57 protein-coding genes and 2 tRNA genes (2 of these 59 cut by a window edge) are annotated in these 55991 nt (G+C 64.9%); 28 read left to right on the top strand and 31 right to left on the bottom strand.

Annotated elements, in window-relative coordinates; all coding sequences use genetic code 11:
• The 3 genes from mutS to ACV17W_RS19960 form a co-directional block, all read left to right on the top strand.
• Positions 1-2243 carry the 3' portion of a DNA mismatch repair protein MutS gene (gene mutS, locus ACV17W_RS19970; RefSeq protein ID WP_462594103.1) on the top strand. The gene continues 433 nt to the left of window position 1, outside the view, so only the last 2243 of its 2676 coding nucleotides appear in the window; the start codon falls outside the window, past its left edge; its stop codon occupies positions 2241-2243.
• Positions 2240-3436, top strand: coding sequence for a JmjC domain-containing protein (locus ACV17W_RS19965; protein WP_462594102.1), 1197 nt, complete (start codon positions 2240-2242; stop codon positions 3434-3436). The genes mutS and ACV17W_RS19965 overlap by 4 nt, the downstream gene beginning before the upstream one ends.
• A gap of 353 nt (positions 3437-3789) precedes the next feature.
• Positions 3790-4014 (top strand): endopeptidase, encoded by a 225-nt coding sequence (locus ACV17W_RS19960; protein ID WP_462594101.1) that lies wholly within the window; start codon positions 3790-3792, stop codon positions 4012-4014.
• A 264-nt stretch (positions 4015-4278) separates the two neighbouring features.
• On the opposite strand, the gene ACV17W_RS19955 is transcribed toward ACV17W_RS19960, so the two are convergent.
• Positions 4279-4707, bottom strand: coding sequence for a PaaI family thioesterase (locus ACV17W_RS19955; RefSeq protein ID WP_462594100.1), 429 nt, complete (start codon positions 4705-4707; stop codon positions 4279-4281).
• A gap of 42 nt (positions 4708-4749) precedes the next feature.
• A complete protein-coding gene (locus ACV17W_RS19950; protein WP_462594099.1) occupies positions 4750-5538 on the bottom strand; it encodes an IclR family transcriptional regulator in 789 nt (262 codons plus the stop codon).
• 170 nt (positions 5539-5708) lie between these two features.
• On the opposite strand from ACV17W_RS19950, the gene ACV17W_RS19945 reads away from it, so the two are divergent.
• From ACV17W_RS19945 to ACV17W_RS19920, 6 genes are all read left to right on the top strand, one after another.
• Positions 5709-7277, top strand: a complete 1569-nt coding sequence (locus ACV17W_RS19945; protein ID WP_462594098.1) for an acyl-CoA synthetase — start codon at positions 5709-5711, stop codon at positions 7275-7277.
• A gap of 22 nt (positions 7278-7299) precedes the next feature.
• Positions 7300-8445 (top strand): FAS1-like dehydratase domain-containing protein, encoded by a 1146-nt coding sequence (locus tag ACV17W_RS19940; protein WP_462594097.1) that lies wholly within the window; start codon positions 7300-7302, stop codon positions 8443-8445.
• Between the two features lie 59 nt (positions 8446-8504).
• Complete coding sequence (locus tag ACV17W_RS19935) at positions 8505-9707, top strand: CaiB/BaiF CoA transferase family protein (RefSeq protein ID WP_462594095.1); 1203 nt, start codon at positions 8505-8507, stop codon at positions 9705-9707.
• A 58-nt stretch (positions 9708-9765) separates the two neighbouring features.
• A complete protein-coding gene (locus ACV17W_RS19930) occupies positions 9766-10725 on the top strand; it encodes a Bug family tripartite tricarboxylate transporter substrate binding protein (RefSeq protein WP_462594094.1) in 960 nt (319 codons plus the stop codon).
• A 120-nt stretch (positions 10726-10845) separates the two neighbouring features.
• Complete coding sequence (locus ACV17W_RS19925) at positions 10846-11805, top strand: Bug family tripartite tricarboxylate transporter substrate binding protein (RefSeq protein WP_462594093.1); 960 nt, start codon at positions 10846-10848, stop codon at positions 11803-11805.
• The gene (locus ACV17W_RS19920; RefSeq protein WP_462594092.1) at positions 11802-13463 is read left to right on the top strand and encodes a thiamine pyrophosphate-binding protein; all 1662 of its coding nucleotides are present in this window, start codon (positions 11802-11804) and stop codon (positions 13461-13463) included. The genes ACV17W_RS19925 and ACV17W_RS19920 overlap by 4 nt, the downstream gene beginning before the upstream one ends.
• A gap of 96 nt (positions 13464-13559) precedes the next feature.
• Here ACV17W_RS19920 and bamC read toward each other — a convergent pair whose 3' ends face one another.
• The 4 genes from bamC to ACV17W_RS19900 form a co-directional block, all read right to left on the bottom strand.
• Positions 13560-14684: an outer membrane protein assembly factor BamC gene (gene bamC / locus ACV17W_RS19915; RefSeq protein WP_462594090.1), complete on the bottom strand. Its 1125-nt coding sequence runs from the start codon at positions 14682-14684 to the stop codon at positions 13560-13562.
• Positions 14685-14693: 9 nt separating this feature from the next.
• Positions 14694-15593: a 4-hydroxy-tetrahydrodipicolinate synthase gene (gene dapA / locus ACV17W_RS19910; RefSeq protein WP_462594089.1), complete on the bottom strand. Its 900-nt coding sequence runs from the start codon at positions 15591-15593 to the stop codon at positions 14694-14696.
• A gap of 85 nt (positions 15594-15678) precedes the next feature.
• Positions 15679-16326 (bottom strand): site-2 protease family protein, encoded by a 648-nt coding sequence (locus ACV17W_RS19905; protein ID WP_462594088.1) that lies wholly within the window; start codon positions 16324-16326, stop codon positions 15679-15681.
• Positions 16327-16540: 214 nt separating this feature from the next.
• Positions 16541-17164: an L-threonylcarbamoyladenylate synthase gene (locus ACV17W_RS19900; RefSeq protein WP_462594087.1), complete on the bottom strand. Its 624-nt coding sequence runs from the start codon at positions 17162-17164 to the stop codon at positions 16541-16543.
• Between the two features lie 43 nt (positions 17165-17207).
• On the opposite strand from ACV17W_RS19900, the gene ypfJ reads away from it, so the two are divergent.
• From ypfJ to ACV17W_RS19885, 3 genes are all read left to right on the top strand, one after another.
• Complete coding sequence (gene ypfJ / locus ACV17W_RS19895) at positions 17208-18059, top strand: KPN_02809 family neutral zinc metallopeptidase (protein ID WP_462594086.1); 852 nt, start codon at positions 17208-17210, stop codon at positions 18057-18059.
• Between the two features lie 69 nt (positions 18060-18128).
• Positions 18129-18656 carry a hypothetical protein gene (locus ACV17W_RS19890; RefSeq protein WP_462594084.1) on the top strand — a complete coding sequence of 176 codons (528 nt, stop codon included), beginning with the start codon at positions 18129-18131 and terminating at the stop codon, positions 18654-18656.
• Entirely contained in the window at positions 18653-19414 is a 762-nt protein-coding gene (locus ACV17W_RS19885; protein WP_462594083.1) for a DUF1828 domain-containing protein, read from the top strand. The genes ACV17W_RS19890 and ACV17W_RS19885 overlap by 4 nt, the downstream gene beginning before the upstream one ends.
• A 150-nt stretch (positions 19415-19564) precedes the next feature.
• Here ACV17W_RS19885 and ACV17W_RS19880 read toward each other — a convergent pair whose 3' ends face one another.
• From ACV17W_RS19880 to ACV17W_RS19870, 3 genes are all read right to left on the bottom strand, one after another.
• The gene (locus tag ACV17W_RS19880) at positions 19565-19837 is read right to left on the bottom strand and encodes a hypothetical protein (protein ID WP_462596594.1); all 273 of its coding nucleotides are present in this window, start codon (positions 19835-19837) and stop codon (positions 19565-19567) included.
• A 195-nt stretch (positions 19838-20032) separates the two neighbouring features.
• Entirely contained in the window at positions 20033-20308 is a 276-nt protein-coding gene (locus ACV17W_RS19875; RefSeq protein ID WP_462594082.1) for a hypothetical protein, read from the bottom strand.
• Positions 20309-20783: 475 nt separating this feature from the next.
• Complete coding sequence (locus ACV17W_RS19870) at positions 20784-21047, bottom strand: hypothetical protein (RefSeq protein WP_094796931.1); 264 nt, start codon at positions 21045-21047, stop codon at positions 20784-20786.
• Positions 21048-21184: 137 nt separating this feature from the next.
• Between ACV17W_RS19870 and ACV17W_RS19865 the strand changes: the two genes are divergently transcribed.
• Positions 21185-21346, top strand: a complete 162-nt coding sequence (locus tag ACV17W_RS19865; RefSeq protein WP_170941526.1) for a hypothetical protein — start codon at positions 21185-21187, stop codon at positions 21344-21346.
• A 242-nt stretch (positions 21347-21588) separates the two neighbouring features.
• Complete coding sequence (locus ACV17W_RS19860; protein WP_141214381.1) at positions 21589-21858, top strand: hypothetical protein; 270 nt, start codon at positions 21589-21591, stop codon at positions 21856-21858.
• A gap of 51 nt (positions 21859-21909) precedes the next feature.
• Here ACV17W_RS19860 and ACV17W_RS19855 read toward each other — a convergent pair whose 3' ends face one another.
• The 6 genes from ACV17W_RS19855 to ACV17W_RS19830 are packed head-to-tail and all read right to left on the bottom strand — an operon-like array spanning position 21910 to position 24406.
• On the bottom strand, positions 21910-22572 hold the full coding sequence (locus tag ACV17W_RS19855; protein ID WP_462594081.1) for a hypothetical protein: 663 nt from the start codon (positions 22570-22572) through the stop codon (positions 21910-21912).
• On the bottom strand, positions 22569-23060 hold the full coding sequence (locus tag ACV17W_RS19850; protein WP_462594080.1) for an OmpH/Skp family outer membrane protein: 492 nt from the start codon (positions 23058-23060) through the stop codon (positions 22569-22571). The genes ACV17W_RS19855 and ACV17W_RS19850 overlap by 4 nt, the downstream gene beginning before the upstream one ends.
• Complete coding sequence (locus tag ACV17W_RS19845) at positions 23050-23478, bottom strand: hypothetical protein (protein WP_462594079.1); 429 nt, start codon at positions 23476-23478, stop codon at positions 23050-23052. The genes ACV17W_RS19850 and ACV17W_RS19845 overlap by 11 nt, the downstream gene beginning before the upstream one ends.
• The gene (locus tag ACV17W_RS19840) at positions 23471-23863 is read right to left on the bottom strand and encodes a hypothetical protein (protein ID WP_462594077.1); all 393 of its coding nucleotides are present in this window, start codon (positions 23861-23863) and stop codon (positions 23471-23473) included. Before ACV17W_RS19840 ends, ACV17W_RS19845 begins: the two co-directional genes overlap by 8 nt.
• Positions 23856-24035 carry a hypothetical protein gene (locus tag ACV17W_RS19835; RefSeq protein ID WP_462594076.1) on the bottom strand — a complete coding sequence of 60 codons (180 nt, stop codon included), beginning with the start codon at positions 24033-24035 and terminating at the stop codon, positions 23856-23858. Before ACV17W_RS19835 ends, ACV17W_RS19840 begins: the two co-directional genes overlap by 8 nt.
• Positions 24032-24406: a hypothetical protein gene (locus tag ACV17W_RS19830; RefSeq protein ID WP_462594075.1), complete on the bottom strand. Its 375-nt coding sequence runs from the start codon at positions 24404-24406 to the stop codon at positions 24032-24034. The genes ACV17W_RS19835 and ACV17W_RS19830 overlap by 4 nt, the downstream gene beginning before the upstream one ends.
• On the opposite strand from ACV17W_RS19830, the gene ACV17W_RS19825 reads away from it, so the two are divergent.
• A complete protein-coding gene (locus ACV17W_RS19825; protein WP_462594074.1) occupies positions 24405-25325 on the top strand; it encodes a hypothetical protein in 921 nt (306 codons plus the stop codon). The genes ACV17W_RS19830 and ACV17W_RS19825 overlap by 2 nt on opposite strands.
• 288 nt (positions 25326-25613) lie before the next feature.
• Positions 25614-26663: a tyrosine-type recombinase/integrase gene (locus ACV17W_RS19820; protein ID WP_462594073.1), complete on the top strand. Its 1050-nt coding sequence runs from the start codon at positions 25614-25616 to the stop codon at positions 26661-26663.
• A gap of 24 nt (positions 26664-26687) precedes the next feature.
• Here the strand turns inward: ACV17W_RS19820 and ACV17W_RS19815 are convergent.
• Positions 26688-26763, bottom strand: a tRNA-His gene (locus tag ACV17W_RS19815).
• Between the two features lie 145 nt (positions 26764-26908).
• Between ACV17W_RS19815 and ACV17W_RS19810 the strand changes: the two genes are divergently transcribed.
• Positions 26909-28366: a phospholipase D-like domain-containing protein gene (locus ACV17W_RS19810; RefSeq protein WP_462594072.1), complete on the top strand. Its 1458-nt coding sequence runs from the start codon at positions 26909-26911 to the stop codon at positions 28364-28366.
• 41 nt (positions 28367-28407) lie between these two features.
• Here the strand turns inward: ACV17W_RS19810 and ACV17W_RS19805 are convergent.
• The 7 genes from ACV17W_RS19805 to ACV17W_RS19775 all read right to left on the bottom strand — a co-directional run bounded on the left by ACV17W_RS19805 (position 28408) and on the right by ACV17W_RS19775 (position 33516).
• A tRNA-Arg gene (locus ACV17W_RS19805) sits at positions 28408-28481 on the bottom strand.
• Between the two features lie 63 nt (positions 28482-28544).
• Positions 28545-29135: a helix-turn-helix domain-containing protein gene (locus ACV17W_RS19800; RefSeq protein ID WP_462594071.1), complete on the bottom strand. Its 591-nt coding sequence runs from the start codon at positions 29133-29135 to the stop codon at positions 28545-28547.
• Positions 29136-29146: 11 nt separating this feature from the next.
• A complete protein-coding gene (locus ACV17W_RS19795) occupies positions 29147-30436 on the bottom strand; it encodes an NAD(P)/FAD-dependent oxidoreductase (RefSeq protein WP_462594070.1) in 1290 nt (429 codons plus the stop codon).
• 25 nt (positions 30437-30461) lie between these two features.
• Positions 30462-31151 (bottom strand): amino acid ABC transporter permease, encoded by a 690-nt coding sequence (locus ACV17W_RS19790; RefSeq protein ID WP_462596593.1) that lies wholly within the window; start codon positions 31149-31151, stop codon positions 30462-30464.
• A 2-nt stretch (positions 31152-31153) separates the two neighbouring features.
• Entirely contained in the window at positions 31154-31846 is a 693-nt protein-coding gene (locus ACV17W_RS19785) for an amino acid ABC transporter permease (protein ID WP_462594069.1), read from the bottom strand.
• A 15-nt stretch (positions 31847-31861) separates the two neighbouring features.
• Positions 31862-32653 (bottom strand): ABC transporter substrate-binding protein, encoded by a 792-nt coding sequence (locus tag ACV17W_RS19780; protein WP_462594068.1) that lies wholly within the window; start codon positions 32651-32653, stop codon positions 31862-31864.
• Positions 32654-32766: 113 nt separating this feature from the next.
• Positions 32767-33516, bottom strand: coding sequence for an amino acid ABC transporter ATP-binding protein (locus ACV17W_RS19775; protein WP_462594067.1), 750 nt, complete (start codon positions 33514-33516; stop codon positions 32767-32769).
• 133 nt (positions 33517-33649) lie between these two features.
• On the opposite strand from ACV17W_RS19775, the gene amaB reads away from it, so the two are divergent.
• From amaB to ACV17W_RS19740, 7 genes are all read left to right on the top strand, one after another.
• The gene (gene amaB / locus ACV17W_RS19770) at positions 33650-35152 is read left to right on the top strand and encodes an L-piperidine-6-carboxylate dehydrogenase (RefSeq protein ID WP_462594066.1); all 1503 of its coding nucleotides are present in this window, start codon (positions 33650-33652) and stop codon (positions 35150-35152) included.
• A 155-nt stretch (positions 35153-35307) separates the two neighbouring features.
• Positions 35308-36567 (top strand): phospholipase A, encoded by a 1260-nt coding sequence (locus tag ACV17W_RS19765; RefSeq protein ID WP_462596592.1) that lies wholly within the window; start codon positions 35308-35310, stop codon positions 36565-36567.
• 21 nt (positions 36568-36588) lie between these two features.
• The gene (locus ACV17W_RS19760; protein WP_462594065.1) at positions 36589-37230 is read left to right on the top strand and encodes a flavin reductase family protein; all 642 of its coding nucleotides are present in this window, start codon (positions 36589-36591) and stop codon (positions 37228-37230) included.
• 15 nt (positions 37231-37245) lie between these two features.
• Positions 37246-38151 carry a LysR family transcriptional regulator gene (locus ACV17W_RS19755; protein WP_462594064.1) on the top strand — a complete coding sequence of 302 codons (906 nt, stop codon included), beginning with the start codon at positions 37246-37248 and terminating at the stop codon, positions 38149-38151.
• 142 nt (positions 38152-38293) lie between these two features.
• A complete protein-coding gene (locus ACV17W_RS19750) occupies positions 38294-39232 on the top strand; it encodes a hydroxymethylglutaryl-CoA lyase (RefSeq protein ID WP_462594063.1) in 939 nt (312 codons plus the stop codon).
• Positions 39233-39240: 8 nt separating this feature from the next.
• Positions 39241-40419 (top strand): CaiB/BaiF CoA transferase family protein, encoded by a 1179-nt coding sequence (locus ACV17W_RS19745; protein ID WP_462594062.1) that lies wholly within the window; start codon positions 39241-39243, stop codon positions 40417-40419.
• Between the two features lie 43 nt (positions 40420-40462).
• Positions 40463-41428, top strand: coding sequence for a Bug family tripartite tricarboxylate transporter substrate binding protein (locus ACV17W_RS19740; RefSeq protein ID WP_462594061.1), 966 nt, complete (start codon positions 40463-40465; stop codon positions 41426-41428).
• Positions 41429-41448: 20 nt separating this feature from the next.
• On the opposite strand, the gene ACV17W_RS19735 is transcribed toward ACV17W_RS19740, so the two are convergent.
• The gene (locus ACV17W_RS19735) at positions 41449-42456 is read right to left on the bottom strand and encodes an ABC transporter substrate-binding protein (RefSeq protein WP_462594060.1); all 1008 of its coding nucleotides are present in this window, start codon (positions 42454-42456) and stop codon (positions 41449-41451) included.
• Positions 42457-42489: 33 nt separating this feature from the next.
• Positions 42490-43848, bottom strand: a complete 1359-nt coding sequence (locus tag ACV17W_RS19730; protein WP_462594059.1) for an MmgE/PrpD family protein — start codon at positions 43846-43848, stop codon at positions 42490-42492.
• 317 nt (positions 43849-44165) lie between these two features.
• Between ACV17W_RS19730 and ACV17W_RS19725 the strand changes: the two genes are divergently transcribed.
• Positions 44166-45440, top strand: coding sequence for an MFS transporter (locus ACV17W_RS19725; RefSeq protein WP_462594058.1), 1275 nt, complete (start codon positions 44166-44168; stop codon positions 45438-45440).
• 9 nt (positions 45441-45449) lie between these two features.
• Here the strand turns inward: ACV17W_RS19725 and prpR are convergent, their stop codons facing one another.
• On the bottom strand, positions 45450-47369 hold the full coding sequence (gene prpR, locus ACV17W_RS19720; protein ID WP_462594057.1) for a propionate catabolism operon regulatory protein PrpR: 1920 nt from the start codon (positions 47367-47369) through the stop codon (positions 45450-45452).
• Positions 47370-47540: 171 nt separating this feature from the next.
• Here prpR and ACV17W_RS19715 point away from each other — a divergent pair, with 171 nt between their 5' ends.
• Genes ACV17W_RS19715 through ACV17W_RS19705 form a run of 3 tightly spaced genes read left to right on the top strand, consistent with a single transcriptional unit; the run spans position 47541 to position 50735 of the window.
• Positions 47541-48737: a CaiB/BaiF CoA transferase family protein gene (locus ACV17W_RS19715; RefSeq protein WP_462594056.1), complete on the top strand. Its 1197-nt coding sequence runs from the start codon at positions 47541-47543 to the stop codon at positions 48735-48737.
• Between the two features lie 12 nt (positions 48738-48749).
• The gene (locus tag ACV17W_RS19710; RefSeq protein WP_462594055.1) at positions 48750-49682 is read left to right on the top strand and encodes a hydroxymethylglutaryl-CoA lyase; all 933 of its coding nucleotides are present in this window, start codon (positions 48750-48752) and stop codon (positions 49680-49682) included.
• A 39-nt stretch (positions 49683-49721) separates the two neighbouring features.
• Positions 49722-50735, top strand: a complete 1014-nt coding sequence (locus ACV17W_RS19705; RefSeq protein ID WP_462594054.1) for a Bug family tripartite tricarboxylate transporter substrate binding protein — start codon at positions 49722-49724, stop codon at positions 50733-50735.
• A gap of 28 nt (positions 50736-50763) precedes the next feature.
• Here the strand turns inward: ACV17W_RS19705 and ACV17W_RS19700 are convergent, their stop codons facing one another.
• From ACV17W_RS19700 to ACV17W_RS19680, 5 genes are all read right to left on the bottom strand, one after another.
• On the bottom strand, positions 50764-51414 hold the full coding sequence (locus ACV17W_RS19700; protein ID WP_462594052.1) for a VOC family protein: 651 nt from the start codon (positions 51412-51414) through the stop codon (positions 50764-50766).
• 37 nt (positions 51415-51451) lie between these two features.
• Positions 51452-51979, bottom strand: coding sequence for an isochorismatase family protein (locus tag ACV17W_RS19695; RefSeq protein ID WP_462594051.1), 528 nt, complete (start codon positions 51977-51979; stop codon positions 51452-51454).
• Positions 51980-52125: 146 nt separating this feature from the next.
• Positions 52126-53523: a dihydrolipoyl dehydrogenase gene (gene lpdA / locus ACV17W_RS19690; protein ID WP_462594050.1), complete on the bottom strand. Its 1398-nt coding sequence runs from the start codon at positions 53521-53523 to the stop codon at positions 52126-52128.
• Positions 53520-54956: a dihydrolipoamide acetyltransferase family protein gene (locus ACV17W_RS19685; protein WP_462594049.1), complete on the bottom strand. Its 1437-nt coding sequence runs from the start codon at positions 54954-54956 to the stop codon at positions 53520-53522. The genes lpdA and ACV17W_RS19685 overlap by 4 nt, the downstream gene beginning before the upstream one ends.
• Position 54957: 1 nt before the next feature.
• Positions 54958-55991, bottom strand: the 3' portion of a protein-coding gene (locus tag ACV17W_RS19680) for an alpha-ketoacid dehydrogenase subunit beta (protein WP_462594048.1). The gene runs 10 nt beyond the window's last position; 1034 of the gene's 1044 nt are visible here — the last part of the coding sequence; the start codon falls outside the window, past its right edge; the stop codon is at positions 54958-54960.

The following is a 55991-nucleotide window of genomic DNA, read 5'->3' as shown; positions in this document are numbered from 1 at the left end:
CCCTGGCGTCGGTGTTCGTGGCCGGCAAGGCGCGCAACCAACGCGCCGGCATCGCCTGGCTGAACCTTGCCAGCGGAGAATTCCGCGTCACCGAATGCGCGCCGGCCCAGGTCGAATCCGAACTGCATCGCATCGCTCCGGCCGAGCTGGTATGCGCCGAAGGCGCCGAGCTCGTCCTGGCGTTCGAGGGCGCCCGTACCCGCGTGCCCGACTGGCATTTCGAAAGCGACGGTGCACGCGCTCACCTGTTGGCCCACTTCAAGACTGACACGCTTGCGGGTTTCGACGTCGATGACATGCCCGCCGCCATCTGCGCTGCGGGCGCGCTGCTGCGCTATGCCGCTCGAACCCAGTCGCAGGCCCTGGCGCATGTGCAGGGCATTGCGGTCGATCGGCCCGGCCAGTATGTGCTGATGGATCCCGTCACGCGCCGCAACCTGGAGCTCACCCAGACGTTGAGCGGCGAGGATTCGCCCACCCTGTTCTCGTTGCTCGACGGCTGCCGCACACCGATGGGCAGCCGACTGCTGCGGCGATGGCTGCATCATCCGCTTCGCGACAATGCGCCCGCGATGGCGCGCCAGCAAGCCATTTCGGCACTGCTGGCCGGCCGAACGGACATTGCGCAGCCCTTCGGCGCGGCAAGCCTGCTCGAAACACTGCGCACGGCGCTGAATGCGTTTCCGGACGTCGAACGCATTGCATCGCGCCTTGCGCTGCGCTCGGTACGCCCGCGTGAACTGGCCAGCCTGCGAGAAGCCCTGACGGCCCTGCCCGCCCTGCGCGCGCTCGTGACACCGCTGGAAGCATCGCCGCGGCTGGGAGAGCTCGCCGCGCACCTGGCGCCCGACCCGGCGGCCGCGCAGTTGCTGCAAAGCGCCATCGCGGCGGAGCCGGCCGTCGCCATTCGCGACGGCGGGGTCATCGCCGCAGGCTTTGATGCCGAACTCGACGAATTGCGCGGGCTGGCCGCCGACGGCGGCGACTTCCTGCTGCAGCTCGAAGCCCGAGAGCGCGAACGCACCGGTATCGCCAATCTGCGCGTCGAATTCAACCGCGTACATGGCTTTTACATCGAGGTCACCAGAGGGCAGGCCGACAAGGTGCCCGAGGACTACCGCAGGCGCCAGACGCTCAAGAACGCCGAGCGCTACATCACGCCCGAACTCAAATCCTGGGAAGATAAAGTCCTGTCCGCCCAGGACCGCGCGCTGGCGCGCGAAAAATGGCTGTACGAGCAAGTGCTGGACGCGTTGGCCCAGCACGTGCGCCCCCTGTCGGACTGCGCGGCGGCGCTGGCTGAACTGGATACGCTGGCTGCCTTGGCCGAACACGCCCTGCGCCACGGGTGGGTGGCGCCCGAGCTCACCGAACACGCCGAAATCGACATTGATGGCGGACGCCATCCCGTGGTGGAGCGCGCCATCGAGCGCTTCACGCCCAACGGCTGCCGGCTCGATGCCCTGCGCCGCATGTTGCTGATCACGGGCCCCAACATGGGCGGCAAATCCACCTACATGCGTCAGGTCGCGCTGATCGCCCTGCTGGCCCGCACCGGCAGTTTCGTGCCGGCGCAGCGCGCCACGATAGGCAAGCTCGACCGCATCTTCACCCGCATCGGCGCCGCCGACGACCTGGCGGGCGGACGCTCGACGTTCATGATGGAAATGACCGAGGCCGCGGCCATCCTGGCGGCAAGCACACCGCACAGCCTGGTGCTGATGGACGAGATCGGGCGGGGCACGTCCACCTATGATGGTCTGGCCCTGGCATGGGCGATCGCGCTGCGCCTGGTGACCCATAACCGTGCACTGACACTGTTCGCCACCCATTACTTCGAACTGACCCGCCTGCCCGCCGAACAGCCCACCGCGGCCAATGTGCACCTTGCCGCGGCGGAATCAGCGGGCGGCATTGTCTTTCTGCACGAGGTGCGCGATGGGCCGGCCAGCCGCAGCTACGGGATCCAGGTGGCGCAACGCGCCGGCGTCCCGGCGGCCGTCATACGGCATGCCACGCGCGAACTCGAGCGGCTCGAAGCCCAGGGCGCGCCGACGCCCCAGTTGGGACTGTTTGCCGCCGCCATAGAAGCCGACGCGCTGGCCGGCGCCGCCCACGACCAATCCGACGAGTCCACCGCCCTGCAAGTCCTGCGTGACGAACTCGCTCAAATCGACCCCGACAGCCTGACGCCGCGTGAAGCGCTGGATGCGCTGTACCGCCTGAAGGCCTGCCTGCCATGAAGACCCGTTTGCCCCTGCCCTTGCTGGGCGGCCTGAGCCCCGCCGATTTCATGCGCCGATACTGGCAGCGCAAGCCGCTGCTGATCCGTCAGGCGATTCCGGGCTTCAAGCCGCCGGTGAGCATCGCCGCCCTGAAGAAAATGGCGCGGCGCGACGACGTGGAGTCGCGCCTGATCTGGCGCGAATCCGGCGCCTGGCAGATGGAGCCCGGCCCCTTTGCTCGCCTGCCCAAGCATGGCGAGCCCGACTGGACACTGCTGGTTCAAAGCGTCGACCTTCACAACGACGCCGCGTCGGCGCTGCTGCAGCAGTTCCGCTTCATTCCGGACGCCAGGCTCGACGACATCATGATCAGCGTGGCCTCGGATGGCGGCGGCGTCGGGCCTCATTTCGACAGCTACGACGTGTTCCTGCTGCAGGCCGCCGGCCGGCGTCGCTGGCGCTACGGCCCGCAGAAGGACCTGACGCTGCAGCCCGACCTGCCCCTGAAGATCCTCGAGCACTTCACGCCCACGCACGATGTCGTGCTGGAACCGGGCGACATGCTCTACCTGCCCCCGCACATGGCGCACGACGGGATTGCGCAAGGCGATGACTGCATGACGATCTCTATCGGCTTCCGCGCGCCCACCCAGGCCGCGCTGGCGCGTGGGCTGCTCGAGGCGGCCGCCGATCAGGCCATGGCACGGGTGGGCATGCTGGGCGGCCCCTATGGCGAGCCGCCCCTGCCGGGCCCGCGCCTCGACGCGCTGTATCGCGACCCCGGCCAGCAAGCCGTGGACAATCCGGCAGCGCTGCCGGATGCCCTGGTCGAGGCCACGCTGGCCACGCTGGCGAAAGTACGTTTTGACGACGCGCTGGCGGCGCGTTTCCTGGGCTGCTGGCTCACCGAGCCCAGTAACCTGGCCGTATTCGAACCCGACGCTGCAGCCGTCGTCGATCTCGCCACGGAATGGCCGCGCGACGGCACCCTGCATCTCGATCGCCGCACCCGCATGCTCTACCGCGGGAAACAGCTGTTCATCAATGGTGAAACGGCCATGGTGCCGCCGGATGCCGGCCTGCGCGCGCTGGCCGACGACAAACGCCTGCACTGCGGCGACCCGCGCTGCAGGCGATTGAGCGTCGCCGCCCGCGAGTGCCTGGCCGACTGGCTCGACGCCGGATGGCTGCATTACCGTCCTGGCGCTTGAGCCCTACGTCCGCGTGCGCACCGTTCGCGGTCACCTGACATCCCGGTACTTCGGTGTCGCCTTGCCGCGACACTGAACCCGGCGCTGCCGTCCCGACAGGGTGGCTCGGTACCATCCCGTCACGAGGCCGTTACCATGCCGTACAAGACGCTATCGAGTACGCGCCGAATGAAACATCAGGACAGGTTGCACACTTATAAGTAAAGATTGTTACCTTCCGGATGCCACCGCTTTAATTTCCACACGCCAGCGCGTTGGCGATTCCTGTAGCCTGACTACTGGTTTCCCCTAATGGGACACTGGTTTCCCCCCAATCATCGGGGCCGCAAGATAGTCATCTATAGGAGTCCAACATGCTCAGCAAAACTCTCATTCTTGCTTCGGTGGTTGCCGTAGCGCTGACCGCGTGCGACAAGAAGGAAGACACCGCGAGTCCCGCCGGCACCGAGCCGTCCACCACCATGCCCGCGCCGTCCAGCCCTGCGCCGGCCACCCCGGCGCCGACCACGCCTCCCCCCGGCGGCACGGGTACTCCCGCTCCCGGCGGCACTGGTGGCGCAGCTGCCCCGGCGTCCTGATCAGTGGCCTGAACCCTGCCCCGCATGACGCGACACCGCCGGAGGTCCGGGTCGAGGCACGCCTCGACTTCCGGTCCGGCAGCAAGATCAGATGTCGGCCGGCGGGTTGACCATGCGGCAGATGGCCAAGGCGTCTGCCGCGTGCATTATTGCCGCACAGCCGGGGTCGAATGCCCGCAGATCCCGGCCGTAGAGCGCACCTCGCGAGGCCAGCTCGCGCGTCGCGATGGCCAGTCCCCCTCCGGGCAAATCGCGCGTAGCGGTTCAGCCCGGTGAGCCAACCCGCTTGAGCATTGCCTGAGCGCTGGCGATCAATTCTCCATCGGCCTGCAGGTCGCCTTGCATGAACAGCAGGCTGGCCGTCTTGCGCAGTACACGTCCGCGTACCGCGAGGAACTGGCCTGGCCTGGCGGGCGACAGGTAATGCGTATCGAGCTGCACCGTCACGCAAGGCTGCCGCGCCGCCGCTTCCCATGCGATGGTGCTCAAGGCGTGGTCGAGCAAAGTGGCGATCAGGCCACCATGCACCAGGCGGGCAGGGTTGCCATGCGCGTCGGTGGTCAGCAGGCCATAGGCCCAGGCATCTCCCTCGCGGCGCGTCCACAAGGGGCCCACCAGTTGCGTGAAGCCTTTGCCAGTGCGCGCCGCCCAGCCTTCAGACAGCAGTTGTTCTTCCGTTACCGCCACACCCATCGTACCCCCCTCGTGAATGCCGGCCGCATTAGCCGTGGCCCGTCAACTTCCCATCGTCTGCGATAACGATTGCGCCTCAGCCTGCATGCGCTTGGCCAGTTCCAAGGCGCGCGCGGCGCTCATCTGGTTGGCCAGCGCCGCCCCCACCAATGAATGGCTGAGCCGGCGGCGGCTATCGAAAACGGGCACGGCGACGAGCGCCACGCCATTGATGTAGTTGCCGCGATCGATACTGAAGCCCTTGCGGCGCACGGCGTCGACCTCTTTGCGCCAGCCGTCCATATCGGGTGGCTGGTCCCAGCGCAAGGCTTTGAACCGGCGCTCGAGCTCGGCATCGTCGATATCCGCATAGGCCGCCACCAGGCGCCCGGTTGCACTGAGCAGCGCGGGAAAACGGCTGCCGACGTCGACATGCAGGCGGAACGGTGCGCGCGAACGAGACAGCGCCAGCACCACCATGTGATCCAGGCCCGAAATCTCCACGCCGATGGCCGTGATGTTGTCTTCGTGGGCCAGTTTGTCGAGAACGGGCTGCACCAGCGTGGGAAACGGATTGGTTTCGAGGACATTGCGCGCCAGCGCGAGCATGCCCACGCCGAGGCTGTAGCGCTTGCTGCTGGCATCCACCTTGACCAGCCCCTCGCTTACCAGCACGCGAAGAATGTGCAGACACGTACTGGTAACCATATCCAGCTCGTCGGCAATGGCCTTCAGGGTCATGGCCCCCTGCCCACGGCCGAGCAGGCGCAGGATGGCGATCGCGCGCGATACGGCGGGCACCTCGCGGATGCGGGGGCCAGGTGCGGCTTTCGCCGATGGGATTTCGCTCATGCAAGTGGTCTCCGTGCAAAACATTGGCAAGGATACGCCAGCACTCGTGTCGAGGTATCCATGCAGCCTGCATTGCACCTGAATTGTATATATACAATCAAGGAACGCTATTGACAATTTTAACGGCGGAGCGCAAAGTTGAGCCCACAAGAATCAGGAGACAAGGCGTCATGGCGAAGTTGACGGATTACCTTACGTACGCGGATGCACAGGTCCAATGCACGCCCGCCCGCTTGTGGGAACTGTTCGACGGGGACCGCCAGCGCCTGAACATCGCGCACGAATGCATAGACCGCCATGCGGGCAGCGGCCGGCCCGCGGTGATCCTGGTGCGGGCTACCGGACAGGACGAAGTGCTGGGCTTTGACGAGCTGGCGCGCGAGTCCTCGCGCTTCGCGCACGCCCTCGTGGCGCGCGGCATACAGCCTGGCGACCGCGTGGCCGTCATGCTGGAGCCATCGCGGGAGTTCTATGTGGCGCTGTTCGGCGCCATCAAGATGGGCGCCATAGCCGTCCCGCTGTTCACGCTGTTCGGCCCGGACGGCATACGCCTGCGCATCGAAGATTGCCGGCCACGCCTTCTGATCACCAATGCGGAAAAGGCGGGGCAAGTGCCCGCCCTGCCGGGGCTGGATGTAGTGGTGGCGGACGGGAACCTGATTCCCGCGCCCGGGCAATATCCGGACCAGTTCCAGGTGCAGAGCCGTGCCGATGACCTGGCGATCTTTCAGTACACATCCGGCACGACGCGCGAACTGCCCGATGCCGTCCGGCACAGCCACCGCGCCATCGTCACCCTGATGCTGGCGGCGCTGTACGGTACCGGAATACGACCGGGCGACCGCTATATGTGCCCGTCGTCCCCGGCCTGGGGGCACGGGCTGTGGCACGGCACGCTGGCCCCGCTGGCCCTGGGCGTGACCATCGGAGCGTATGCGGGCAAATACCAAGCCGAACGCCTGTTGCAGGCCCTGCAGGACCATCGGTTCAACAACCTTTCGGCGGCGGCCACCCACTACCGCATGATGCGCAATTCAGGTGCGGCCGGCCAATACCGGTATTGCCTGCAGAAGCTGTCCTTCACGGGCGAGCCCATCGACAGCGAAACGGCAGATTTCGTGCAGGCCACATTTGGCCGGCCCGCGTGCAGCATGTACGGCACTACCGAGATCGGCGTATGCCTGGTCAGCTATCCAGGCGCGCCAGACTTCATGGTCAAGCCGGGCTCGCTCGGCAAGCCGGTGCCCGGCCTGAGGGTCGAAGTACAGGATGGGGGCGGCGCGCCGTGCCCGCCTGGCGTCACGGGCGAGTTGAAGGTGTGGCGTCGCGGCGAATGGGTGCCGACCAAAGATCTGGGCCGTATCGATGAAGACGGCTACTTCTGGCACGGCGGCCGCGCCGATGACGTGATCATTTCGGCCGGCTGGACAATGAGCGCCGTCGAAATCGAAGACGCAATTCTCAAGCATCCCGACGTCGTCGAAGCCGCCGCCATCGGCGTGCCCGACGCCGTGCGCGGCCAGGTAGTGAAGGCCTTCGTGGTGGCGCGCCGGTCCGGTGACGATGCCTTTATCCACGAAATCCAGGACGGCGTGCGCACGCAACTGAGCCAGCACGAATATCCCCGCCAGGTGGTGTTCGTGCACGAACTGCCGAAGACGCCAGCCGGCAAGATCCACCGCAAGAAACTGCGCGACCAGGAGGCCGAAGGCCGCGCTGCAGCCATTGCCGAACATTGATTCCACACAGGACGGAGACATCATGCTGACCAAGACTCAGACCGCACGCAGTTTCCCAAAGATCACCGAACGCGGCCTGGACGAGCTTCGCGCCCGCATCGGCGTAAAGATCGGCGCCACGGCGGAACCCTGGTGCTACGAAGCCACTCGCGACAACATCCGCCACTATGCGCACGGCATAGGCGACGACAATGCACTGTGGTGCGACCCGGAATACGCGAAGTCCACCCGATACGGCGGCATCATTGCCCTGCCCAGCTTCCTCTTCGCCACCAGCCGCATCGTATCCGGGTACGTGGGGGGCCTGCCCGGCGTGCACGCGATGTGGTCGGGAGCCGACTGGAGCTGGCACAAGCCGGTGCGCCGCAACGATGAAATCCGCACTGAAGCCTACCTGAAAGACCTGATCGAGCACGAAACGCGTTTTGCCGGCCGGGCGGTGCAACAGATCTACCACGTGGACTTCTTCAACCAGGAAGGCGACAAGGTGGCCGAAGCCGACAGCTGGTGCTTCCGCACAGAACGCGACCACGCCCGCGAGCAGGGCAGCAAGTACAAGGAAGTGCGCGAGCGCCAGCCTCGCCGCTATAGCGACGAAGAAATCCGCGCCGCCTACCAGCTGTATGCCCAGGAAGAGGTCCGAGGCGCCAACACCCGCTACTGGGACGATGTGCAGGAAGGCGAGGAACTGCCGGTACTCTTCAAGGGGCCGATGACAGTGACCGGTTTCATTGCCTATGCGCAGGGCTGGGGCGGGCTGTATATCCGCGCCAACAAACTGGCCTGGCAATTGATCGACGCCCATCCCGGCGTGGGCATCACCAACCGATTCGGCATTCCCGACGTGCCCGAGCGTGTGCACTGGGAAGAGGACTTCGCGCTTGAAGTGGGCGCCCCGGGGGCCTACGACTACGGGCCTGAGCGCAATTCATGGCTGACGCACCAGCTGACGAACTGGATGGGCGACGACGGCTTCCTGCGCAAGTCGTATTGCAAGATCCGGCGCCACAACCCCGAAGGCGACATGCTGTTCTTCAAGGCACGCGTCAAGCGCAAGTATGTCGAAGACGGCAGGCACCTGGTGGAAATCGAACAAGAGGCCCGCAACCAGGACGACGAGCTGTCCGTGCTGGGTACGGGGGTCGTAGAGTTGCCGGCCCGCGGCTGACATCGGCCATTCGACCCCGGCCGGTCCGGCCGGGGATTCACGTTTGTGAGGGTGCGATCATGCTTGACGCTTCCGAACACCAAGGCGGCGCGCTGGCGGGGCTGAAGGTCATCGACCTTTCGCGCGTGCTGGCGGGGCCGCTGTGCACGCAAATGCTGGCGGACAATGGCGCGGAGGTCATCAAGGTAGAGCCCCCTTCCGGCGATGAGACCCGCACCCTGGGCCCTCCGTTCGCCGAAGACGGCAACGCCGCCTACTTTGGCGCAGTGAACCGCGGCAAACGCGCCATTACGCTGGACCTCACCCGCCCCCAGGCGCACGACGTGCTTATGGCGTTGCTGCAGGATGCCGACGTGCTGGTCGAGAACTTCCTGCCCGGCACCATGCGACGCTGGGGTCTGGACTACGACACCGTGCTGGCGCCCCGCTTTCCCCGGCTGGTGTATTGCACCATCAGCGGCTTTGGCGAGCACGGACCATTGGGCGGGCTACCCGGTTACGACGCCGTGCTTCAGGCGATGTGCGGACTGATGAGCATCAACGGCGAGCCCGAAAGCGGCCCGACGCGCATTGGCATACCCATCGTGGATCACTTGACCGGCTATACGGCGATGACGGCGATCCTGATGGCGATCGTCGAGCGGTCCCGCAGCGGACGGGGGCAGCGCGTGGAAGCGACGCTGTTCAATACGGCGCTGAGTCTGCTGGTGCCGCATGCAGCCAACTGGCTGGGGTCGGGCCGCGCCCCGCAACTGATGGGCAGCGCGCATCCCAATATTGCGCCCTATGACAAGTTCCAGTGCCGCGATGGCCAGATCTTCCTGGGCATCCTGAACGACCGGCAGTTCCAGAGATTCTGCGAATACCTGCGGCTGGACGACGTGCGCGCCGACCCGCGCTTTGCGCACAATGCCGACCGTCTGGCGCACCGGGACGCGCTGCGGGCCGCGATTGAAGCGGCCTTGGCAGGCCGCGACCGCCAGGCGCTGTGCCGGGAACTGATGAAACTCGGCGTGCCCGCCGGGCCCGTCAACAGCGTGCCCGAAGCCTTCGAGCAGGCGCACGCGGCCGGCATGCTCGTTCAACGCAAAGGCTATCAGGGCGTGGGTTTGCCCAATCGGCTGTATCGCACCCCGGGCAAACCGGGCGGCAACCCGCCCGGCTTTGCCCAGCACACCGAAGAAGTCCTGCAGCAAGCGGGCCTGTCCACCGCAACCATCGCGAAATTGCGCGAAAGCGGTGCGCTGCCCGGTAGTTCGTAGCCATCTGAACGCGCCGTATCCCCCCGCATCACGCCAATAATTCCACCAGGAGACATCCATGAGACAAAAATTGCGTGCATTGCTGATCTTAGCGGTTTGCTTCTGCTCACCGGCGCTGGCCGCTTCCTATCCCACCAAGCCGGTGCGCGTGATCGTGCCATACCAGGCGGGCCAGGGCACGGACGTCGCCACGCGCTTCCTGGCCGAGCGGCTGGCCAGGGAACTGGGCCAGCCCTTTGTGGTCGAGAACCGCCCCGGTGCGGGCGGCAATATCGGCACGGCTGAAGTCGCGCGCGCCGAACCCGACGGCTATACCCTGGTCATGGGCACCAATGGCACGCACGTGCTCAACCAGTATCTGTTCAGTACGCTGAACTTCGACCCCGCCAAGGATTTCGACCCGGTCATGCTGGTCAGCACGTTTCCGATGGTGATCGTGACGCGTCCGGAGTCCGCGTACAAGTCGCTGGGCGATGTGCTGAAGGCGGCCGAGGCCAAACCAGACGGCGTGGACGTGGGCCTGCCCAGCACCACGGCGCGCCTGGTGCTCGAACTGCTGGAAAAACAGACCGCCACCAACATTGCGGGCATCCCCTATAAGGGCTCCGCCACCGCCATGACCGATCTGATCGGCGGGCGCGTGAGCCTGGGGGTGGACACGATCAGTGCAGTGTCGTCGCAGATAGAGGCCGGCAAGATCAAGCCGCTGGCTGTCACGTCGCTCAAGACTTCTCCCCTGCTGCCCGGCATACCGTCGGTGGCCGAAGAAGGCGTCCAGGGATTCGAAGTGATCGCCTGGAACGGCATGTATGCGCCCCATGGAACGCCTCCTGAAGCCATTCAGGTGCTGAACCGAGCATTGGCGAACATATTGAAAGATCCCGACGTGCAGAAACGCCTGCTCGCGCTCGGCCATGTGCCGGCCGGCGGCCCACCCAGCCAACTTGGGGATTTCGCACAGCGCGAACGCCAGAAATGGGCGCCGGTGATCGGCGACGCGGGCTTGAAAGCGAACTGACCCTTTTTGGCCGAATCATTGCAGGACCCGCGCACCGGCCTCAGAGTGGTCTGGTGCGTTCAGCAGTGCACAACAAGGCGGCAAAGGTCGCCAAACCATGACAAAACCAAAGGAGACAACATGAAATTCAGCGGATGGATCCGGTTGGGACTGGCCACAGCCCTATTGGGGGTGGCGGCCACATCGGGCGCGGCGCAGGGCTGGCCACAACGCCCCATCACCATCATCGTGCCGCTGCCTGCGGGCGGGCCGGTGGACGCAGTGGGGCGCCGCCTGGCGGACCAGCTTTCCAAGGACCTCAAACAGCCCGTCATCGTGGAGAACGTGGTGGGCGCCTACGGATCGATCGGCCTGAATCGTCTGGCCAAGGCCGCCCCCGACGGCTACACACTGGGCCTGGGCGCCACCGGAACCCATGTCATGGCCCCGATGCTCAACAAGGAGATCACCTACGACCCGCTGAAGGACTTCACGCCATTGGCCGTGGTTGCACAGTATGAAAATGTGCTGGTCACCCACCCCGCCCTTCCCGTCAAAAGCCTGGACGATCTCATCCGCTATGCAAAGCAGCATCCGCAGAAGGTGAGTTATGCCTCATCAGGGTATGGATCGAGCAATCATCTGTCTGGCGAACTGCTCATGCGCACGACGGGCATCCAGATGCTGCATGTGCCATACAAGGGCACGGCGCCCGGCCTCAACGATGTCATCGCGGGCAATGTGAACCTGATGTTCGATGTGGTGTCGTCGTCGCTGCCGTTCATACAGGGGGGCAAGCTCCAGGCCCTGGCCACCACGGGAGCCAAGCGCAACCCCTCGCTTCCCGACGTTCCGGCCATAAAAGAGACGATCGCCGACTTCGAGGTCACGGGTTGGTTCGGCCTCTTTGCGCCGGCGAACCTGCCGGCCGAGGTATCCGTCCCGTTGAACCGTGCGCTTGCCACGGTGCTGGACTCGAACCCGATGCGCGATTTCCTGAGCAAGGCGGGTTACGAGCCGGTGCCGTTCGACTCCGAGGCCCTGGGCCGCCAGATACGCAGTGACATCCAGTACTGGAAACCGGTCGTGGAGGGCCTATGAGCTCGCAGTCGTCCACCATGCCCTTGTACGAGGCCATCGCCCGGGATCTGAAGCACATGGGCGTCGAAGCGGTGTTCGCGCTGATGGCCGAAGACACGGCGCTCCTGGCCGTGACGCTGGACGCGATGGGCATACGGCTGTATGGAGCGCGTCACGAGAACAATGCCGTGGCCATGGCGGAAGGCTATGCGGCCGCCTCCGGCCGGCTGGGCGTGGCGCTGATCGGCCGGGGACCGGCGACGGCAAACGGCCTGCATGCCACGGTGTACGCCAGCCGCACCGGGTCGCGTGTACTGCTGATCTGCGGCGCTGCCAAGGTCGACCCCGCGGCGAATGGGCTGGGCCCCGACACCAAGGCGCTGCAGAGCGCCCAGGTGCTGGCGTCCGCGGGCCTGACGGTGGTCGCGCCCCGCACCGCGGGCACCGCCAGGCCCGCCCTCGCCGAAGCCTGCCAGTCCGTGGCCAAGGGAGGACTCGCTGCCTTGCTGCTGCCGGTGGACCTGCAGCAGCAACAGGTGGACTATGCCGATCCGGCGCCAGCCGCCCCGGCTGCACCCCCGGGGGCCGATGCAGGGCGGCCCGCGGCGATTGCAGCGGCCGCTGCACTGCTGGCCCAGGCCCGCGCCCCCCTGATCATCGCCGGCAAGGGGGCCTGGAAATCCGGCGCCCGCGATGTCTTGCTGCAGCTGGCCGACAAACTCGGCGCATGTGTGGCCACTACGCTCAAGGCCAAGGATTTGTTCCGCGGCTATCCGTTCAACGCAGGCATCGTGGGGTCGTTTTCGCTGTCTGCCGGCCGGCGGCTGACCGACCAGGCCGACTGCGTGCTGGTGTTCGGCGCCAGCGTGAACCAGCGCACGACCAGCGCCGGCACCTCGCTGCCTGCTGGGGTGCCGCTGATCCAGGTGGATGCCACCCGACGCAACATCGGCCAGAACTGGCACGCGGACCTTGCCATCGTCGGTGACGCCGCCACAGTCGCCAGGCAGCTGCTCGAGGCGGTGCCGGCCAAGCCGCCCGAAGACAAGCCCCTGCACAGCGACGCGCACCGCCGCCTGCTGGGCGACTTCGATCCATCGGGCGACTTCCAGCCTGCGCACACCGCGCACACGATGGACCCCCGGGCCTTGGCCATTGAACTCGACCGACTGCTGCCTCCGGACCGGGAAATCGTTTTCGACGCCGGCAATTTCCTGGGCACTTTGCCGTACTTGAACGTAAGCGGCCCGCAGGCCTTGAAGAACACGAGCGAATTCGGGTCCATCGGCCTCGGGATCGGTGCCGCGCTCGGCTGGCGCAGCGGCTCTCATGGCAAGTGCGTGGTGCTGGTCGTGGGCGACGGTGGGCTGCTGATGTCGCTCGGCGAACTGGAGACCATGGCGCGCGAGGACCTTCCCTTGGTGGTGGTGGTGATGAACGACGCCGCCTATGGCGCAGAAACCCATTTCCTGAAGCACCGCAGTATGCCGGTGGCCAAGTCGCTGTTCGCTGACGTGGACTTTGCCGGGCTCGCGGACACGCTGGGCATCCAGGGCGTCACCATCCGTTCGCTGGACGACCTGCGCGCGATACGCGCGCAGCTGGCCGAACCTGATGGACCGATCCTGCTGGATTGCAAGATCAACGGCACGGTCGCAGCGCCGTTCACGGCGGAATAGCGTCGCGCCCGGCCAAGCATCGGCCGGACAGGGCCTCGCCCATGCAAAAAGGCCGCGAGTGTGTCGCGGCCTTTTTGCGTGGGCGATGCCCGGACTTCAGGTCATTTTGTCTTTCAGCACACTGAGCAGGCGTTGCGCGGTGGAACTGTTGTCGCGTTGACCCGAACTGTCGAGCACGGTGACATTGGTCTGCGTGCCGTCTTGCGTCAGGTGGATGCGGTATTGGGCGGCCTGGGCTTTCTTGTCGCCCGAGAACAGGCGGCTGAAGAAGCCCGGCTGATCCTGCTGGGCGCCCGAGTCGGTATCGACATAGCGCACGAAGTATTCGCCGGCAGAACGATCGCGATCGTCGACCGCAAAGCCGCCCGAATCTAGGGCCACGCCGACGCGACGCCAGGCGCGGTCGAACGACTCGTCCACGATCAGCATGGCACCATTGGCCCGCACATCCTGCACTTTGGGGGCCTGGGGCGAGGCTTCGGCCTGCGCGACCAGCTTGCGGGCGTTGTCGACGTCGGTACCCAGATACACCATCAGGCGTGCCAGCATGGCCGCATTCAGGCCCGGATCTTCGCGGCCGTGCTCCCAGGCCACCTGGGCGTCATCGGGACCGATGCGCTTCTCGAACATCTGCTGGTGCGAGATGTAGACCTCGGTATGGCCATTGACGCGTTCGACACGGGTGCGGAATTTCTCGCGTTCGCCGCTATCCCAGGCGGTATCCAGGATCGAGCCCAGCGCCTGCCGCAACCAGCTCTCGGGGATCTTGGCGCGGTTCTCGGCCCAGTTGGTCTCGACCAGGCCCGATCGGGGGTCGTTGTTGGCCAAGGTAAACCCGGTGTCGGTCCAGAAGTCGACGACCCTGGGGAACACCTCTTCGGGCGGACGTTCGACCACCAGCCAACGCAGATCGCCGTCACGTTCGACCCGCATGTCGGGGCGCTGCGGCAGCACGTTGCTGGTCGGCGTCGCGGAAGCCACTTGCTGGCCCTGCTGCTGGTATTCGGAGTACGTGGTACTTCCGGATGCGGGCGCGCGGTAGCGTGGATCGGCAGAAGCCTGGGTCAGATCGGGCGGAATGCTCAGGGGTTCGCCGCGCCGCGTACTTTTGTAGTCGATCGATTCATCGTTGCCCAGCAATTCATTGACTTCGCTGCAACCTGCCAACAATGCCAGGGCCATCAATGCCGACGCAGCGGCATGACGTTGGTTCATACGCATCCTCACTTTTTAGAGCAGGCCCGTTTCCTGGAGCGCGCTGCGGACCGTGTCGTGGTGCTGTGCGCCCAGTCCTACCATCGGCAGCCGGTAGCCCAACGCGGTACGGCCCATCTGGGCCAGCGCCCATTTGACAGGAATGGGATTGGCCTCGATGAACAAGGCCTTGTTAAGACGCGCCAGGCGTGCATTTAGTTCACGCGCCTTGGGTACGTCGCCCGCCAACGCGGCGGCACAGAGCTCATGCATGAGCCTGGGCGCCACATTGGCCGTAACGGAGATGTTTCCGCGCGCGCCCAGAAGGATGAGCGCCGTGGCGGTGGGGTCATCGCCGCTGAAGACCTGGAAGCCCTGCGGGGCCTCACGCATCAGCAGGGCCCCGCGGGCGATATCGCCCGTGGCGTCCTTGATGCCGATGATGCCGGGAATCTGCGCCAGCCGAAGCACGGTTTCGTTGGACATGTCGGCCACGGTACGGCCCGGCACGTTGTAGAGCAGCGTGGGCAGGTCGACCGCCTCGGCCACCGCGCGGAAATGCTGATACAGGCCTTCCTGGGAAGGCTTGTTGTAATACGGCACCACCGACAGGCCCGCCTGGGCGCCGACTGCCTTGGCATGCCGCGACAGATGGATGGCCTCGTCCGTGGAGTTGGCGCCCACGCCCGCAATGACAGGGATGCGGCCGGCCGCGTGCTCGACCGCCACGCGGATGAGCTCGGCGTGCTCGTCCATGGATACCGTGGGCGATTCGCCCGTGGTGCCCACCACGACCAGGCCGTCGGTGCCTTCGGCGATGTGCCAGTCGATCAGGGAGCGGTAAGCAGCGTAATCAAGGCTGCCATCGGGCTGCATGGGGGTGACCAGCGCCACCATGCTGCCCTGGAAGTTGGTAGTTTCGGCGGGGGATGCCATGAAAAATGGGCTCCGGACCCGGAACGACAGTTTCCGGGTATTGAACTGGGTCAGTCGAATCGCGGAGTTTAACGGATATTGGGCCTTACAAGAACCACGTCACGATGGCTGTACCCAATTGGAGCACCGGCTGCATCAACAGCCACAGGACGTCGGTTACCAGCAGTAGCAACACGATCACCAGACCATAGGGTTCGATGCGCGAATATTGCCAGGCCATGCGGTTGGGAAGCAGGCTGAACGCGATGCGCCCGCCGTCCAGAGGTGGAATCGGCAATAGGTTCAACGCCATCAGCACCAGGTTGACATTCACGCCGGCCAGAGCCATCTGGTACCAATAGCCTTCCTGGATGCCGCCAGCCAGGTACAGCCGCATCGAAATGACCCACAATATTGCCATGAGCAGGTTGGCCGCCGGGCCGGCGAGCGCCACCCACAGCATGTCTTTCTTGGGCCTGCGCAGCCGTCCGAAGTCGACCGGCACCGGCTTGGCCCAGCCGAACAGCAGCGCGGGCCCGCCCATCAGCTTGGACATCAGCAGGATCCCCGCCGGCACCAGCAGCGTGCCCACAGGGTCGATATGGCGCAGCGGATTCAAGGTGATCCGGCCCGCCTGCGCGGCCGTGGGGTCGCCCAGCATGCGCGCCACGTAGCCGTGCGCCGCTTCGTGCAGCGTGATGGCAAAAATGACGGGAATGGCGTAAACCGCAATGGTCTGGATAAGTTCGGACATGGCCAGCGGAATTGTACCCGCGCGATGCGGTGCAAAAAAAACTATCTATACAGAAGTGGCCGGCGCCCTCGAGCCGTCGCGGCGCGGCGCCGGTCTGGCCGGGACGCACCAGGGGCCTGTCATCGAGCTGGCGCCCAGTCGCCCCATGCCCGGCGCCGTCCGCCGTGGCCCCCCGCCGGGGGCATTGCGCGCGGCATTGCGCGTGGTGCGGCGCTCAGAGGCCCAGAGAGGCGGGATCACCGCTGCCCTGCCGCAAAATCGCGGGTTCGGCGCCAGTGAGATCGATGACTGTAGTCGGCGATTGGGGGCACGCGCCGGCATCCACGACCGCTGCCAGCTCGTGCGCATAACGCTGGCTGATGTCTTCGGCATCGTTCAGCGCCACGTCTTCATCCTTGGGAATGAGCGTGGTCGACAGCAGCGGCGCGCCCACTTGCTCGAGCAGCGCCAGTGTGACGGCGTGCTGCGGCACACGGATGCCGATGGTCTTGCGCGAAGGGTGCGAGACGCGGCGCGGCACCTCGCGGGTCGCCTCGAGAATGAAGGTCCAGGGGCCAGGCGTCGCGGCCTTCAGCAGGCGGTACTGGCGGTTGTCCACCCGTGCGAAATGGCCTATTTCGGCCAGGTCGCGACACAGCAGCGTCAGGTGGTGCCGTTCGTCCAGCCCCCGCAGCCGCCGCAATGCGTCGGCTGCGGCTTTGTCGTCGAGCCTGGCTACGACTGCGTAGCTGGAGTCGGTGGGCACCGCCACCAGGCCGCCGTCGCTCAGCCACTGCGCGGCCTGCTTCAGCAAGCGGGGCTGGGGATTGTCTGGGTGAATAGAGAAAAGGATCGCCATGGGTTTATCCTAGCACTGTTGGCGCCTGCTCAGGAGAAACAACATGCGCATGGGTAATTCCCGGGAAAGCCGGAACATCGAAGACCGCCGATCACGGGGTCCGAGACTGGGCGGTCGAGGCACGATCGGACTGGGCACCATCGTGCTGGCCCTGGTGGCCATGTATTTCGGCGTGGACCCCTCCGTTGTGCTGCAGATGGCCGAACAAGGCCCGGCCCCCACCGAGCAGACGGCCACCCAGCCGCCCGCCAACGACCCGCAGGCGCGCTTCGTGGCCCAGGTGCTGGGCGAAACCGAAGACACCTGGAGCGCCATATTCCAGCAGAACCTGAATCGCCAGTATCAACCGCCGCGACTGGTCTTGTTCCGGGGCGCCACCCCCACAGCCTGCGGCACGGGCCAGGCGGCCATGGGCCCCTTCTATTGCCCGGCCGACAGCCGCGTGTATATCGACCTCAGCTTCTTTGACGAGATGGAGCGCCGCCTCAACGCGCCCGGCGATTTCGCGCAGGCCTACGTCATCGCGCATGAGGTGGGCCATCATGTACAGCACCTGCTGGGCGTGGCCGAACAGGTAGACCGCCTGCGCCAGCGCAATCCGGGCCGGGCCAATGCGTTGTCGGTCCGCATGGAGCTGCAGGCGGACTGCTTTGCCGGCCTCTGGGCCCGTCGCGCCGACCAGGCGCGCAGCATCCTGGAACCCGGCGACATCGAAGAAGGCCTGAATGCGGCCTCTGCCATCGGCGACGACACACTGCAGAAACAAAGCCAGGGTTACGTCGTTCCCGATGCGTTCACGCATGGTTCGTCGGCGCAACGGGTGCGGTGGTTCAAGCGGGGCTTCGACACGGGCGATTTGCGGCAATGCGATACGTTCGGCAGCGACACGCTCTGAAACGAGGCGGGCGGCGGCATAGCGCCGGGTTCTTGTAAGATTACGGCCCTTTGCGATGCCCGCGTCCTTATGCAAGCCCCTCTCATCAGCCCGGCCGAAGTCCGCGACATTCTCGTGGAGCCCAAAGAAACCGTGAAGCCGGTCGCGTGGACCGCGCGCGCGAACTCGGGCAGGACCCAATGGATGGAGTTCGCATCGTCCTGCCGGCTGCGCGGCGAAACCCGCGACGACATCATCTTCAGGGCGGTCTGTCGGCCAGCGGGTACGTCGGTGCATGGCCTGGCCGTGATTGCCCTGCCGGAAAGCTGTTCGGCCAGCCTTTTCGTGGGGCCGCACCGGGTCCTGGGGCTGGATTGCGGCGACACTTTCCATACCAGCCTGGTCGGCAAGGGCTTGCCTCACCACGGGCGAACGCTGCGGGGCCGACTGCACCAGCATCGATGGCACGAAGACGGCGAGGGCTACGCCGAGCCCTTGGACGCGCCGCTGCACGATCTGCCCGCGGTGATTTCCTATTTCCTGCAACACGCCAACCTGGTCCTGGCGGGCGGATTTGCCCACCCCCTCAAGGGCCGCCAGATTGAACTGCTGGTATGACCGACTTTCTGCAAGCCGCCGGCTGGACCGTACTGCCGGCGGGGGACCGCGCCGTCCGCGCCATCAGCCCCGTGCCCATGGGCCTCGATGGCGAGCACGCGGCGTTCTACATCGCCCGGCCCGATGAACAGACTTTCTATCTGACAGACGCCGGCGAGAGCGCCATGCACGCTGCCGCATACGGCATCGACCTGAGCGCGAAGCGTCTGGCACAACTGAACCTGGCACCGGGCCTGAGCCTCGCACGCTTCGACAAAGCGGGCGCCATCGTCGCCAGCGGGCCCGCTTCGCGGCTGCAGGACGCCTTGTGGGAAGCTGTCAAGCTGGTCGCGGTGCTGACGTTCCAGTGCTCGCTCTGGATGCCCAAATTCAACCGCCTGCGTTTTCGTGCCGAAGTGGGCCGCACACTGGCCGAAGCCGTGGGCGACAGACTGCAGCGCGGCGCGCGAGCGCGCGCCAGCAGCGGCCACATGGCCGATTTCGCCTACGCGGTGCGCAGCGCGTCAGGCGGCACGCTGACCTACATCGAGCCCATCGCCCTGAAAGCGGGCAAGAAAATGGACTGGACTCAGGTCTACCAGACGCACGGCAAAATGGCCGACGTGCGCATGGCCGATGCCACCAGCAGCCGCCTGGTCATCCTCGAAGACGGCGCATCCGCCGATGAAGTCAACAAGGCCGTGTCCATCCTCGAGCAATCCGCCACGGTGAGGCCGCTGGGCAAGGCACGCAGCTGGGCCGACATCTTCGCGGGCTGAAACGCCGGCCCGCCTTTCCTTTTCCTGTTGCCGCGCTGCACCAGCGCCTTGCCGCAGCCCACCTGGGACGCAAGACGCATGGGACGCAAAACTGCCGGCGGGCGTCGGGCCGCAGTTGCCGGACGCCTGTAACGCTGGCAGGTTACCTGTCTAGTTGACGACGCCGGTCAACGCGTCGACGATGGCGCAGCCATGGCTGATGGCCTCGTGTACCGCCTCGCGGGGGCTATAGACGAAGCTGCCCTCGGCGAAACCCGGCACGACGTATTCGTCGCCGTCTTCCTGGATGGCGTCGGCCTGCACAATGAATACCGACGCGGTAAAGACAGGAGAGCTGCTGGCGCCTGCTGCTTCGCCGGAGGCGCCCCGGCTGACTTTGGCAGTCAGGCGGTACCCCTTGTATACGAAATTATTCTGATGCACTGAATGGCCCTCTCTGAGGGGCAGCATACCGCGCATTCGACCGGGAGCTTGATAAGTTTTGTAACGAACCTCAAGGTTTGAGAACCCCCACCTGCCGCCGCACGCAAGGATATGCCGCGGGGCGGAACTCCGGGCCCGCGGCGGCGCGGCCACGTGGCGTATCGCAGCACGGGCGTTTCGGGGGGTTCCAGGCGATCAGCGCAGGCGTTTGATCACGCGGGCCACCTTCGCGACTCCACCTGTGCCGCTGGCAGCGCGGCCGATCAGCGCCGTGCCCACCGCCGTCAGCACGGCACGCCGCAGGACGCCACCACCGCGCATGCCGGCCAGCATCAGCAAGGCCCCGACGCCGAACACGATCATGTGTTCGCCCGGAAAGTCGGGCCGCGTGGCATCGATGTCTTTCAATTGCTTCAGCAGCGGCCTGGACTCGTCTGTCGGGGAAACCACAGGGTAGGATTCGGTCTGCATGACGCACCTCGGATGGATAGGAGGCCAACGGGCAGCAAGCCGTGTGCCGGAGGGCGGCGCGCCGCGCCCGCGCCGACGGCGGAGCCCGTGGTCCAGGGCAATGGCATGCTCAGTGCGTCGGCCGGCAGCGTAAACGGACAGCCCCGGCCAGGGCGACGGCAGCCGGCGCGCATCGGGCGGCATTTGCGGCCGCCCACAAAAAAAACGCCGCTTGAAGAAGCGGCGTTTTTCGGACTTGAAGAATTCGGTGGGGTGGCTGATGGGGCTCGAACCCACGACAACCGGAATCACAATCCCACGGCCACGAAATAGAAGAAAGGGAAAGCGCAGTTGAATCAATGACTTGCAGCGATAGCCTACCCTCAATCGGCTGCGCTTTCACCCCTTTTTTCAGCGTTTTTCAAGCATTGTGGTCACGTTCTGGTCAAGCTGGCCAACGCCAAAATGTACGGGCACGGATCGATGCCGGGCATATCTACTTGAATAACTGAGCTATCCGAGCTTTGACCACCGATTCATCAAAAGTCCGCTGGACTAACTCCCGGTTAAGCACCTTCTGTCGCGCGTCGTCCGGAAGCTCGTCCCACAAGCTGAGAACGGACGCACCCAAGAACGCAAGAATGCGCCGATCCGCCTCCTCCAGCTTCTCCATCGCGAGAGACCTCTCAAGCTCAGCGAGTTGCGATCCACCTTCCTCATCCCACCGTTCATTGTCGGATTGTTGTGTCGAGTTGATCATGATGTTCTCCGGAGATCTGCCCTCAGTGTATAGCCCATCCCATTTTTAACTGTTTCAATTCATCGCTAGGGGATTCTGCAGCAATGGCGCACCGTGAAGAAGTGGCATCCAGCCACAACAACATAAGAGGTACCATCATGACATTCCCTACCCGCTTCGCTGCTTCTGCCACTCCGAATGAGCCCGGCCAAAAGCAACCCCCAAGCAAATCTGAAGAAAACCAAACGCAGCAGCAAAAAGAGGATGCTGCGCGCAAGCAAGCACAAGACGATCCGAATAAACAACGTACCCCCCAGTAATTCCGCGACCGAACGCGGCGATTCACTGCGAGGCTGCATACAACAATCTCAGGCCATAACGGCGTTGAGATCTAAGAATTCGGTTCGGACGTGACATGCACGACAACGCAGTGGCTGGCTCATCGAACAAACTCGGTGGCCAGCAACCGAGCGTGCACCCAACACTTGACATGCCCAGTCTGAAGCCATTAGGCGGCCTGCAGATCCAACACAGACATTCACGCTCTTTCAAGGAGCGCTCAATGAATAACGCAAACGACATAGGTTCCAGGCTAAAGCCGGGGATCGACGAAGCTCACTCCACCGATAAACCGGCCGTCCTTTCGCCAGACAACGGGACGCTAATCAACGGCGGCGATGGTTGGCTTTCCTCAGTACGCGACGCGACCAAACATAATCTGGAATCTGCCGCGGAATCATCCACAGATTTCGCCCGCAACAACCCCTGGAAAATGATGGGCATCTGCCTTGCCGCGGGCGTGACACTTGGCATCCTGATCGGCCTACGGTAACGCACCCTTCAGCGGTTGCATGGGTATCCGCACCGAACGAAGTACAAAACCCTAGCAAGGCAGCGTTGGCCAGCTATGACAGCTGCACCAGATGCGCTGCCTGCTGGACGACGAACCCGCGGTGGTGGACTGGCAGGCTAAGGCGCGACGCGGATCGCCCTGATATACCCCTGCCACCTCGACCAGCCAGCAGGCCAGGTCGGGTGGGGTGTGTTCTCGCTCGGCCTTCGTGATATGCGGTCGGTAATCATGACGTTTGCGAGATTGCACAACATAGGCGGCGTCACCTAGGGTGATAGGGACTGCCGGCATATCGATAGGCTCCACGCCGACGATGTAGAACCATGTGGCCTTTTCTGCCTTATGGCCCCACCATTTCTGCGGTGCCGCGAATGTCCAGCCGCCCCACTGATCGCGGCCTGCTCCGGGCATAGGGAGCATCTGAGCCTTCCAAAGCATGCTTCCTGCTGGATGCTCAAGTACGCCGCCGAACTCACGGACGAGCGCGACTGCGAGCCGGCCAAGGTTCATTTCGTCTGGGCGTGGGTTGGCGAATGCTCGCAATCTGCCCCAAGCCCGGCACGGCGGATGTGCCACAACCGGCATGCCGCCCTGGAACGTGCGCGCATCGCGGTCGATGTCGTACACGTCGCAGCCAGGGAGCGTTTTGTAGAAACTATCCTGGCGCGCGAACAGGACGGCCACGGGCGTCATGCTGTCTCTCCTTGGGGCGGGGCGGGCGGTAGGGTTTGCCAGTGCGTTGCACGGCCATGTTTGGATATATTGCTCACGCGGTCAGTCCGCCAACCCCAAGATGCCGCTCCTACTTCGGTTTTCCACGCGCCATCCCACTCATACCAGCCGAGCAATACCTCTTGGTCGTGCGGAGCCGTCTCAATCGGCATCCACTGCCGCGCCTGTAGCTCTGCGCGTAGAGCGCCAATCTCGCGTTCGAGGTTCCGTATCGTCTCGTCGCGGCAGGCTATGCCGTCCCATTCAGGGGCCTCTGAATTAATTTCAAGTCGTTCGCGTAGGGCGTCGATCTCGTCGAGAAGGGCGATCACAACGGTATGTGAGACTTGCTGATCAAATTCGTGCGACAGCGCCTGCCATGTGCCGAACTCGGTTTCGAATAGACCTTCGTCGCATGCCTGCTTAAACGCCTCGGCGGCTTCCCGAAGCTCTTGCGTGTTAACTGTCATGGCTGCACTCCTGATCGACATACAGAGCCTTGAACCTGGCTAAGGCCTTCGCGCGCGCCGCTTCAGCATCGCGGGCGGCAGCATCCTTGCGCGCCTCAGCCGCCCGTATGTAGGCCTCGATCTCGTCGCTGAACTTCTCGAAATCAGCATTGATGGCCTGCACCCAAGGGCCACGGTGAATCCAGCCCGGGCCTCGCCCGTTGAACTCATAGCGGCTGCTGAACCATTCCGTCTCGTCGTAGACGTGCAATTTGTCGCCGGCATCATCCACCACCCAGATGCGCAGATTCTGGCCAGTGTCGTGTCGATGAAACTGGAAACGGTGCCGCCCTTCTTGGAACTCCAGGGTGTAGTGACCGTCGTGTTTGCGTAGACGGTACGTATCCAAATTCTTGATGATTTCGAACCAGTTACTCATGGCTGGCCTCCTGGCGGGCGATTCCAGCGGCGGCGCGGACGATGGCGCGGCGGGTGGCGACACCCCGGTCACGTTCTTCGAATTCGTCTTCAACACAGGAAACCGGGGCGTAGCACCCTTCACAACCATTTCTGTCTGCCGCTACCCATCGTTGCTGGTCTGCCGTGTGGTTATGATCTACCGATAACCTCAGCTTCACAGCCAGCCGCAGCGCCTCCGCGTCATATTTAAGCGGGTTCCATTCGACCTCGTAGGGCATCGTGCCCATCTTCCCGCCCGCCTTGACAACAAACATGGGTCGATTTTGGATAGTTCCGTCAACGCTCCAGTAAGCCGGGACCTCAGCAGCCTTAGCCGCCAGCTCCAGCAGTTCCTTGTCATCCATTGGTGTTCCCCTGGCGGGCCGACTCGGCCATACCTTCAGCCAGCTCCGTCAGCTTGTTGATCATTTCCGTACTCAGCCCCACAAACGGCGCGTCTTCCTCGTAGCGGCTGTGAAACTCTTGCATCTTGTGCAGGTCGGCCAGAACCTGGCGGGCTAGGTCTTGGGGGGTCATGCTGCATGCTCCAGTTCGGCTTTGATCTGCGTCTGGCGCAGCAGGTCAACTTGTTCGTCAGGGTTGCCGGTAGCCATCAAGCGTCGCAGTTGGGGCAGCGCCGCGCGCAGCTTGCGGATGGTGCTGGCCTGGACCGGGACGCAGAAGCGGAAGGCGATCACAAGCTCGTTCAGGCCGTCCAGCGGCAGCGTCAGCCGGTGGCGCGTGGCCATCATGTCGAAGTGCCACATCACGCCCTCGATGGCGCCGGCCGCGTCGTACCATTCGCCGTCGCCGGCCTGGAACACGGGATTGCCTTTGCCGTCCACGTCCACCGTGCCGTCAATTTCCAGGCCTGTCGCGAGCGCGGAACCATGTTTCTGTGATCGCATGTATCCAGATAGCAACCCAGACGCGACTTGCGGGGACTGCCCGCGAGATTACTGGCCCGCCGCGAGTGCGGAAGCCGACCGCCAGCAGCGCGGCGGGGATGTGGATGAGCGGGCGGCGTTCATTGCGTGGCTGACGAGTTCCTACCCAAACACCTACAGCGAGCCGGAAGCCGTGCGCCTTTGGCATCAAAAGCACGTTTCCGCACTCGCATGGCAAGCCCGAGCTGCCCTGGCCGCGCAGCCTGACGTGAGCGATCAGGACCGCCAGGACATGGAAACGGGTCGCAGGTGGCGCGCTGACAGCAGCCTGGAGGCGTGGTTCCCACTGACCGCCGAGGAACTGGAATCGACCAAGCGCATGTTCCATGCCGCCATTTCGGACTTGGCCGCGATCTCGGAGCGCCTGGGCGTTGATCCAGACGACGGCGGCGCCGAGCCCATCCTGTCGGCCATCGACGAGCTGGCCGCGCGGCCTGCCGCGAGCGCGGAGCCGAGCGACGAGGAAATCTACGCAGTTGTGAACGAAGCCCTGGGCACGGATAAATCCGAAGCATCCGCAGTCATTAAAGCCGCGCGCGCCCTTCTATCCCGCTACGGCAGGCCCGCAGGGGATGCGCAGCACTATGAAGCTGCCCTGCGCCAGATCGGCGATTACGCCCACGACCACAGCACAGGGCCGGCTGCTCCCGATGCGCTGTGGGCCGTCCGAAGCCTGGCGTATGACGCACTTAGCGACGCACCAGTGGCCGCGCAGAAGGCGGACGATGCGCGGGATGCGGAGCGGTACCGCCTCATTCGAGACCTGGGCGCGTCTTTTCGGGACTATGAAGACCGGGAGTACAGCGTCTGTGAGGGCGCTATGGACTCGGCCCTGGACAGCATCCGCGCCGCCATCGCCCAGCAGCGCAAGGGGGAATGATGCCCCGCTACTCCCTAACCCTTAGCCGCAAGTGGCTGAAACTGTTTTGCCGCCCGCCTAGCGTGGGCACTGATTTGGAGGGGAAATGGACGAGAAAGCCCTAACCCTGCAGGAAACGGCCGAACGTCTGGGTTTGGCCTACAGCACCGTATTTGCCAAGCGGGAACAGATCGGTTTCCGCCTGCCCGGCTCCCGGGTCTGGCGGGTCTGGCCGTCCCGGCTTGCCGAGCTGACCGAAACACGCTCAAATGTGACCCGGCTATCGCTGCGGGTCGGTGGAGTTGAAGAATGCCAATCCGCAAAGATGAAAAAACCGGCGTCTGGCACGTTGACTTCCGCGCGCCAAGCGGCCAGAGAGTTAGATGCTCTGCTCGCACGACCGACAGAAAGGCCGCGCAGGAATACCACGACCGCCTAAAGGCCGATCTGTGGCGCCAGTCGATGCTGGGAGAGGAACCTGAACGCACTTTCGAGGAAGGGGCGGTCCGGTTCCTGCAGGAAAGCTATGGCCAGCGCGACTATGAAACCAAAGTTCGGCATGTCGCATGGTGGCGCGAGCAGTTTGCCGGCCGGGCATTACGCTCTTTAACCGCAGATGAGATCGTCGCGGCGCTGCCCACGCACCGCCGGCACAAGTACGGCAAGCCGACGCTCCTGGCCCCAGCGACGAAGAATCGCTACTTGGCGACCATCCGCACGCTGCTGAATAGCTGCCTGGACAAGCCCCCGAAGCTTACGCAGTACGCAGAGCCGAGGGTGCGCATACGATGGGAGCCGCCCCAAGTAATTGCCGCCGTCATCCAGGGCATCACTCTGCCATGGCTGCGCGACGCGGCAGTGGTAGCCGTAGCCACCGGCATGCGGGAATCAGAACTGTTTGGACTGACGCCATCCAGCGTGAACCTTGCGGGCCGCAGTGCCTGGGTGTCTCATGATGAGGCCAAGTCTGCCAGGGCCCGTGCCGTCCCGCTCAACGATGACGCCATGGCCGTGATCCAGCGGCGCTTGGCGACAGCCTCCCGGTATGTGTTCACCCGGGACGATGGGGACGGCAGGCGGGTGGGCAAACACGACCGACGGGCGTTCCAGCGTGCATGCGCGGGGGCCGGGGTAGCCCACTTCAAGTGGCACGACCTGCGGCACACTTGGGCCAGCTGGCATGTTCAGCGCGGCACGCCCCTGCTTGTACTGAAGGAACTGGGCGGCTGGGAGCGGATCGAGATGGTGCAGAAGTATGCCCACCTGGCGCCCAGCCATCTGGCGGCCCACGCCGAGACGGTCAATTTTTGGTCAATCTCGAACGGGCAAGAAAAAACGCCGCTGATCAGAGCGGCGTAAGTTCTTGATTTCTAAGCAGTTTAGTGGGGTGGCTGATGGGGCTCGAACCCACGACAACCGGAATCACAATCCGGGACTCTACCAACTGAGCTACAGCCACCACTGATACTGCAAAGAGGCCGCATATTAGCATATATTTGCGGGTTGCATGGTGCGCCTGGTTGCGGCCCCCGCTGCGCCTGCTATCCTGGCGCATTCGCGAGGCGGACATCCAGGCGCAATGCGCGACTTCAATTCGGGGTTTTATGGATCGCTTCGACGAACTGTTACGCGAGTATTGGCCGCACCTAGTGTTCGGCGTCAGTGTGGTGGCCGGCACGGGGGCCGCGGTGCATGCCGCCATGACCAAGCAGGACGTCCGCGCCGCCATCGGCTGGGTAGCCGTGACCCTGTTCTCTCCCCTGTTCGGCGCCCTGTTCTATTTCGTGGCGGGCGTGAACCGCATTCACCAGTCGCGCGTGTCGCAGCAACGCGATGAAGCCATGCTGGCCTATGCAGGCCATGCGCAATCGCCCATGCGCGACGTCGTGCCCTTCTCCGCCCCGCAATTCGCCTCTCTCAAGATCCTGGGTGACAAAATCAGCCAGTTTCCCCTGCTGGGAGGCAATACGGTGCGCCCGCTGGGCGGCGGCGATGAAGCGTACCCGGCCATGATGCAGGCCATACGCAACGCGCAGCACTGCATTGCCATGCAGAGCTATATCTTCGACAGTGACGCCATCGGCATTGAAATGGCGCAGGCGCTGATTGAAGCGCACGAACGCGGCGTTCAAGTCCGCGTGCTGATAGACGCCATCGGCAGCCGGTATTCGCGCCCCCCTATCGTCCGCCGACTCAGCCGGGCTGGCGTGCGCACGGCGCGTTTCATGACCAACCCTCTTGGCGTACTGCGCATGCCCTACGCCAATCTGCGCAGCCACCGCAAGATCCTCGTGGTCGATGGCAGCATCGGGTTCACCGGCGGCATGAACGTGCGCGCTGCGTTCGTGCGGGCGCTGGCCGGCGACGACACCAACGAGGACGTGCATTTCCAGCTGGACGGCCCCATCGTGGCGCAATTGATGTCGGTGTTCGCCCACGACTGGAATTTCACGACGCACGAGTCCCTGGACAGCGCGCCGTGGTTCCCGCCGCCTGCCGCCCCGCTTCCTGGCACGGTGCCGATGCGATGTGTGCCGTCGGGCCCCGACCGCGCGGTGGTCAGCACTCGCAACATGCTGCTGGGGGCCCTGGCGGTGGCGCAGAAGCACATACGCATCCAGTCGCCCTATTTCCTGCCGGACCAGCCATTGATCGGCGCGCTGGCCACTGCGGCGCGGCGCGGAATCATCGTTGATATCGTCATCCCGGGGCGCAACAACCTGCGCCTCGTGAACTACGCCATGATGGCGCAGCTGGACCAGATCGTGCGCACGGGCTGCAGGGTATGGCGCTCATCCGGCCCGTTCGATCATTCCAAGCTCCTGACGGTGGACGGCGCATGGTCGTATATCGGCTCGTCGAACCTCGACCCGCGCAGCCTGCGCCTGAACTTCGAACTCGACACCGAGATCTACGACCGCGAGCTGGCCAACTGGATCGCAAAGCGCATCGACAGTCGCATTGCGAATGCACGGCAGGTGACGCTGGACAGCCTTTATGGCGACCCGTTCGCCAAGCGACTTCGCAACAAGGTGATCTGGCTGGCTTCGCCGTATCTGTAGGGCGGCGGCCGCGCGGAACCTGGCTGGGAGTGACGCGGATGCGTCGCGGACAGGAATCGAACCCGTAACCTGCGGCTTAGAAGGCCGCTGCTCTATCCAATTGAGCTACCGCGACATTGGGAAAAACGGCGTGTGCTGGGACAACGCGCGGGCAATTGTACCGTGTCGCGGGCGGCTGTCAGAGACCTTCGTCTTCGAGCTCCGCCGCGGTCGACACCCACAACACCATGGCGTCTTCCGGGCTCAGGCTGACCACGCGGTGCCCCATGCGGCTGTCTATGTAGAAACTCTCGCCCGCGCCCAGCCGGGCGGGCCGGTAGAACTCGGTATGCAGCTCGATTTCACCGCTGAGCACGTAGACGAACTCCTCGCCCTGATGCCGGCTCCAGTCCTGGAATTCGTCGAAGGAACGCGCCTTGACGCGTGTATGGAAGGGCATCATGCGCTTGTGGGAAAGCGCCGTGCACAATAAGCGGTGGTCGTAGTATGGCGTTTCGTATGAACGGCCCTCGCCCAGCCTGCCTATCGAACGGCGCCCCGTGCCCATGTGGTCCTGGGGCGGCGTGAAGAGCTCGGCGACATCGAGCCGAAGGCCGGCGGCGATCTTCAACAGATTGTCATACGTGGGCGACAGCAGCCCGTTCTCGATCTTGGACAGGGTAGAGGCGGAAACGCCCGTGGCAAGGGCCGCCTGTTTCAGGGTCCATTCGCGCGCGCGGCGAAGGTCGCGCAGCCGTTGCGCCAGGGCGCTTTGCTTGGTGCTTCGCATCGTGGCACCCCTCAGGCACGCGAGCGGCGCTCGCGCCAGCGGTCGCGCGCTTGGTACGACCAGTAGGTCAGCTGCACGGCCGCCGTCCCGAACGGGCCGCCGTTCCAGTCCAGGCCGAACGGCGCAAAAAGCCTGTAGCGATCACTGTCGCCGCAGATTCCTTCGGCCACCACCCGGCCGCCGATCGCGGTGGTATTCATGCCATGCCCGCCGAACGCAGTGCAATACCAGACCCCGGGTCGCAGGCGGCCGATCTGCGGCATCAGGTGCCGCGCGTAAGCCATACGCCCCGACCATGCGGTTTCGACCCGCACGCCTGCCAGCTGTGGGTAGACGGACACGAGCTCGGCGCGCAGCGATTCGGCCAGATCGGGTGGATCGCCCACGCGTGTGGTGATGTGGCTGCCCCAGCTGATGCGCCCATCATCGACGACGCGATAATAATTGCCCGCCCGCCGCGTATCGCCGATGGCCGCGTCGGTGCGTATGGCGTCGCGCACCCGTTCACCCAGCGGCTCGGTCAGCATGATGTACGTCGCGATGGGCAGCATCGCGCGCCGCAGCGCGGGCACCAGTCCATCGGTATACCCACCCGTGGTGAACAGCACTGTCCGGGCATCGACGCTGCCGTCGGGACTGCGCAGCAGCTTGACGCCGTCGGCCAGCCGCGCCGACTGCACCGGCGTATCCTCATGAATGCGTACGCCCTGGCGCACGCATTCCCGCGCCAGCGCCCGTGCGTAGTTCAGAGGGTGGAAATGAAAGGAGTCGGGGTCGTACACACCCTGGTGGTAGGCATCGGAACGCAGCAGTTCGCGCACCTCGTCGCGCTCGAGCATCCGCACCTGGCGCCCGAACCGCGCTTGTTCTTCGCAATAGGCCTGCATCGCAGCCGCATCGTCATAGCGCAGGACACGCAGTCGGCCATCGACCTTGCGAGCGTCGTTCATGCCCAGGGCGCTTATGTTGTCGCGAATGATGTCCACCCCTTCGATGGACAGCCGGTAAAGCCCTTCGTAACCCGCCTGCCCCACGCGGCGGCGAATCAAGTCAGCGCCGGCCGAGTAGGCCGGAGACACCGAACCGCCATTGCGGCCTGAGGCGCCCCACCCCACCCGGCGCGCTTCGAGCAGCGTGACCTGGCGTCCGCGACGCGCCAGTTCGAGGGCCGCGGTCAGCCCGGCAAGCCCTCCACCAACGATACAGACATCGGTGCTGTCGCGCCCCCGCAAAGCGTCGTAGCGAGTGTGCGCGTCGCCGAGCGTACGCTTGTAGAACGTGTCGATGTAATCGGAAGCCATGATGGCGAAAGTGGATACGGAACGGCTAAGCCAGGGAGGTGGGCGCCAACGAACCGACCGCGCGCTTCTCCACCCAGTTGGCCAGGCGCAGCAAGGGGTAGCAGTAAATGAAGTAGATCAACGCGATCAGCGCATAGATGAACAGCGACTTGCTCGGATACGTGATCATGAATACTTCACCCTGGCGTGTGAGTTCGGTAATACCCACGACCGACAGGATGGCCGTGCTCTTGATCAACATCACATACACGCCGCTCATGGGTTGCACGATCAGGCGCATGGCCTGCGGCAGCACGACCAGCCGAAGGATCTGCAGGGGGCGCAAGCCCAGAGTCATGGCGCCCTCGGTCTGGCCGCGAGGCACTGCCTGGATGGCGCCCATCACGATCTCGGCCACGTAGCTGGACGTGTAGATGGTCAGCGACATGAACGCGGCGGTGCCGGAATCCCAGACGAGCCACGAGACACCGGTACTGGGCAGCACGAAATAACAGACATACAGCTGCACCAGGAAGGGCGTGCCGCGCAGCACATGGATGTACAGGCCCAGCAACTGATGCAGCCCAGTCACGCGATAACTGCGCACAACGCCGATGAGAGAGCCCAGCAGCGAACCCGCGATGATGGACACGAAGGAAATTTTCAGCGTTTCCAGAAAGCCCTTCAAAAGGAAGGGCATGACCGTCACCGCCGTGGACCAGTATTCGTGCAGCATGGCTACCTCGCGTTCCAGGCCGGCCCGGCCAGCCATACGCTGACCAGCCGCGACAATGCCAGCATGCAGGCGTAGATCAACAGATAACCCGCGGCAATGGTCAGGAAGCTCTCGTTGGGCACCACGCGCTCGCTGTTCATCAACACGCCCGCGGCCACGAGCTCGAACACCGCGATGAGCGACAACAGCGACGTGTCCTTGATCAGTACGGCCGTCTGGCCGAGCATGGGAGGCAGAATATTGGCGAACGCCTGCGGCAGCACGACGTAACGCAGGCGCTGGCGAAAATCCATGCCCACTGCCTTGGCGCCTTCGATCTGGCCTCGCGGCACCGACTCGATACCCACCCGCACAATCTCGCTCATATAAGCAGCGTGGTGCGCCGTCAGCGCCACGACGCCCAGGATCATTTCGCTCCAGCCCTTGGCCGCAGGGATGAATACCGGCAGGGCGTAGTACACCAGATAGATCTGCACGAGCAGCGGAGTCGCGCGGATGAACTGGATATAGCCCGCCGCCGGGCGCCATATCGGTGCACGCCGCGCCATGCGCGCCAGAGCAAGCAGCACGCCCAGCATTACTGAAAATACCAGGCTCACTCCGGCGGCAATCAGCGTGTTGGCCAGCCCGTCTGCGAATTGGTCCAGGTACTGGCCGACGATACGCCAGTTGTAGTAGTCGATCAGCCAGTTCATGGACTCAGGCCGCCATTAATGCTGTTTCTTCCATTCGGTCGAATACCAGTACTTGACCAATTCGGGCAACGAATTGTCGGCGGTGCGCAGTTCACGCCAGTTGTCCAGCCAGAACTTCAGCCGGAAATCATTGGGCGCAACCGCGAAAGCCAGCGGTTCGCGCACCATGACGCCGTCGAGCACGCGCAGGTTGCCGAAGTCGACCAGGAACTGGTTGGCGGTGCTCAGCGACATGATGCCCGCGTCGAGCCGGCCGCTGGAAAGCGCCTGCCCTACCGGCGCACTGCCTCCCGAGAATTCCTTAAGGGTTGCCTGCCCCAGCATCTTGCGCGCCACTTCGGCGTAGGTGCTGGCGCCCAGCGCGCCGATCGTGACGCCTGCCTTGTTCAGGTCGGTATAGCTCTGATGGGGTGAATCCTTGGGCACGACGGCAACGGTTTCCGCATAGAACATCGGGGCAGAGAACAAGATCTGCGCAGCGCGCTGCGGCGTGGGCGTCATGTCCGCCGCAACCATATCGGCCTTGCCGGCTAGCAGGGCCGGAATCAGACCCTTCCATTCGTAGTCCTGCAGCACCAGTTTTACGCCCAGGTCATCGGCCATGCGCTGCGCGATTTCAACCGCCAGCCCGGTGCGCTTGCCCGTCTTGTCCATGAAGCTCATCAGCGGGCCCGAAGTCTGCACGGCCACACGGAACTCGCCGCGTTTGAGAATATCCGCCAGCGCATCCGCGCGGGCGGCCGAGGTGACGCAGGCAGCCGTCAGGGCCAGCGTGGCGACACCCAGCCATTGTTTGAGTTTCTGCATGATGAGTACCCTCTTAACGAAATAAAGCCATCCGGGCCGGACGACGCCGGACGGTACTGCCGAAATCAACTCCCGCGACACGCGGTGCCACACCGGCTCGGCGTGGCGGGGCATTACAGAATCTTGTCCAGGAACGCCTGTGTACGGGCGTGGCTGGGGTGACGGAACAATTCTTCAGGAGGGCCTTCTTCGATGATCCGGCCCGCGTCCATGAACAGGGCGCGGTCGGCGACGTCCCGGGCAAAGCCCATTTCGTGAGTGACCACCGCCATGGTCATGCCGTCTTGGGCGAGCTGGCGCATCAGGTCGAGAATGCCGCCCACTGTTTCGGGATCGAGGGCCGACGTCGCCTCGTCGAACAACATCAGCTTGGGGTCCATGGCCAGCGCGCGGGCAATGGCGATGCGCTGCTGCTGGCCGCCGGACAACTGGCTGGGATAGCGATCGCCGAAATCTTCCATGCCCACCCTGCCCAGCAATTCGCGCGCATAGCGCACGGCCTCGGCCCTGCTGCGTTTTCGCACCACGCACTGCGGCAGCACCACGTTATCGAGCGCGGTACGATGCTGGAACAGATTGAAGTGCTGAAAGACCATGCCGACGTCGGTGCGCCAGCGATTCAGGTTGGTGCCGGCGCCCCGGATGGAAACGCCATCGATGCGGATGTCACCGGCGTCGATGGTCTCGAGCGCATTCAGAGTACGCAACAAGGTGCTCTTGCCCGAACCTGAAGGGCCCACCACCACGAGCACTTCACCCCGAGCAATACGGCAGTGGACGTCGATCAGGGCGGCATGGGGCGCGGCCCCCGCGCGATGGAAGGTCTTGTGGACGGCTTCGACGACAACCAACGGCTCGGGCATCACTGCAATCTCAGAAGATTTCGCGTTCCGCGTTGAAGTTTCGTATAGTAAATTTTTCTGCGGATATTCCACCTAGGGCTTTTCCCTAAGGCATCCGCTCCACGCTCGCTGTCCGTTTCTCAGGAGAGTATCGATGACGACCCCCCAAGACATACTGCGCGCACTCGGCCTGGATGACGCCGCCCTGCAAAGCGGCACGCTCGCCGCGCACAGCCCCATCGACGGCGCGCAACTGGCCCGGGTCACCGAACACACCGTGGCGCAGGCGCACGCGGCCATCACGCGGGCGCGCCAGGCCAGCCACCAATGGCGAATGGTCCCGGCGCCACGCCGCGGCGAGCTGGTGCGGCTGTTCGGTGAAACGCTGCGCCGCCACAAGCAGGCGCTGGGGCGGCTGGTCTCGCTTGAAGCCGGCAAGATACTGGCCGAGGGCGAAGGCGAGGTCCAGGAAATGATCGACATCTGCGACTTTGCCGTTGGCCTGTCGCGTCAGCTGTACGGCCTCACCATTGCATCTGAAAGGCCGGGACACCGAATGATGGAAACCTGGCATCCCCTGGGTGTGGTGGGCGTGATCAGCGCCTTCAATTTCCCGGTGGCGGTCTGGTCGTGGAATGCGGCGCTGGCATTGGTATGCGGCAACGCCGTGGTGTGGAAGCCTTCAGAGAAGACGCCCCTGACGGCGCTGGCCTGCCAGGCGCTGTACGCGCAGGCCGCGCAAGCGTTCGGCGATGCCCCCAAGGGGTTGGTCGAAGTCCTGATCGGCGGCCGAGATCTCGGCGAAGCGCTGGTCGATTCGCATGATGTCGCGCTGGTGTCGGCAACCGGCTCGACGCGCATGGGGCGCCAGGTTGGGCCCCGCGTGGCGCAGCGCTTCGGACGCGTCCTGCTCGAACTGGGCGGAAACAACGCCATCATCGTCGCGCCCAGCGCCGACCTCGATATGGCCGCCCGCGGCATTGTCTTCGGCGCCATCGGCACGGCGGGCCAACGCTGCACCACCACGCGCCGCCTGATCGTGCACGAGAGCGTCGCCGACGAACTGCTGGCGCGCCTGCACAGCGCGTATGCAAGCGCCCGCGTGGGCAACCCGCTGGACGCCGGCACACTGGTGGGGCCGCTGATCGATCACGCCGCGTTCGATGCCATGCAGCAGGCACTGCAGGCCGCGCGCGAACAAGGCGGCAAGGTGACCGGCGGCGAACGCCTGCTTCAGGACACTTACCCCGATGCCTGGTACGTGCGTCCCGCCATCGCCGAGATGCCCGATCAAACCGATGTGGTGCGTCACGAAACCTTCGCCCCCATTCTCTACGTGATGCGCTATACCGATTTCGAGCAGGCCCTGGCCATGCAGAACGCCGTGCCGCAAGGGCTGTCATCGGCCATATTCACCAACGACCTGCGTGAAGCCGAAACCTTTCTATCGGCGGCGGGTTCCGATTGCGGCATCGCCAACGTCAATATCGGCACTTCGGGGGCCGAGATCGGCGGCGCGTTCGGCGGCGAAAAGGAAACGGGGGGCGGCCGCGAGTCGGGTTCCGATGCCTGGAAGAACTACATGCGCCGCGCCACCAACACCATCAATTACTCCAGCGCGCTGCCGCTGGCCCAAGGCATCAAGTTCGGAGACTGAGCACGCGGGCCTGCGCCGCGCGGGGCGCGAGCCACAGTCTTGTTTTCATGATTTACATGCCGTTTCAGCGGGCACGGATGGCGGTGCTACAGTGCGTCGGTCGTCATTTTTGCCGCCATACTATGCTTCTGGACCCCCCTCACCTGCTCGCGTCCATGCGCGCCGCACTTGGTGCCGCGCTGCTGGCCGCCACGGCCCCGGCCGCGGCCGGCATCACTTACCAGCTGGAACGTCCCGCCGCGGCGCCCGGCGACACGGTGCAGATACAGGCCGTCTTCTTCAACGAGGGCGACGCCGTCACCCGCTGGGATCCCCCCGCCCAACTGATCGTGCAATGGCGCGGCGCCGACGGCACCATCATCCGCAGCGTGGCATCGCTGGCCACGAACGGCGCTGCGCTGAGCGTGCCGGTCAACAACTTCGCCCGCATCGCCTGGAGCACGGTGGTGCCGCAACAGGCCCGCGGGCTGCAGGCGCTGGCCATCGAAGGCGAGCCCACCATGATGGCCCTGGACGTATCCGGACGCGAATCCGGCACCCTGGCCAGCCGGCCCGCCGAGGTCCCCGTCGTCGACGCGCGCACCGGCGAGCCCTTGCCCGTTGCGGCGGTAACCGCGGCGGGTGCGCAGCCCGATGCCGGACCGGCGCCGGCGGACGCGGCACAGGCCGAGCACCGGGCCCTGCCCACTGCGTTCGACCACTTCCGCAGCGCCATTTCCGAATACCAACCCATGTATTTCGCCATTGGCACGCGGGAACGCACCACGGCGCGCTTTCAGATCAGCGCGAAGTACCGCCTGTTCACCCCGCCCGGGAGCCGGCCGGCAACTTTCGGCGAAAACTTCTACCTGGGCTATACGCAGACCTCGCTATGGGACCTGCAGGGCGACTCGATGCCGTTCGTCGACACCACCTTCAATCCCAGCGTGTTCTGGTATTCAGACAATCTATGGACCTCGGCCAGCCAGAATTGGCGGCTGGGCCTCAACACCGGCGTCGAACATCTTTCCAACGGAAAGAGCGGGGACGAGTCGCGATCTCTGAATGACGGCTATATCGCGCCCGCCGTCCACTACCGCTTCGACAGCGGCAGCACCCTGACCTTCTCGCCGAAAATCAAGGCTTACTTCGGCGTCGAGGACGAGAACCCGGACTATGCCAACTACGCCGGGTACGTCGACTGGAATCTGCGCTGGGCCCAGGACAACGGCGCGGTGGTCTCGGCCATGTACCGCCAGGGCGCCAGCCGCCACCGCACCACGCAGCTGGACTTCGCCTGGCCGCTGCGGCGCACCTGGCTGAACATGAACGGATTCCTGCATTTGCAGTACTTCAATGGCTATGGGGAGACCTTATTGGGTTACAACCAACGCAACGAATCGCAGTTCCGCATCGGCTTGTCGCTGGTGCCCTGATCACTATCTACCTCTGACACCATGTACTTCGACTTCGCCGCGCTCGACAGCCGCAATACCTACAAACTGATGATGTCGACCATCGTGCCACGCCCGATCGCATGGGTGGTGAGCCAGGACGAGCAGGGCCGCACCAATGCCGCGCCCTTCTCATTTTTCGGCGCGATGTCGGGCGAACCGCCCGTGGTCTGCCTGGGTGTCGGGCCCAGGCCCGACGGTCCCAAAGACACCGGCGCCAACCTGCGCGAGGGGGCCGGCTTCGTGATCAACATGGTGTCTGCCAGCCTGATGCAGCACATGAACGTGACGGCCATCGACTTCGCGCCCGGCGTCGACGAACTGCAGGCCGCCGGCCTGACCGTCGCTCCGTCGCTCAAGGTGGGGCCGCCCCGTATCGCTGAAAGCCCGGTTTCGATGGAATGCCGGGTCCGGCAGGTGCTGGACGTGGCCGCGAACCGCCACATCATCGTGGCGGATGTACTGGCCATTCATGTCACCGACGACGCCGTGCTGGACGCCGAGCGATGCTATATCGATACCCCGCGCCTGGGCCTGGTCGGCCGCATGCACGGCGGGGGCTGGTACAGCATCCAGGACAACCTGGTCGAGATGCCGCGCCTGACCGAGGCCACCTGGCGCGACGGCGCCGCCAGCGCCACCTGAGTCGGCGTCCTGCTCATGCGTGTCCGCCTGGACCTCTACAGCCTGCAGGTGTTCCTGGCCGTACTGGAAGAAGGCAGCATTGCCGCGGCCGCCCAGCGCGAGCACATCGCCGCGTCCGCGCTCAGCAAACGATTGTCGGAACTCGAACGCACGCTGAACGTCACCCTCTTCCAGCGCCACGCGCGGGGAGTCGAGCCCACGCTGGCGGCAACAGCACTGGCACGGCGCGCCCGGGCCCTGCTGCACCAGACGCAGGACCTGACCGACGAGATCCGCGATTTTTCGGCGGGCCTGCGCGGTCATGTGCGCATCGCGGCTAACCTGTCATCCATTACGCAGTTCCTGCCCGCGCAATTACGCAGCTTCCTGAAACTGCACCCCAACGTGCAGATCGACCTCGAAGAAAAGGTCAGCGAAGCGGTCACGCGCGCAGTGATCGACAACGCCGCCGATATTGGCGTGTATACGCAGTCGGACAATGAACACGGCCTGGCGATCCACCCCTACCACCGCGACGTGCTGGCCGTGCTGGTCGGCGCCGCGCACCCGCTGGCAGACCGTGACCGCGTGGAGTTCGCCGAGACGCTGGATTTCGACCATGTCGGGATGCACCGGGGAAGCGCGGCCAACTATCTGCACCTGCGCGAGGCGGCGGCGCTGAACCGCACTTTGCGGCTGCGCTTCCAGGTGACTTCCTACGACGCCCTGGTGGCAATGGTGCGCGCCGACATGGGTCTGGGCATCGTTCCGGCCCTGGCGTTGTCCAGCTACACCATGCAGGGCCTGCGCCTGATTCCCCTGGCCGACGCATGGGCACACCGGCAGCTCAAGGTGTGCACGCGGGCCGATGCGGCCCAGTCGGGCGCCTCGCGGCTGCTGCTTGAACACCTACTGGCCCAGGTTCCGCCGCAACCTCGCTGACGCCGGGCACGCATGCGACCGCGAGCCATCGCGGATCGCGATGGCCACTCGAATAATTGCGATTTGCCCAGGGACGACTCGTCTTGCAAGATACGCGCAAAAGCTGATCTCGGGCCTGCCGGCACGAGGCAAGGAGACTATCTTGAGCTATCCCGACCGTGTCGACGTCGTCGAAGTGGGTCTGCGCGACGGACTGCAGATCGAAACCGAATTCGTGCCCACCCCGGTCAAGGTGCGGTTGTTGAACCGCCTGATCGATGCCGGGGTCAGGCACTTCGAGGCAACGTCATTCGTATCGCCTCGCGCCGTGCCGCAATTGCGCGACGCCGCCGAGGTGCTGGCGCAGGTGAACCGGCGGCCGGGCGTTAAGCTGGGCGCCCTGGCCCCGAACCGCAAGGGCGTCGAACGGGCCCTGGAATCGAAGGCCGACGAAGTGATCGTGTTCCTGTCGGCCACCGAGACCCATAACCAGAAGAATCTCAACCGCCCCATCGAACAGTCGCTGCGCGATATGGAAGAGATCGCCACCTTGCTGCAGGGCAGCTCCATGGGCCGCAAAGGCGCCATCGCGGTGGCGTTCGGCTGCCCCTTCGAGGGCAATGTGGATATCGGCGCACTGAAGGACATCGTGGCGCAATTCGCCCGGCTTCGATTCGACAGCGTCACGTTGGGCGACACCACGGGCATGGCCACGCCGCCTCTGGTGCGCAAGACTGTCGATGCATTGCGCTCGGCATTTCCAGACATGCCGCTGGCGCTGCACTTCCACAACACGCGGGGCATCGGCCTGGTGAATGTCATGGAAGGCCTGCACGCGGGCATCACGACCTACGAATCGTCGCTGGGCGGCCTGGGCGGATGCCCCTTCGCCCCGGGCGCCACTGGCAATATCTGTACAGAAGACCTGGTGTACCTGCTCGACGAGCTGGGCATTGACTCGGGCATCGCGCTACCGTCGCTGATCGAGGCTGCGCATGACATCCAGGAAGTGGTGGGCCGCCCCTTGCCAGGCCAGGTCATGAAGTCGGGGCCCCGCCTGGCCCTGCATGACCATCGAGCCGCCGCGGTGGCCCAGGGATGACGGCCGCCATGCCACTGTCAGGCTATCGCGTCCTGGACCTGACCCGCATCATCTCGGGACCATATTGCACGGCGATCCTGGGCGACCTGGGCGCCGAGATCATCAAGGTCGAGACACCCGGCGAGGGCGACCCGGTACGGCACCAGGGCGTGATCCGCGACGGGTTGAGCTGGTATTTCGCCAACTACAACCGCAATAAAAAATCGGTCACGCTGAACCTGTACAGCCAGGAGGGCAAGGACATCCTGGCAGACCTGATCGCCGCCAGCGATGTCCTGGTCGAGAACTACCGGCCCGGCATCCTGGACAAGATGGGCTTCGGCCCGGAGCGCCTGAAAGCACTGCGGCCCGACCTGGTCCACTGCGGCATCAACGGCTTCGGCGCCAGCGGCCCATACCGGGACCGCCCGGCGTTCGACTTCATTGCGCAGGCCATGAGCGGCTTCATGAGCCTGAACGGCGCCGAATCCGATCCACCCATGCGCGTCGGTCCGCCCATCAGCGACCTGGTGGCAGGAATGAACGGGGCGCTGGGCGTGGTGGCGGCGCTGTTGCGCCGCGAACGCACCGGTTTGGGCGAAACGCTGGATGTGAGCCTGCTGGGCAGCATGATAGGGCTGCTGAGCTTTCACGCGTCGAACTATTTCGCCAATGGCCAGTTGCCCGCACGCACGGGCAACGACCATGGCCTGGTGGCGCCCTACGGGCTGTTCGAGACCGCCGACGGGCAGGTGGCCATTGCGCCCAGCAATGACGCGATGTACGAAAAGTTCATCGACGCACTGATGATGCCCGAACTGCGCGCCCATCCCCACTTCCAGACGAACGCATTGCGCATGCAGCACCGCCAGGAACTGAAAGCCCTGGTGGAAGCACGCACGCGGGAGCACGACAGCGCATACTGGATCGCCAGGCTCAACCAGCATGGCGTGCCGTGCGGCCCCGTGCTTGGGCTGCGCGAGGTATTCGAAGACCCCCAGGTCATACAGCAGGAAATGGCGATAGACGTCGAGCACGGCCCGCATGGCGCGGTCCGCATGCTAGGCTTGCCCATCCGCTTTCAGCAGGCAGGCCGCCCCAGCCCCGCGCCGGCGCCCGCACTGGGAGCAGATACCGAAGCAATATTGCAACAACTGGGCAGGAGCCTGCCCGAGATACAGGCGCTGCGCGACCAGCGGGTGATCTGACCCCTGCCCGACCGCGCATCCATACAACCAGGAGACCCCCTACATGCGATATCGTTCCCTATTTGCCGCCTGCGCGCTGGCAGCGGCCCTGCCCGTTTGCGCGCAGAGCAGCTACCCCAGCCAGCCCATCCGGCTGATCGTTCCCTTCACGCCGGGCGGCGGCACCGATTTTCTCTCGCGCACCGTAGCCACCAAGCTCGGCGAGTCCGAGAAATGGACGGTCGTGGCCGAGAACCGGCCGGGGGCCGGCGGCACCATCGGACTGACGGCCGCGTCGCGTGCCAACCCCGACGGCTATGAAATCGTCATGGGCCAGATCGACAACCTGGCCATCGCGCCTTCGATGTACAGCAAGCTGTCTTACGACCCGGTCAAGGACTTCGCGCCTATCGGCATCGTGGGCGAGGCGCCGCTCGTGGTGGTGGCGCGCAAGGACGGCCCCTACCCCACCCTGAAGTCGCTGATCGACGCCGCCCGCGCCAACCCGGGCGCAGTGAACTATGGGTCGCCCGGAGCGGGCACCATCACTCACCTGGCAGCCGAGCTGCTGCAGCAACGCGCCGGCATCCAGATGGTACACGTGCCGTACAAAGGCTCGGGCCCGGCCATGGCCGACCTGCTGGGCGGCCAGGTGCCGGTGATCTTCACCTCGATCCCGTCGGCCGCGCCTCAGATCAAGGCGGGCAGCGCCATTCCGCTGGCCGTCACCTCGCCCAAGCGCAGTCCGGCGATGCCTGACGTGCCCACCGTGGCCGAACTGGGTTACCCGGATTTCGACGTGCGCGTGTGGTATGGCCTGCTGGCCCCTGCCCAGACTCCGCAGTCGGTGATCACCACGCTGAACACCGGGTTGAACAAGATCCTGGCCACGACCGACATGCGCGAGGCGCTGGCGGCGCAGGGGGCACAGGCCATGCCCACCACGCCGGAGGCCTTTGCCGAGACGATCAAGAAAGACTTCCAGAAATGGAAGCCGGTCATCGACCAGGCAAACCTGCAACTGAACTGAAGCCTGTCCTGAGCCGCGGGCTAGTTGCCCGCGGCAATTGCGCCGTAGTCGAAGAACAGATCGCCGATGGCCTGCGGACGGTTTTTCAGCGAGCCGATCTCGTGCATGAAAATGGCGTACTTCATCACATGCTCGGGCGTGGTGGTGTACTTGGTGGCCGGGTCATCCAGAATGCGCACCATGTCTTCCACGCTGAAGGTCTTTCCGCCCCCCATTGACTCGATCAACACCTCGGCCGCGGCCCGCTTGTCCTGCTTGATCATGTCCTGAGCCTGTTTCAAGGCAGCCACGAAGGCGGCGGTGACCTTGGGGTTCTCCCTGGCGAATTTCGAGGTGGTGGACACCATGGTGAAGGTGGTCGACCCGCCCATCACATCGTCCGAATTCATGATGGTGCGCACCCCTTCGGTTCGCAGCTCGAGCTGGGCCAGCGGCGCCGAGGCGTAGTGCGCCGTAATGTTGCTGCTGCCGGAAAGCAAGGCGGCCGCGGCATCGGCGTGCCCCATCGTGACGGTGTACGGATCGAAACGGAACGCCTGGTCCTTGCCGTATTTCTCGACGGCGTACATCTGCATGATGATGGACGGTATCGACGACTTCACGGAAGTCACGGCAATCTTGTCGCCCTGCTTCAGGTCGTCGATGGACTTCAGGTGCGCGGCGCGCGTATTCAGGTACATGGGCATGGAACTCATCGCCGCCACCCCCTTGACGTCGCTGCTGCCCTTGGTGCGATCCCACAGGATAAGAAATGAAGGCGGCCCGGCCGACACAAAATCCGCCGAGCCTGACAGCAGGGCATCGATCATGGCCGAAGGTCCGCCCAGTTTCGCCCAGTCGACCGTGACCTTGAGGCCCGCCTTCTCAGCCTGTTGTTCGATGAGCTTGTGCTTCTGCATCATGTGCAGCGGCAGAAAGCCAAACCCCCCTGCTCCCAACGGGATACGCAGTTCGCTGACCTCGGCGCGCGCAATGGATGGGCAGGCCGCCGCCACGGCCAGCATGAGTACGGCTGTGAGAGTCTTCATGGTTTCCTCCTTGGGGTGCTGCGTGCAGGCGCGCTATGACGCCTCGGGAACTGCCAAAGCCACCAGCTTGCGCACGTCGTCCAGGCGTTCCAGCTGCCAGCACTCGGCGATCAGCCTGTCCACCTGCCGCGCCGGCAAGACCGTTGCCTGGTCGCGGAATTTTTCTTCGAGCTGCGCGTCGCTGAGCGGCCGCTGCACATTGCCCAGCGCGTGTTCGAGCAAAAGGCCATGCGTCCTGCCACTGCGCATCAGGACTTCCACATGCACGCTGTCTTCCGGAATTGAGGCATCGGCATGCGGCACGACGCACTGGCGCACCTGCCTGATCAGCGGATCGTTGACCGTCTCATCGGTGAATTCGGCCAGCCCGGCCTTGCCTCGGACCAGCCCGATGGCTGCAGCGTGATACACCGAGAACTTTCCCTGCAGGCCCGTGCTGATGTCGCGCTGGTCGCACAGGTCTCTCACCAGCGGTGCGACGCGCAGGTTCACTGCCTGGATCTCGCGCGCGTCGATCTGGTGCGAGCGGCGCAGCTGGATGCAAGCATCGATGGTGGGATGTATCACGATTCCGCAAGGGAACGGCTTGTAGGTATTCTGGTGCAGATGGTATTGCCGCCCCAGCTCGGCGTTGACGATCGACAGATCGTATTTCTCGGCTTCGACCGCGGCGAATCCCCGGGGCCCTTCGAGCGCATGTACGCCAGCCGTGAAGCCGCGCTGCGCCAGCAGGGCCGCCGTGTAGCCGCCCTGCGCGGCCCGCCCTGGGTGGAACGACTTGGCCATCGAGCCGAACATCTCGCGCAGGCCCGCCGACTGCGTGGCCGCCAGGCCGATGGCCCAGACCATCTGGCGCGCATCCAGGCCCAGTAGTTTGCCGATTGCGACGGCAGCCCCGAAAACTCCGACCGAGCCCGTGCTGTGCCAGCCGGCGTCGTAATGCGCGGGATACGTGGCATCGCCGATGCGCGTCACGACCTCATAACCCAACACATAGGCCAGCTCCAGGTCGGCGCCCCGTACCGGATGCATGCTGGCAAAGGCAAACAACGCCGAGGCTACCGGCGATGTCGGATGGATATAGTTGCTGGGCGTGGTGTCGTCGTAGTCGTGAACGTGGGAGCTGATGCCGTTGAGCAGCGCGGCCAGCAGCGGATCCGCCAGTTCAGGCCGGCCCAGGACGTGCGCGGTAGGCGGGCCGGCGTAAGGCCCCAGCGCCGCCAGCGTGATATCCATGGCCGAATGCCGGCTGCCGCCCAGGGCGCACCCAAGGTAGTTCACCAGCGCACGCCTCGCCTCATGACGGGCTTCGGACGGAATGTCGTCCAACTTCGCAGCGACCACATAATCGGCCACTTGCCGCGTCAGGTCGCGGGTGTCGGTGTCGCCCATGGCACTTTGTCTCCGTTTCCGGCCAGTCTGGACGCCAGCCGTTCCACCCGGGCTGCTTCGGCCCGTCAGCCGGATCATACGAATCGATAAGTCGATGTGTCAATCATATTGTATGACCGGACGGCGCATTGGGCGCGTGCGTATAGCGATCCGCAATGCGCCTGGGCATGTCCGCCGCGTGCGTTGGCCGATTCCGATCGCGCGCGAAAGGCCGCGTCGCGGCACGATTGTTCGCTTAGCGGACAGCAGCGAGCGCATGATGCGGAAATGTTCGACAATCTCGCCTGCACACGCCCTGGGATAAGGCGCTGACACTCATGGAGACGAAGTTGGCCGCGGCAAGAACAAGCTGGTACTTTGGATGGAATATCGTGGCGGCCGCCACGGTGCTGACCCTGCTTACGGTGGGTATGCGCATGGGGGTGGGACCCTTGTTCCTGCCCATGGCGCAAGACCTGGGATTCAGCCGCAGCCTGCTGTCCACGATCGTCGCGATCGGCATGCTATGTTATGGCCTGGCCATGCCGGTGGCCGGCATGCTGGTCGCGCGCCACGGCACCCGTTTCGTGCTGCTCCTGGGCACCATCATCGTGGCCATATCGACACTTTGGACGGTCAATGCGCACGGCCCCGTCAGCTTCCTGCTTTCCTTTGGCGTGCTGATGTCCGTGGGGCTGGGTTTCACCAGCCCGGTTGCGGTCACACCGATATTGAGCCGCTGGTTCACCCGCCGCCGTGGCATGGCGCTGTTCTTCCTGTCTACCGGCTCCATGGCCGGCATTGCGGTCATGACGCCCGCGCTGGCGTTTGCGGTCGAAAGCACCAGTTGGCAGACCACGCTGGTGGGTTTCGCAGTGGTTTTCACCGTGCTCGTGGTGCCCATGGCCCTGTTCGTCATGCGCGACCAGGCCCCGCCGCACACCGACCTGACGCCTGAGCAGATCGCCGCCAAGTCGGCCCAGAGCCGCGGAGCCCCTCTTCCCGAAAGCCTGAGTTTCCGCGCCGCCTTGCGCACCGCCCCGTTCTGGAAGATCACGCTGGGGCTGTTCGCCTGCGGTTTCAGTATGAACCTGCTGGGTACCCACGGCATGCCCATGCTGATGGACCATGGCTTCGACGCCACCACCAGTTCGCTTGGCATAGGAATGATCGGTCTGGTGGCGATCTTCAGCACCCTGGTGCTGGGACGCGTGGCCGACGTCCTGCCCCGGCGGAAAATCCTGGCCACTATCTACCTGATTCGCGCCCTGGGGTTCTTCGCCTTGCTGATGGTCGGCACCCATTGGGAACTGTACGTCGCGGCGGCGATCGGCGGTGTGGTGTGGTCTGGCAGCATCGCCATGTCATCGGCCATTCTGGCGGACATATACGGCGTGCGCCTGGTCGGAGTGCTGTATGGCTGCGCCTATCTGGGTCACCAGGTGGGCGGAATGATCAGTTCATGGCTGGGCGGCTGGGGCTACGAAACCTTCGGCACGCACTGGGTGGCGTTCAGCTGCGCCGGCCTGGTCTTGCTGGCGGCTGCCATCATCTCGCTGCGCCTGCCCAAGCAGGGTTTCACCCTCACCGCCCCGCCGCGCATGGCGCACTGATGGCCCGGCTCAGTCGCCCGGGTCGTTGGCCCAGCGCCACAGCGTGGCGCGGCTGATGCCCAGCTGCCGCGCCGCGGCCTGGCGATTGCCGCCGCAGGACTGCAACGCCTGAAGCGCACGGGCCCGACGCGACGCGGGCTGCGTATCCGGCGCAATGCCGACGGTGTACAGCTCCGGGCAATCGTGCCGCAACGCCTCGTGGTCCACCTCAGCGCCAGGACGATACGTCATCAGGAAAACCGCCATCCGCTCGCACATATTCTCGAGCTCACGCACGTTGCCCGGCCAGCTGTAGCCCCGCAGCCGTGCCTGCCAGGGCGCTATCAGCGCGGCGGCCTCGCCCGGCACACCGAGTCGATCCAGACACCGGTTCACGAGCACCTCCGCCAGCGACGGGATGTCGTCCGGCCGGTCTCGCAGCGCGGGGATCTCGATTCTCAACGTATTGATGCGGTAGTACAGGTCCTGGCGAAACCGCCGCTGGGCCACCATCTCGTGCAAGGGCTGATGCGTGGCTGCGATGATCCGCACGTCGACGGGAATGGCCGCCGTCGCGCCCAGCCGGGTCACTTCGCGTTCCTGCAGAACCCGCAGCAGGCGGCTCTGCAGGGGGAGCGGCATGTCGCCGATTTCATCCAGGAACAACGTGCCTGTATGGGCGGCTTCGAACAGGCCCCGCTTTCCCCCCCGGCGTGAACCTGTGAAGGCGCCTTCTTCGTGCCCGAACAACTCGCTTTCGAGAAGCGTCTCGGGAAACGAAGCGCAATTGACCGCCACGAATGGCCGGTCGGCGCGCAGGCTGTCGTTATGAATGGCCTGGGCAAACAGTTCCTTGCCCACCCCGCTTTCACCGCTGATAAGCACCGTAAGATCGGTTTTCGCATAACGGCGTGCTGACTCGATGGCACGCACGAAACGCGGGCTCTGCCCGATCAGTTCGGCAAACCGGTACCGAGCGGTATTCTGGCGGCGCCTCTGCTGCACCCGCAGACTGGTGTCGGCCTCTTGAATGCGCCCGGCGTCGTATAGCGTCAGGGCCGCGCCGACAATCGCGCCACGTTCGCGTATGGGTGTGCGGTTGGCCACCCAATCGCGCGCGTCCAGGCGCAATAGCCCGGCGCTTTCGGACTGCCCACTCTCCAGCGTGGCGCGCAGTGACAGGCCCCGCTGCAGCCGCTCGAGCGGTTGCCCGAGCGCGCCCGTGCTGTCCAGGCCCAGCAGCCGTTGCATGGACGGGTTCATCGCAATGACCCGGTGTTCGCGGTCGACCGCCAGCACGGCGTCCTGCAGACTGTGCAACACCCCGTTCAATTGCTCGTAGCGGCCGGCCTCGAGGCGCGCCACCCTGGCCAGCTCTATCGCGTCTTCGAAGCCCTTGCGGACGCTGGCCAGCGAATAGGCCAGCAAACCATGCAGACCGGCCTGCTCGGCAAGTTCGACCACCAGGCTGGAACCCACGATGACCTGGAAATCGTCCCGCCGCAGCTGTTCAAAGCGTTGCCGCGCATCATCCGGCGTCTGGTAGGCGTGCTGGACGATTTCGATATTGAGCAGGGCCTTGACGGCGTCGAGCTCAGGAATCGTGCGGCCATACATGACGACGCCCACCCGGTCTGCGAGACGGCGCGCCTTGATCAGGGCCTGAAGCAAATCGAAGCCGCTGAGCTGGATGGTGGCCACAGGCGCCTGAAGGCCGGCGCGCAGGATGCTTGCGTTCGAGCCGGCGCTGACGAACGCATCGACCAACCCGCGTTCGAGCCTGTCGTGGGCGATGGCCAGCGCCCCCCCAAACGTGCCGTCGACAACTTCGATCTGGGCGCGTCCGGCGTATTCCGCAATCACCGGCATGGCGAACTCGCGTATCTGCCGATAGCTCAAAAAGCACAGGCGCGGGAGATCGGTGCGCGCCTTGGGGTCGGTGTAGCTCATGTTGAACGTTTCACTGATGAGGATCGATGTTTCATTAATGTCTCATGAAACACGCAATCAGGGCGGGTACTTTTTAAGTGTTTATATTTCAATGACTTAAATGCGAGCCAAACCTGGCATGAACCTTGCATAACCGATGTTGATATCCGCCACGCAACACAGGAGACCACTTTGGCGCTTGAACACGTTACCGTCCTGGATCTGACCCACATGCTGTCGGGGCCCTACGGCACCATGCTGCTCGCCGACCTGGGGGCACGCACCATCAAGGTCGAACCCCCCGTCAGCGGGGAAGGAACCCGCCGGCTGCTCGAGCACGATCCGGATTATTCGCGCGACGGCATGGGTGCCTACTACCTGACCCTGAACCGCAACAAGCACAGCGTGTGCATCGACTTGAAAAGCGAGGCCGGGCTCAGTGTCTTCAAAGACCTGGTACGCAGCGCAGACGTCGTGTTCGACAACTTCAGCGTCGGCGTGACGCAGCGCCTGGGCATTGACTACGACTCGCTATCCCGCATCAACCCGCGCATCATCACCTGCTCGGTCACGGGGTTTGGCAGCACAGGGCCGGACACCCAGCGTCCTGCCTTCGACCAAGTGGTGCAGGCCATGGGCGGCGGCATGTCCATCACGGGCAGGCCCGAACAGGGGCCCACCCGCAGCGGCATTCCCATTGGAGACCTGGGCGGCGGCATCTTCGGTGCTATCGGCGTGCTGGCAGCGCTGGCCGAACGCGAACGAACCGGCCTCGGCCAGCATGTGGACGTTTCCATGCTGGACGCCCAGATATCTCTGCTGAACTACATGGCCACCATGCACTTGATGTCGGGCATCGTGCCGGAAGGCATCGGCAACGGCCATTTCGTGCATGTGCCCTACAACAGCTATCCCACCGCCGACGGCCACGTCATAGTGGCCTGCATTGGCGATGCCTTCTGGCGGCGTTTCCTGGACTGCATCGACTTGCCGGCCTTGCGCAAGCCCGAATATGACCTTCAGCCTGGACGCTACGCCGCCAAGACGGACATCGACGCCATCGTCAGTGCGGAACTGCGCACGCAGCCCACCGAACACTGGCTGCGCAAGCTGTCGGCGGCCCGCATACCCTGCGGCCCGGTCAACAATTTCCGCCAGGCCCTGTCGGATCCGCAGGTCCGTGCGCGCGACATGGTCGTCGACGTGCCCTTGAAATCGGGCACCACCATCCAGATGCCCGGCAATCCGGTGAAATTGTCCGCCGCCGGCGCGCGGGATTTCGCCGCCCCGCCCGAGCTGGGTGAGCATACCGACGCCGTGCTGGGGGCCCTTCCCGGCTATGGCCGCGACCGGCTCGGCGCGCTGCGCGCGGCCGGCGCCATTGCCTGACGAGATGCCCTCATGGACAGCGATACCCTTATCATCACTGACGTATCCCCACGCGACGGCCTGCAGAATCAACGTGTGCCGGTACCCACGGCCGCCAAGCTCGAGCTCATCCGGCTGCTGCACGCGGCTGGGGTTGGCAGCGTCGAGGCCACCAGCTTTGTTTCGCCCAAGGCGGTTCCCCAGATGGCCGATGCGGCCGAGCTGATGCCTCAGGTGCAACGGCTATTGCCGGACCTGCGCGCCTCGGCCCTGGTGCCCAACCTGAAAGGGCTGGAGCGAGCGCATGCCGCCGGGGCGCGCGAAGTGGCGGTGGTGCTGTCGGCCACTGAAACCATGAACCAGAAGAACATCAACATGGGGCTGGAGCAAGCCACTCAGATGTCGATTCAAACCCTGCAGGCCGCAGCGCGCCTGGGACTGCGCACCCGGGCCTATGTGGCGGTGGCGTTCGACTGCCCCTTCGAGGGGCCGACCTCGCTGGATACGGTGTTGCGCCTGGCCGCCGCCATGCACGAAGCCGGTGCCGACGAGATCGTGATCGCGGACACAATAGGCTCGGCCGCGCCCGGCCGGGTCAAGGCGCATTTCGAAGCCTTGGCGCAAGCCGTGCCGGTGCAACGCTTGGCCGCACACTTCCACGACACACGTGGACTGGCCGCCGCCAACGCGTGGACAGCCATCGAGGCCGGCGTTCGGCGTTTCGACGCCAGTGTGGGCGGCATCGGCGGCTGCCCGTTTGCCCCGGGCGCCGCCGGCAATGCGGCCACTGAAGACCTGGTGCTGATGGCTCAGGGCAGCGGCCTGGTCACGCACATTTCATTGCCCGGCCTGATGCGGGCCGTAGCCTATGCCGAGTCGGTGCTGGGCATGGAATTGGGCGGGCGCAGCAGCAAGTGGCTGCGCCGCCAGTACCCCGGCGCCAAGCCGGTTGCCGCAATGGCATAAGCGATCGCATCGCACTAACGACAACAACAGGAGACTTCCATGCATTCGTTCCACTCCGCCCGGCGACGGGCCACTCTGCTGGCCACCCTGGCGTCCTTCTGCACGCTGCTGCCGGCAACCCTGACCACCGCTCACGCCGCCGAGTCCGCACAGCAGTACCCTACGCGTGCGATACGGCTGATCGTGCCTTTTGCGCCTGGCGGCGTCACCGATACCGGCGCTCGCCTGGTGGCCGACAAGCTGGGCCAGCGCCTGGGGCAGCAGGTCATTGTCGATAACAAGCCCGGCGCATCCGGCAATATCGGCACGCAGATGGCCGCGCAGGCCACCCCCGACGGCTATACCCTGGTGGTGGGTTTCGACGGCACGCTCGTCATCCATCCTCACGTGCACGCCCATATCCCCTTCGACACCCTGCAGGACCTGGCGCCGGTGAGCAAAATCGGCGATGCCGCGCTGATCATAGTTGCCAATCCGTCGCTGCCCGCCAACACCTTGCAGGAACTGGTGGCCTATTCGAAAACCCAACCGAACGGCGTATCGTACGGCAGCGCCGGCGTCGGCAGTACCCCGCACCTTGCCGGCGCGCTGCTGCAACAGCGCACCGGCGCCAAGCTCGAGCACATTCCGTACAAGGGTGGCGGCCAGGCCATGGCGGATGTGGTGGGCGGCTCGTTGCCGCTCTTGTACACCGCGGTGGCGGGCGCCTATCCCTACGTGCAACGCCAGCAGATCAAGGCCATTGCCGTCAGCTCCGACAAGCGCCTGGCTTCGCTGCCGGACGTGCCCACGGTTTCCGAATCCGGCGTGCCGGACTTCGTGGCCAACTCGTGGATCGGCATACTTGCGCCCGCCGGCACGCCGGACGAGATCGTGGCCAAGCTGCAGCGCGAGATCCACGCCGTCGTGCATACCCCGGACATCCAGGAACGGCTGGCAGGGTTGGGTATTACCGCATCTGGCAATACGCCGCAGGAATTCCGCGCGCAGATCGCCAGTGACCTGGCTATGTACGAGGACATCGTCAAGAAAGCGAAGATCCGCGCGGACTGACTGCGGCGGGCCTCCAGAGGATCGAGTCTCAGCGCCCGCCGGCCAGCGGCAAGGTGCGCAGCCCGGCGGGCGTGGAGATACGCGCTGTGAGACGCACTTCGGCGCCCGCAGGCAACCCATGCACCTGCACGGGTCCCGTAAACGACACCGTATCCAGCAGCGCGCGGATGCGAGCCGGCTCGGGGTGGAACACTTCCAATCCGAGCAGGCTGCAGCCCAGGTCGTCGAGCGTGCTGGCCGGATGTGGCGCGGTGTCCCACTGGATCAATGCGGGCACGGCGCCCCCCTCTGGCAGGGCGCCGTCCGCCGGTATGGTGATGCGCCAGGCCAGGCTGCCGCGCGTCATGGGTTCCACCGCCCCCTGCAGGTTTGCGCACGCGCGGACCGCGCCCTCGATATCGTCGGTGCGCGCAACCCAGGCGGCCAGCCTGGGCGCCGCATCGTGCGCCAGCGCGTCCAGCGCGAACCAACGCGCCCGGCCGGGCGGCGCGGCCGCCGGGTCCGGTGCGATGACTTCCAGATAGGTATCGCAGCCCAAACGCAGCAAAAGGTTATGCGTGGCCATGCGCGGGTGCGACCCGCCCGCCTGCGGCCTGACGCCAAGGGCCTGCTCGACAAACTCTGCGCCGCTGCGCAGATCGGGCGCGGTTACGGCGATATGGTCCAGAAAGGTTTTCATGCGAGACGGCCTGTAGATCGTTGCGGCGGCATGGCGCTCATGACGCGAAGGTAATCTGCTCAGACGGAATGGCGCAAATGCGCGGACCGAAGCTCGATATGGAGGCAAGCGTCAGGTTGTGGTGAAGCCGGATGTCTTTTGCCGAGGCATGCGGCTTGTCGTGCGTGGTGTGCGCATCGGACGCCAGCAAAACGTCATAACCCCGCGCAGCCGCCTGGCGCACCGTGGTGTCCACGCAGAACTCGGAAGCGTAGCCGCAGATTGTGACGCAGGAAACATGCAACTGCTGCAGCAGGCTGGCGAGGCGGGTGCCGAGAAAAGCGTCGGCGGTGGTCTTGCCTAAGACATAGTCGCCTGCCCCACGCTCCAGGTCGGGCAACAATGCCCATCCCGGCGAATCCGGAGCAAGACCCGAGTGAGCGCACTCGTGCTGGATATAGACGACAGGCACGCCGCACGCACGGGCCCGCCGCGCCAGCATGTTGATGCGCGCAACAGTCTGTTCGGCGTCGGCCGGACGTGGCACGGATTGAAACAGCGCGACTTGTACGTCGATGATGAGCAAGGCTGGGGACATGGACGACCTGCCTGGAAAAAACCAGTCTACCCCGGCGCGCCGGAACGCAACAGCCGCTGCCGAGCATTAGGGCACGTCAGGGGGCGCTGCCCGCCAGACCGGCGGGCAGCCATGCATTACAGCGCCCCCCGCGCCTAGATATGCAGCGCGTGCCCCAGCGCCCGCAAGGCGGCTTCCTGTACCGCTTCACCGAGGGTGGGATGGGCGTGTATGGTGCCGGCGATGTCTTCGAGCCGGGCACCCATTTCGAGCGACTGCCCAAAGGCCGCCGCCAGTTCCGACACGCCACGTCCGACCGCCTGCCAACCCACCACCAGGTGATTGTCGCGACGCGCCACTACCCGCACGTAGCCCTCCGTGCTCTCGAGGGTCATGGCGCGCCCATTGGCGGCAAACGGAAAAACGGCCGATACGCAATCGAGCCCGGCTGCCTGTGCCTGGGTTGGCGCGAGCCCCGCCGTGACGATCTCGGGATCTGTGAAACAGACCGCGGGGATGGCAGCCGGCAGGAAACGCCGGCGCTCGCCCGCCACCAGTTCCGCCACCATTTCGCCTTGCGCCATGGCCCGGTGCGCCAGCATCGGCTCGCCGGCAAGATCGCCGATGGCCCACACATTGCGCATCGAGGTACGGCACTGGTCGTCGATGCGCAGGGCGCTGCCGGCGCGATCGAGCTGCAACTGCTCCAGCCCCCACCCTTGGGTACGCGGCCGCCGTCCGATGGCCAGCAGAACCTGGTCGGCCGGCAAAGCGTCTTCTGCGCCGCCGGCATCCTGCACACGCACAGCGTCGCCGGCCGCATTCATGCCCAGCACCTTGCGCCCCAGGCACAGTTCTATACCCATACGTCCGAGCGCAGCCGCCACCGGCTTGGTCAGTTCGGCGTCATAGGTGGGCAGGATGCGGTCCTGCGCTTCGACGACGGTGACATTCGAGCCCAGCTTGCGATACACCGTGCCCAATTCCAGGCCGATATACCCGCCGCCCACGACCACCAGACGCTGCGGAATGGAAGACGGCGACAGCGCCTCGGTGGATGAAATCACTCTGCCGCCGAACGGCATGGATGGCAGCGGCATGGGTTCGGAGCCGGCCGCCAGCAACAGGTGCTCGCACTGGACGCGCTGCACGCCTTGCCCGCTGTCGACCTCGACCGTCTTGCCATCGAGTACTCGCGCCCAGCCGCGTATCCATTGCACGCCATTTTTCTTCAACAAGGCTTCAACGCCGCCCGTCAGCCGGTCGACGATGCCGTCTTTCCAGGCAACCGTGCGGGCAATATCGATAGCCGGGGCCTGCACCGAAATACCCAGCGGCGATTGGTGCGTGTACTCGCGGGCGCGCTCGAATTCATGGGCGGCATGAATCAACGCCTTCGAGGGAATGCAGCCGATGTTCAGGCAGGTGCCGCCAGGCCGTTGGCCTTCGATGAGGGTCACGGGAACACCCAACTGCCCGGCGCGTATGGCGGCCACGTACCCGCCAGGGCCACCGCCTATGATCAACAGCGTCGTGGTGATGGTCTGGCTCATGGCGCCTCCACGAAGAGCAGCGCAGGCTGCTCCAGCAATGCCCGCACCGCCTGGATGAATTGGGCGGCGTCCATGCCGTCGACGACGCGGTGATCGAACGATGACGACAGGTTCATCAGCTTGCGCGCCACCACGGCTCCATGACGGAAGGCCGGCCGCTCGACGATGCGATTCACGCCGACGATGCCGACTTCCGGGTGGTTGATGACGGGCGTACTGACAATGCCCCCGAGCGGCCCCAGGCTGCTGAGGGTGATGGTGGATCCGCTGAGTTCGTCGCGTTCGGCTTTGCCGCTGCGCACGGCCTGCGCCAGGCGCGCAATCTCGGCGCCCAGCGCCCATATGTCGCGGGCTTCGGCGTGTCGCAGCACCGGCACGATCAGGCCCGCGTCGGTCTGCGTGGCCACGCCGAGGTGGACGGCGCCGTAGCGCGTGACCACGCCGGCCTCGTCGTCGAAACGCGCGTTGATCTGCGGGAAGTCGCGCAAGGCAAGCACCATGGCCCGCGCCAGCAGGGGCAGCAGGGTCAGCTTGCCGCGCCCTTCGGCGTACTTGCGATTGAGCTGCACGCGCAGGTCTTCGAGCTCGGTCACGTCGACTTCTTCCACATAACTGAAATGCGGAATGCGGCGCTTGGACTCCTGCATCTTCTGCGCAATCTTGCGCCGCAAGCCCACCACCGGTATCTGCTCCTGCTCGTGGCGCTCACGATAACCTGAGCCGGGCTGCACCCCGGCACGGCCCTGCCCTTGCAGATAAGCATCCAGGTCTTCATGCAGGATGCGGTTGGCCGGGCCGCTGCCCGGCACGAATCGCAGTTCTATGCCCAGGTCCCAAGCGCGCTTGCGCACCGCGGGCGACGCCAGGGGCCGCTCGCCCGCCTGGCGGACAACAGCCGGTGCGGCAGCGCCGGGCGTCGACACGCCGGGCGTCGACACGCCGGGCGTCGACACGCCGGGCGTCGACACGTCGGGCCCTGTATTGCCGCGCGTCGGGGCGCCAGATGCCGCCGCGCCGCGCGCGGCCGCGGCGCCGGTAGCCATTTCGCGCGCCAGCTGGCCCGCGATACCCCCTGCCGGCGCCGGCGACGGATCGACGGTGCGCGCGAGCTCGGGCCCGGGCTCTGAACGTGACTCGGCCGGTGCGTCGGTGCCGGGCGGCTGCGACGCACCGGTTCTTGCATTCCCGGCGCCCTCGACTTCCAGGCGGATCAGTTCGCTGCCTACTGCCATGGTGTCGCCAACGTTTCCGCCTAGCGCCACCACCTTGCCCACCACCGGGGAGGGGATTTCCACCGTGGCCTTGTCGGTCATGACGTCAGCCAGCGGCTGGTCTTCGGTAACGGTGTCTCCAACCTGTACATGCCAGGCCACGAGTTCGACTTCGGCGATCCCTTCACCGATGTCAGGCATTTTGATGATGTGGATTCCCATGTCATGCCTCCATCACGCGTTTGAACGCCGCGCCCACGCGGGCCGGACCGGGAAAGTACGCCCACTCCTGCGCGTGCGGATAGGGCGTATCCCAGCCGGTCACGCGCTCGACAGGCGCTTCGAGGTGATGGAAGCAATGCTCCTGCACCAGCGACACCAGTTCGGCGCCAAAGCCGCAGGTGCGCGTGGCTTCATGGACGACCACGCAGCGTCCGGTCTTGCGCACGGAATTCACAATAGTGTCCAGGTCCAGAGGCCACAGACTGCGCAGATCGATGATTTCCGCATCCAGGCCGGCTTCCTCCGCGGCAGCCAGAGACACGTACACCGTCGTGCCGTAGGTCAGGACGGTCAGGGCTTGGCCGGGCCGCACCACGGCGGCGGACTCGAGCGGCACCGTGTAATAGCCGGTGGGAACCTGGCTGGCGGGGTGCTTGCTCCAGGGCGTCACCGGCCGGTCGTGATGGCCGTCGAACGGACCGTTGTACAGGCGCTTGGGCTCCAGGAAGATGACGGGGTCGTCATTCTCGATGGCCGCGATCAACAGACCCTTGGCGTCATAGGGATTGGACGGCAGCACGGTACGCAGTCCGCAGACCTGCGTGAACATGGCCTCGGGGCTCTGGCTATGCGTCTGCCCGCCATAGATGCCACCGCCGCAAGGCATGCGTATGGTCATGGGGGCGATGAATTCGCCGGCCGAGCGGTAGCGCAGGCGAGCCGCCTCGGACACGATCTGATCGGACGCAGGATAGAAATAGTCGGCGAACTGGATTTCGCAGACGGGGCGCAGACCATAGGCTCCCATGCCCACCGCCACACCCACGATGCCGCCTTCCGAAATGGGCGTATCGAAAACCCGCGACTGCCCATATTTGGCCTGCAGGCCTTCGGTGCACCGGAACACGCCGCCGAAATAACCCACGTCCTGGCCGAAAACCACCACGTTCGGATCGCGTTCAAGCATGACATCCATGGCCGAACGCAAAGCCTGGATCATGGTCATCGGCGCGGAGGCCTGACCTTTCTTCATTT

The sequence above is a fragment of the Bordetella sp. MIP270_01_BMS genome (assembly GCF_054958705.1).
The sequence above is the reverse complement of the archived record's forward strand: the minus strand, read 5'-3'. Positions and strand labels throughout refer to the sequence as shown.

Coding starts and splice junctions, on each gene's coding strand:
- ACV17W_RS19965 (WP_462594102.1), top strand. CDS start 2,240: ATGAAGACCCGTTTGCCCCTGCCCTTGCTGGGCGGCCTGAGCCCCGCC.
- ACV17W_RS19960 (WP_462594101.1), top strand. CDS start 3,790: ATGCTCAGCAAAACTCTCATTCTTGCTTCGGTGGTTGCCGTAGCGCTG.
- ACV17W_RS19955 (WP_462594100.1), bottom strand. CDS start 4,707: ATGGGTGTGGCGGTAACGGAAGAACAACTGCTGTCTGAAGGCTGGGCG.
- ACV17W_RS19950 (WP_462594099.1), bottom strand. CDS start 5,538: ATGAGCGAAATCCCATCGGCGAAAGCCGCACCTGGCCCCCGCATCCGC.
- ACV17W_RS19945 (WP_462594098.1), top strand. CDS start 5,709: ATGGCGAAGTTGACGGATTACCTTACGTACGCGGATGCACAGGTCCAA.
- ACV17W_RS19940 (WP_462594097.1), top strand. CDS start 7,300: ATGCTGACCAAGACTCAGACCGCACGCAGTTTCCCAAAGATCACCGAA.
- ACV17W_RS19935 (WP_462594095.1), top strand. CDS start 8,505: ATGCTTGACGCTTCCGAACACCAAGGCGGCGCGCTGGCGGGGCTGAAG.
- ACV17W_RS19930 (WP_462594094.1), top strand. CDS start 9,766: ATGAGACAAAAATTGCGTGCATTGCTGATCTTAGCGGTTTGCTTCTGC.
- ACV17W_RS19925 (WP_462594093.1), top strand. CDS start 10,846: ATGAAATTCAGCGGATGGATCCGGTTGGGACTGGCCACAGCCCTATTG.
- ACV17W_RS19920 (WP_462594092.1), top strand. CDS start 11,802: ATGAGCTCGCAGTCGTCCACCATGCCCTTGTACGAGGCCATCGCCCGG.
- bamC (WP_462594090.1), bottom strand. CDS start 14,684: ATGCGTATGAACCAACGTCATGCCGCTGCGTCGGCATTGATGGCCCTG.
- dapA (WP_462594089.1), bottom strand. CDS start 15,593: ATGGCATCCCCCGCCGAAACTACCAACTTCCAGGGCAGCATGGTGGCG.
- ACV17W_RS19905 (WP_462594088.1), bottom strand. CDS start 16,326: ATGTCCGAACTTATCCAGACCATTGCGGTTTACGCCATTCCCGTCATT.
- ACV17W_RS19900 (WP_462594087.1), bottom strand. CDS start 17,164: ATGGCGATCCTTTTCTCTATTCACCCAGACAATCCCCAGCCCCGCTTG.
- ypfJ (WP_462594086.1), top strand. CDS start 17,208: ATGCGCATGGGTAATTCCCGGGAAAGCCGGAACATCGAAGACCGCCGA.
- ACV17W_RS19890 (WP_462594084.1), top strand. CDS start 18,129: ATGCAAGCCCCTCTCATCAGCCCGGCCGAAGTCCGCGACATTCTCGTG.
- ACV17W_RS19885 (WP_462594083.1), top strand. CDS start 18,653: ATGACCGACTTTCTGCAAGCCGCCGGCTGGACCGTACTGCCGGCGGGG.
- ACV17W_RS19875 (WP_462594082.1), bottom strand. CDS start 20,308: ATGCAGACCGAATCCTACCCTGTGGTTTCCCCGACAGACGAGTCCAGG.
- ACV17W_RS19870 (WP_094796931.1), bottom strand. CDS start 21,047: ATGATCAACTCGACACAACAATCCGACAATGAACGGTGGGATGAGGAA.
- ACV17W_RS19865 (WP_170941526.1), top strand. CDS start 21,185: ATGACATTCCCTACCCGCTTCGCTGCTTCTGCCACTCCGAATGAGCCC.
- ACV17W_RS19860 (WP_141214381.1), top strand. CDS start 21,589: ATGAATAACGCAAACGACATAGGTTCCAGGCTAAAGCCGGGGATCGAC.
- ACV17W_RS19855 (WP_462594081.1), bottom strand. CDS start 22,572: ATGACGCCCGTGGCCGTCCTGTTCGCGCGCCAGGATAGTTTCTACAAA.
- ACV17W_RS19850 (WP_462594080.1), bottom strand. CDS start 23,060: ATGACAGTTAACACGCAAGAGCTTCGGGAAGCCGCCGAGGCGTTTAAG.
- ACV17W_RS19845 (WP_462594079.1), bottom strand. CDS start 23,478: ATGAGTAACTGGTTCGAAATCATCAAGAATTTGGATACGTACCGTCTA.
- ACV17W_RS19840 (WP_462594077.1), bottom strand. CDS start 23,863: ATGGATGACAAGGAACTGCTGGAGCTGGCGGCTAAGGCTGCTGAGGTC.
- ACV17W_RS19835 (WP_462594076.1), bottom strand. CDS start 24,035: ATGACCCCCCAAGACCTAGCCCGCCAGGTTCTGGCCGACCTGCACAAG.
- ACV17W_RS19825 (WP_462594074.1), top strand. CDS start 24,405: ATGTATCCAGATAGCAACCCAGACGCGACTTGCGGGGACTGCCCGCGA.
- ACV17W_RS19830 (WP_462594075.1), bottom strand. CDS start 24,406: ATGCGATCACAGAAACATGGTTCCGCGCTCGCGACAGGCCTGGAAATT.
- ACV17W_RS19820 (WP_462594073.1), top strand. CDS start 25,614: ATGCCAATCCGCAAAGATGAAAAAACCGGCGTCTGGCACGTTGACTTC.
- ACV17W_RS19810 (WP_462594072.1), top strand. CDS start 26,909: ATGGATCGCTTCGACGAACTGTTACGCGAGTATTGGCCGCACCTAGTG.
- ACV17W_RS19800 (WP_462594071.1), bottom strand. CDS start 29,135: ATGCGAAGCACCAAGCAAAGCGCCCTGGCGCAACGGCTGCGCGACCTT.
- ACV17W_RS19795 (WP_462594070.1), bottom strand. CDS start 30,436: ATGGCTTCCGATTACATCGACACGTTCTACAAGCGTACGCTCGGCGAC.
- ACV17W_RS19790 (WP_462596593.1), bottom strand. CDS start 31,151: ATGCTGCACGAATACTGGTCCACGGCGGTGACGGTCATGCCCTTCCTT.
- ACV17W_RS19785 (WP_462594069.1), bottom strand. CDS start 31,846: ATGAACTGGCTGATCGACTACTACAACTGGCGTATCGTCGGCCAGTAC.
- ACV17W_RS19780 (WP_462594068.1), bottom strand. CDS start 32,653: ATGCAGAAACTCAAACAATGGCTGGGTGTCGCCACGCTGGCCCTGACG.
- ACV17W_RS19775 (WP_462594067.1), bottom strand. CDS start 33,516: ATGCCCGAGCCGTTGGTTGTCGTCGAAGCCGTCCACAAGACCTTCCAT.
- amaB (WP_462594066.1), top strand. CDS start 33,650: ATGACGACCCCCCAAGACATACTGCGCGCACTCGGCCTGGATGACGCC.
- ACV17W_RS19765 (WP_462596592.1), top strand. CDS start 35,308: ATGCGCGCCGCACTTGGTGCCGCGCTGCTGGCCGCCACGGCCCCGGCC.
- ACV17W_RS19760 (WP_462594065.1), top strand. CDS start 36,589: ATGTACTTCGACTTCGCCGCGCTCGACAGCCGCAATACCTACAAACTG.
- ACV17W_RS19755 (WP_462594064.1), top strand. CDS start 37,246: ATGCGTGTCCGCCTGGACCTCTACAGCCTGCAGGTGTTCCTGGCCGTA.
- ACV17W_RS19745 (WP_462594062.1), top strand. CDS start 39,241: ATGCCACTGTCAGGCTATCGCGTCCTGGACCTGACCCGCATCATCTCG.
- ACV17W_RS19740 (WP_462594061.1), top strand. CDS start 40,463: ATGCGATATCGTTCCCTATTTGCCGCCTGCGCGCTGGCAGCGGCCCTG.
- ACV17W_RS19735 (WP_462594060.1), bottom strand. CDS start 42,456: ATGAAGACTCTCACAGCCGTACTCATGCTGGCCGTGGCGGCGGCCTGC.
- ACV17W_RS19730 (WP_462594059.1), bottom strand. CDS start 43,848: ATGGGCGACACCGACACCCGCGACCTGACGCGGCAAGTGGCCGATTAT.
- ACV17W_RS19725 (WP_462594058.1), top strand. CDS start 44,166: ATGGAGACGAAGTTGGCCGCGGCAAGAACAAGCTGGTACTTTGGATGG.
- prpR (WP_462594057.1), bottom strand. CDS start 47,369: ATGAGCTACACCGACCCCAAGGCGCGCACCGATCTCCCGCGCCTGTGC.
- ACV17W_RS19710 (WP_462594055.1), top strand. CDS start 48,750: ATGGACAGCGATACCCTTATCATCACTGACGTATCCCCACGCGACGGC.
- ACV17W_RS19705 (WP_462594054.1), top strand. CDS start 49,722: ATGCATTCGTTCCACTCCGCCCGGCGACGGGCCACTCTGCTGGCCACC.
- ACV17W_RS19700 (WP_462594052.1), bottom strand. CDS start 51,414: ATGAAAACCTTTCTGGACCATATCGCCGTAACCGCGCCCGATCTGCGC.
- lpdA (WP_462594050.1), bottom strand. CDS start 53,523: ATGAGCCAGACCATCACCACGACGCTGTTGATCATAGGCGGTGGCCCT.
- ACV17W_RS19685 (WP_462594049.1), bottom strand. CDS start 54,956: ATGGGAATCCACATCATCAAAATGCCTGACATCGGTGAAGGGATCGCC.